The organism is Odoribacter laneus YIT 12061 (genome assembly GCF_000243215.1).
Classification (GTDB): Bacteria; Bacteroidota; Bacteroidia; order Bacteroidales; family Marinifilaceae; genus Culturomica; species Culturomica lanea.
On sequence record NZ_JH594596.1, the window covers coordinates 1,608,058 to 1,648,791 of the forward strand.

A 40,734-nucleotide genomic window follows, 5' to 3' on the forward strand; every position below is an offset into this window, starting at 1 on the left:
CCTAAAAATTGGATTTCTAAGGTCGAATCGGATTTTACCATACCTGTATCACGACGATCGAATATAAAATAGTAACGGCTTTCACGAACCAAATCTTGCAAAAATTTTTGAGGAGAAGGATAACCGTACTTTTTATAAAGTGTATCCAGCTCTCCATTACCATTTATCTAAAAAACATCTGTAAACCCGGCTACAAAGGGGGACAATTATTTTTTCAAAAGAGAGAATTCAGGCAAGAGAGAAATGAAAAACCATCCGGAATTTTATAACGACGCCCCCAACAAATAAAAACTCAGAGACTTTGCAAAAGCAGAAAGTTCGCTTTTCAAAAATCTCTGAGTGATTTATAAGCTCAAAGCTTATTGAACCGAAAAATTTTAAGACCGGACAAAAAAGTTTATTTGGCCCATAATTTAACTAAATTCAATAGGGTTTGCATGGCTTTTTGCATGGTGTTTAAGGAGCAATATTCATATTTACCGTGAAAATTCATTCCGCCGGTAAAAAGGTTCGGACAAGGTAATCCCATGTAAGAAAGCCGGGCGCCGTCGGTACCTCCGCGAATGGGCCGTACAAGGGGAATCACCCCAGCTTCTTTCATGGCTTCGAGAGCTTTGTCGATCACTTCGGGATAAGGTTCCACCATTTCCCGCATATTATAATATTGGTCTTTTAGATTTAAGGTAATAACCCCTTCCCCGTATTTTTGAGTCAAATAATCCGTTATCCGAATGAGATATTGTTTTTTGGCCTCAAATTTTTCCCGGGAATGATCCCGGATAATATATTCAACCACAGCATTCTCCACGCCCCCGCTGATATTGGTCAGATGGTAAAATCCTTCATACCCTTCGGTGTGTTCGGGCCGCTCCCAAGCCGGGAGCATACTGTTGATTTCAGTAGCCAACTGCAAAGCATTCAGCATTTTATCTTTGGCATACCCCGGATGGATATTACGTCCCTGTATGACAATCTTAGCGCCGGCAGCATTGAAGTTCTCATATTCCAGCTCCCCTTCGAAACCGCCGTCCATAGTATAGGCAAATTTCGCTCCGAAACGGGGCACATCGAAATAATCGACTCCCCGGCCAATTTCTTCGTCCGGTGTAAATCCGATCCGTATTTTTCCATGCGGAATTTCCGGATGTTTAAGCAGGTATTCCGCGGCCGTCATAATCTCTGCCACTCCGGCCTTATCGTCTGCTCCCAGTAAAGAAGTCCCGTCAGTAGTAATTAAGGTGTGCCCCTTAAAGAAAGCCAGTTCCGGAAAATCCGTTACCGTCATTACCAGATTTTCATTCAGACGAATATCCTTGCCATCGTAATCCGTCAAGATCTGCGGACGGATATTGGCCCCGTTCATATCCGGACTCGTATCCACGTGAGAAATAAAACCAATCACGGGGCGATCTTCATACCCTTGTGTAGCCGGAAGAGTACCCATGACATAACCGTATTGGTCCATTTCCACTTCCGTCAGTCCGAGCGATTTCATTTCGTCGGCCAGGTATCTGAGCAATACCAGTTGTTTGTCCGTAGAAGGAAACTTTTCACTCTCCGGATCACTCTGGGTATCGAACCCTACATATTTTAAAAAACGTTCTTTCAATTCCATATCTTCAATTGTTATTCGTTTATCGTCAGCAAAACTGAATTCATTATACGAAGAATAGTACCTCCTGCGTTCTATTCTTTTTTCCCTCTCAACGCATCCCAGATAAAATAGCCGATAATGACGATATACATCACGACAGCCAACCACTCTGCTCCGCTCCAGGCTCTATACCAATCTGCTCCGGCATATTTCAATATAGCACTGATCACCCCCATCAGGGCACCGCCGGCAATAAATCCGGAAGCGATCAGAGTACCCCTGTCCCGTCTGGCTTTATTCACGGCTTCGTCTTTGCTGCGGGTAGACACAAACCAACTCACCAACCCACCGACCAATAAGGGCGTATTCAATTCCAACGGAATAAACATACCCAAAGCAAAAGCCAAAGCCGGTACGCCAATCATGGTCAGGATCAAAGCCAAAGCTGCTCCGGCAAAATACAACATCCAAGGAGTAGCCCCACCTTCCATCAACGGCTTGATCACGGCAGCCATCGCATTGGCCTGAGGAGCTACCAAAGCCCCTTCTCCGGTAAAGCCGTAGGTCTTATTCAAAATAATCATCACTCCGGCAACCGTAGCAGCAGAAACAGCCGTACCCAGAAATTTCCAGGTTTCCTGTTTGGCCGGAGTGGTTCCCAACCAATAACCGATCTTCAGGTCAGTAATAAACCCACCTGCCATAGACAAAGCCGTACAAACAACCCCTCCGATCACCATAGCGGCCATCATACCGTTTGTTCCGCTTAGCCCTGCACTGACTAACACCAGAGAAGCTAATATCAAAGTCATCAATGTCATTCCGGAAACCGGATTCGTTCCCACAATAGCAATGGCATTTGCAGCCACCGTCGTAAACAAGAAAGAAATGACAAAGACAATTAAAATAGCAACTACTGTCTGAAACCAATTCCCCAATACACCGAACTGGAAAAACAGGAAAGTCGTAACCAAGGTTGCCAAAATGCCAATCATAATAAACTTCATCGTCAAATCCTTCTGCGTCCGTTCCACCGTTTCCTCTGCCGTTTTCTTCCCTTTCAGCTCATTGACCGCCAAACCAACAGCCTGACGGATAATTTTAGAAGAACGGATGATCCCGATAATACCGGCCATAGCTATACCGCCAATACCGATGTGCCGGGCATAATTGCGAAATATCTCTTCCGGACTCATATCCCTCAGCAAAGTCGTAATCCCTTCTCCCACGGCAATCGTTTGTCCATCCCCAAAGTAACTGATAAAAGGAATCAACACAAACCATACGGCAAACGAACCCGCACAAATAATCGCAGCATATTTCAATCCGATAATATACCCCAAACCCAATACTGCAGCACCTGTATTTACTTTGAATACCAATTTCAATTTTTCCGCCAGCAACTCTCCCCAACCGACAATACGGGTAGAAATATTCTCTGTCCACCAACCGAAAGTACTGATAAAAAAATCATACAACCCTCCAACCAATCCACTAATAGCTAATAATTTAGCCTGATTTCCTTTCTTTTCTCCCGACACAAGCACTTCTGTGGTGGCCGTAGCTTCCGGAAAAGGATATTTCCCATGCATATCCTTGACAAAATATTTCCGGAAAGGGATCAACATCAGAATCCCCAGCAAACCTCCCAACAGAGAAGAAAGAAATATCTGGTAGAATTCAGCTTCCAAACCTAAAATGTACAAAGCCGGTAAGGTAAAAATAGCCCCGGCAACGATGACTCCCGAACTGGCTCCAATGGATTGAATGATCACATTCTGCCCCAACATATTGTTCTTTTTAGCCAAATTTCCCACCCCGACAGCAATAATGGCAATCGGGATAGCAGCTTCAAATACCTGACCGACTTTCAGCCCCAGATATGCTGCAGCAGCGGAGAACACTACAGCCATAATAATACCGAATACCACAGAATATAGGGTCACCTCCTTCGGTTTACTATTTGCCGGCATCATCGGTTTATACTTCTCTCCCGGTTTCAGTTCCCGATATGCATTTTCGGGCAATGAGTTCAATTTCTGTTCCTCTTGTTCCATTCTATGTTTTGTTTTTGGTTTTTTACACGCACCCAAAGATAAATATTTTTAACAAAAATTCAAATGTATAAGCCAAGCCCTATGCATTTGTATCCGTTAAAAAATTTCTCTTCCCCCTCTATGATCTTTTGCTCTTTTTTTATCGTAGTCAGCTATCCTATTTTAACAGAAAACTCTTATCCCGAGAATACTGAAAAAAGAATTACATCTTTTTGATTTCCGGTAGCAAGGAAATAATTTGTCCGCCATCCCCCAGAAATAAAAAAGGCTACAGTTGCCGATACCCCTGTAGCCTTTTATGAAAAAGAAAAATCTGTCTTCTTAATTCTGTTTTATTTGTTCGGACCTGTATAATGATTATACCAATCCTTATACTTTTGACCTTCTGAGTCAGCCCATTTTATAAAGTCAGGATATTCCGAATCAATACGCTGGGTTTCTGTCACGACCGTAAAACCTAATTTTGGAATATCGATGGCAAAGGGATATTTTCCTTCACGGTCGACATAATACATATCTTTTTTACTCCCAATCAACTCAGGATCCACCATAGAAGTCGCTTCATGTTTCGGCAAATGAACTTCTGTCCTGTTCGGTTGTCCCGGAATATATTTTACAATAATGTAAGGATTGTATTCTTTCAAATCCTTTTTATTAAAACCTTGCCCTGCACCGAAATCTCTGGTAATCGAAAAAGTTTTCAACTGAGCAATTTTCACATTGTCAGTGACAATAATAGAAGAAGTTACATTTTCTGTCTGTACTCCATCAGCAGAAGAAACTTTACCCCATTGATCGGGATCGATTTGATAAGCAAAGGCATTTTTAAATAAAGCGCCATCGTGAACAGGTGTAAAACAATCTTCAATCTTAGTAACAATATTGTTTTTATTAAAAGACACTTTACGTGCGTATTCAATGACGACGTCATTCATATCGTAATCGCCCCCGCTAGGCCAGATATCTTCAAAAGCAAGCGTCCCGCTTACCGTTTCTATTTCATCCGGTTTATCCGTAGGAACATTCGGATCGATATCCGGTCTGTTAGGGTCCTCTACAGCCTCCATCGGACTGGCTTCTGTATAAAACAATAAATCGCAATAACTCTTATTTCCTCCATCCTCAACGCCGATAATCAATTTTCCGGATTTTTGATCAGAAAGAGTGATATAATTTTGTTTCACATCATTCGAGGTAATCAGAGGAGCATTTTCTTTTATCTCATCCGCGAGTTCGAAGAATGAACTGTCAAAACCATCTGCATAAATAAACCAACCGATTGTGTAGCCGGCAGGAAATTTGTCAGAAGCCGCGGCATTCCCATCTTCTCCAAAAAATTTCAATCGTACTTTATCCCCGCATCTGAGAATCCGATAAAATTGTTCATTATACGAAGGTGTAATGGATACATTCGGAAATACGATGTATTTTTTCACAGTTTTAACATCTACGTTATCCCCTTTGTAATAATAATAACCAAAAGTATTGTTATAGGCAGCATCTCTGTTGACAAAGACCACATCTACAGAGGCTTCTTTGGACAAATGCAGATTTGTCGTTTCCGGTCCTTTCACATAGGCAGAATTATCAACTTGTGAACCGGGACGCCCTCCCACTAAAAAATATTGCAAACGACTGACAAAATCACCAACTGATTCTTCTCCTACCCAAGAAGTCTCAGTAATATAATCTTTTATGGGTTCAAACGTTGCAGGATCATAAGTAAGATCTCCGAATGCTCCCCACTTACACAGGGAATAAAGGTTCCTTTTCCCGTCAATCAGGTATGGCGCTTTTCCCGGAAAGTGGTAAGCCCGTGTCACGGCTTTAGGAGCCGAACTCTGGGAGTGGGTTATATCAAAACGGACGCTTCCGTCTTTTACCTCAAGTTTCAGACATCCCGGTAATCCCCACGTTCCGGTATAAAGATATACCGTATTCACAGCCGCAGGAATGTTCATTTTTCCCTCGAACTTACCGTTTTCATCCGTATAAATTTTAAACAGCGCTTCTACTCCTTCTTTCTTTTCGCGTTCATTGTTTTCAGAAGCAAGCGGATTTTCATCGTAAACTTCAATTAAAGCTTTGATTCCAGGAGAATCGTAGTTTACATACAAATTTATCTCTTCGCGCATTCCAAATCCGAAAATTTCATTCGGGTCCGGAAGAGGATTTTTTCCCCGGTTAGGATCATATACATCATCATGCGTACATCCTGCCAGCAGACTGCTCAATATTACGAATACCGCAGTCAAAATCATCAGCAGCTTGTTTTGTTTCATAGTCAAATCGTTAATTCTGTGATACTTTTGGACAAAAGTAAGATTAACACCTGATATTGCATAAAAAAAACTTAATAAATCCAGTCGTACTGATTAATATATATGTTATGCATAAAAAATTACACATAAGCTTGAAAAGGCTTACCAATACAGCACCCAAATAAAAGTAAAACAGTTATACAAAATAGGGCATCCGCTGGACAATTCCCATTAACAAGAACAATACAAGCTAAGAAGACTCCTTTTCTTTACTTTACCCCCCTTTCACTCAAAAAGGCAGCAAATTTATCTTTATAGGAATCTGAAACGGGAATATACTGTTTACCGAAAATAATGCGGTTTCGTTCAATCACCTTAATTTTATCCCCCTGTACAATATAAGAACGATGCACCCGGATAAAATCTTCAGCCGGTAATAATTCTTCCAGAGTTTTCATACTCATCAAGGAAACAAGAGGTTGCGGTTCATCTTGCAGGTAAATCTTTACGTAATCTCTTAATCCTTCAATATAGAGAATTTTTTCTAATTCGATTTGTACCAGTTTGTATTCGGCTTTTACAAAGATATGCCTCAATTTATTTTTTACCGGTCCCTGTCCTATCCGCTCATACCATTGTAAAGCCTTATTGGCGGCCTGCAAAAAGTCGGGATAAGCTATCGGCTTTAACAGATAATCCAACGCATTCACTTTATAACTGTCTAAAGCATATTGTTCAAAAGCGGTGGTAAAGACAATCCGTACCTTATCTCCCAGCATTTTGGAAAATTCCATTCCGTCCAGCTCGGGCATCTGAATATCCAGAAAAAGCAAATCGATATTTTCAAACGACCTCTCCTGCATGGCCGTCAACGCACTGTTATATTTCCCACATAACGTCAGAAAAGGGGTCTTTTGTACATAACTTTCCAATAATCCTAAAGCCAAAGGCTCATCGTCAATGATACAACAATTTAAATTCATTTTCTCTTCTGATTTAAATTCTGATTCGTAATTCTGCTACAAATTTTTCCCCCTGTTTTTCTGTCACCAGCATATAACGGCCCGGATACAAAAGTGTCAGGCGTTTGCGCAAATTCTCCAATCCAATTCCAGAACCGCTTTTATCCTCCCGTTTTTTAGGGAAATAGCTGTTTTCCACCCGGCAAAAGACTTCCCCTTCTCCTACCGTATGCAATTCTATTGAAATAAAAGAAGGAGCTGTAGGACTTACTCCATGTTTAAAAGCATTTTCGACCAACGTAATAAAAAGCAAAGGAGCAATCTCCACATTTCTTTCCGCATAGATTTCTGTTTCTACAACCACCTCCAGCGGCAAACGGATTTTCATCAGAGCAATATAATTGTCGATAAATTCAATTTCTTTGGCTAAAGGAACCCGGTTTTGATTATTTTCATAGAGAATATACCTCAGTAACCGACTTAAATCGTGAACAGCATGCTGTGCCGTCTCCGGATTAAAAGCGATAAGGGAATAGATGTTGTTGAGGGTGTTGAACAGGAAATGAGGATTCAGCTGATTTTTCAGGCTTTTCAATTCGGCTTCAACCCGGCCTTTTTCCAATTCCTTCCGTTCCGTCTCCATTTTATACCAGTTCCCGGTCACCCGTATGGCAACGCTCAACCCGGCCGTCAATCCCATCAACATAAAATCACGGGAGATAACCATGACCTTGGGAGGACCCGGATGTCCTGAAAAAGCAGCTTTGATAAAATGCTGAAAATAAAAATGCATCCAAGCATCCAGACAAAAACAGATTGCACTGATAAGTAAGATATTCAATAGAATAAACTGAAAGAGTTTTTTCCGGAAAAGTACCCGATCAATCCACCAAAAATAATTCACGTAAAAAACGAGCATAAATGCTACCGGTACGAATACATATCCCAGATACCACTGAAAAGTTATCGGATTGCCTTCCCGACTGGCGAAGAAAAAGGGGAAACCGAACATAATTCCCCAGCCGATCAAATGGATTAACCACAGTAACGCCTGTCTTTTATCTGTTTGTTTCATAAGATCATTATTTTCTTTTTAACAGTCGCAAGAAACTTCTCTTCAGCATGATCTCCCTGTATATACCCAAATACAGAGAAGTTTCAGGAGGTATCCTTTTTAATGCATATCCTGAAATGCACATAAAGTTTTTACAAAGTTAAGGATTTTTTATTATTCATAGCGTATAGCTTCTATCGGATCTAAATTGGAAGCTTTCTGAGCCGGATACCAACCGAAAAATATTCCCGTAACCGTACAAACAACAAAAGAGAGAATAACCGAATACAACTGTACGTAAACGGGCCAACCGGCCATCATTTTCACCATCCAGGAAGCCCCCATACCCAAAATCACCCCGATAATTCCTCCTGTCACGCTGATCATAATCGCTTCTATCAGAAACTGGGCCAAAATATCCCGCCCTTTCGCACCGATAGACATTCGTAAACCGATTTCCCGGGTTCGTTCCGTGACCGAAACATACATGATGTTCATAATTCCAATTCCCCCGACCAGTAATGATATCCCGGCAATACAAGCCAATAGCATCGTCATCATATCGGTTGTAGAATTCATCATCGTACTCAATTCTTGTTGGGAACGAATGTTAAAATCATCATCGTCCACGTCCTTCAGTTTATGATTACGACGCAAAATACTCGAAATTTCTGCTTCAGCATCCTCCGTTTTTTCCTCTGTTAAAGCCGAACAGAAGATACTTTGTAAATGAGTGATAGCCAACACCCTTTTTTGTATGGTCGTATAAGGAGCAAGCATCAGGTCGTCCTGATCCATTCCCATTGTATTGTATCCCTTCGAGGCCAGCACCCCAATAATGCGGAAAGGTATCTTACCGAAGCGGATAATTTTCACTACCGGCTCTTCCCCATTCGTAAACAGATTGTCTACAATCGTCTTTCCAATCACACAGACTTTGGCAGAACTCAAAATATCCTGTTCAGAAAACATTTCGCCTTCGGCTACAGAATATTTCCGGATTTCCAGATAGTCCGGATTCACCCCATACATAGTTGTAGGATAATTGTTAGCTCCGTAAATGGTTTGTCCGCCACTACTTACGGAAGGAGAACAGGCGGATACATAACCGGCTTCATTTACAATGGAATAATAATCTTCCAATTTTAAACTCTGCATATCGGCAGCATCCAAACGGACTCCTCCACGCATATCGGCCCCCGGATGAATCATAATCATATTGGATCCCATCTCTGCAATCTGGGCACGTATACTCCGTTTGGATCCCTGTCCGATAGCTAGCATTGTAATTACGGAAGCCACCCCGATAATAATTCCCAGCATGGTCAGGAATCCCCGCATCTTATTATTTCCCAAAGCCCGTAAAGCTATTCTGAATAAATTCGTAAAGTTCATTCTTTTTCATTTTAAATTTGAGCCGAGGAAATAGTCCATAAAGTTTTTGACATTTCCTTTAATCTTCTGTTTTCGGCATAGCTGCCAAGGCTTCTTTTACAGAAGCAATCTTTTTATTTTCCGTATCCTGTATCACTCTCCCATCTTTTAGGACAATCGTACGACTGCTATAGGCGGAGAGTTCAGGATTATGCGTCACAAATACAATGGTTCGTCCCCGGGCATGCAAATCCTGAAACAAGCTCAGTATCTCAAAAGAAGTCCGGGTATCCAGGTTTCCCGTAGCCTCATCAGCCAATATCAGCACCGGATCGTTTACCAATGCCCGGGCAATGGCTACCCGCTGTTGCTGTCCTCCGGACATCTGATTCGATTTATGATAAAGCCGATCGTGCAATCCAACCGCCTCCAAGGCCGCTACTGCCCGACGCTCTCTCTCCTTGGCCGATATAGCCGGGTTATACATCAATGGCAATTCTACATTCTCTATCGAGGTTGTCTTAGGCAATAAATTATAAGACTGAAATACAAACCCGATCTTATGATTCCTCAGTTCCGCCCGTTCATTTTTTCCCATTTGCCGCACCGAATAACCATCCAACCGGTATTCCCCTGAGCTCGGAGTATCTAAACACCCTAAAATATTCAAAAGAGTCGATTTTCCGGACCCGCTGGTTCCCATAATGGTGACGAACTCCCCGGGCCGGATGACAAACGACACCTCCCTTAAAGCATGTACCGTCTCATTTCCGACCAGAAAATTCCGTTTTATATCTTTTAATTCAATAATTGCATTCATTATCCGAAAACATTTAAGCCCGCAAATTCTAATTTTTTGTTTTATTATTTTTCTTCTGTCCGGGAGGCTTCGGCATAAAAGGACTCATTTCTCCTTCTCCGGAAGCAGGTTGCCCGATTGTCTTTTTTCCAACAGCTACCATCTCTACTACCACTTCCTCATTTTCTCCTACTCCCTCCAGTATTTCAACCTGAGAATTAACGGTCGTCCCGACACTCACTTCTTTTTCCTGCAAAACTAAATCTTCCTTTACCCATACGGTCTTTTGCAAAGCTGTATTCTCTCTATTCAAGGGATATAATCGGTATCCGTTTGCCTGTGCCACTTGTTCATCTGGTACGAATTTCAACGCTTTTGCAGGAATCACCGGGACATCTTCTTTTTCCAAAGTATAAATAGATACTGTAGCAGTTAGTCCCGGTTTTAGTTTCAAATCAGGATTCGGCGCACTGATCACCACCTCGTAAGTCACCACATTCGACTCCACAGTAGCTTCCAACCGGACCTGCGTCACTCTTCCTTTAAATACATCATTGGGATATGCATCCACAGAAAAAGTCACCCGCTGTCCTTCTTCCACCTGCCCGATATCGGCCTCATCCACGTCAGCAACGACCTGCATTTCGGTCAGATCTTTAGCTATCGTAAACAAAGTAGGAGTTTCAAAACCGGCCGCTACCGTCTGACCTTCCTCTACTTCCCGGCTGATCACAACCCCGTCTATCGGACTGGTAATCACAGCATAACCCAGATTTCGTTGAACTTTTACAATATCTGCCCTCGATTTTTCATAAGAACTTTTAGCTTTTTCATAATCGTAAGTAGCTGTCTCATAATCACTGTCACTGATAAGCTTTTTCTCAAACAATACCTTTTTACGGGCATAATTTTTCTGTTGATAGTCGTATTCTGCCTTGGCATTTGCCAACACAGCTTCCTGCGATTCCAGTTCCGCCTGCAAGGTTACTTTATCCATTTCTGCTATCAACTGTCCCTTCTTAACCACACTGTTATAGTCCACATATATCCTATCGATAATACCGGATACCTGCGTACCGACATCCACTTTTGTCACCGGTTCTACGGTACCTGTCGCCGACACCATATTTGACATAGAACCGCGCATTACTTTTACCGTTTCCCAGCCTATCTTTTCCTTTCCGGAAGCTCCCAGAAAAAAATAGCCGCACAATCCCAAAACGAGCATAATTCCTCCGATTGTTACCAGTTTACTCTTTTTCATTTTATATCGATTTAAATTTTACCTGTATGATTCTGTCTGCATGCCCAACTGAATTCCTTTTCCCTGATAAAAATTCAGCAACTGCTGACTTAAAATAGCCATATACTTAGCCTGAATAATTTCTTGTTGAGCAATCAGTAAGTTATTCTTCTCGGTCAGCATTTCCAAGGTATTTTTCATCCCCAGATTAAACTGTTCCTGTACCAATGCAAAACTCTGCCGGGCCGCGTTCATACTTTCCATAGCCGAGCGATAACGGTCCTGAGAAGAAACAGCATCTAGATAAACGGTTTCCACCGTTTTCAATAAATCTTTTTGCATATTCAGGTATTCTAAATCCGCATTTTCCACTTTCAAACGGGCAATTTTTACCGCAGATTTATTTTTCCGGTTACTATAAATCGGAACACTTAGTGTCAACCCAATACTTTCGTTAAAATTATTTTTCATCTGCCTTGAAAAAGAATAATCCGATCCGGAACTATGAGTGCTACCGATTCCTGCCGTCAGGTCTAAGGAAGGCAGATAACCCGAACGCGCAACAGCTACGTCATACTCGGCAGAATTTACGGCCAATTGGCTACTCTTAATTTCCGGCATAAAATCAAGCGCTGCCGCATAAACAACTTCTTTAGATGGTAATCGTTGCAAGACATCACTTTCCTGGATTGCCGGAACATTCAATTCCACAACCGCAGAAATGTCCAATTCCAATAATTGCTTGAGTTCCAACTTTTTCTCCTCTAAAGTTGCCTGAGCTACCACCAATTGGTATTTATCAGCACTGTACTGGGATATCAATTGAGCTAAATCACTTTGAGCTATATCCCCAGCCGCATATAATTCACGGGCTCTGTCGCATTGTGCCGCTGAAATCTCCACCGTTTTTTTATTAATTTCCACAGCTTCAGCAGCATACAAAACCTGCAAATAGCTTTCTGTAATAGCGATTTCAATATTATTTTCAGCTTCCTGTATATATAATTCCTGAATTTTATCCTGTAATTGCTGTTGCTTTAGGTTTAAACGCAGCTCTCCTCCCCGATATAGGCTCATCGAAGAACTGAAACCGTAAGTGCCCGTATAGCTATTTTTATCGGTATCTATGGTCTTGGGGTGATTTACTAAATTCTGACCGGAAGAAAAAGCCAGAGAAGGAAAAAGCTGCGCCCGGGTTTGTAAGGTATTCTCTTTGCTTTCTTCTAAAGCGATTTTACTTTTTTTGACCTGAATATTCTGATCTAACGCATAATCAATGCAATCTTGTAAACTCCACAATTTCTCCTGAGCACTTCCCGGCAAAGTCGTACAGAGAGAGAAAAGTAGAACCGAAATCATCATCCCTTTCATAATTTTTTAGTTTAAGTTTGTGTTCCCTCTTTTAAGCTGACTCTAGGAACATTTTACACAAACAAAAGTAAAGGATGTATTTTTCGGAGACAATTTTATTAGACATACCCTTCCTTTCCGTCGACTAATCCACAGTTTATATCGATAAACGCAAAGAGATAGCCCAGAGGGACGGACCTTTTCTGCGAAAAGCAGAAATCACTTAAAACTCAATTATTATCCAGGTTTCTTAGAAATAAAATTAAAAAAATTACACATTAGGGCACGTCCCTAATGTGTAAAAGAAGAATTTTAAGAATGTATTTCTCTTAAACGAACGGAATCCGGCTTTTATTCCTGTACACTTCCACCGGCCATGTCCAGCAATTCTGTCGTAATTCCTTGCTGACGTAGCTTATTATATTCTAACTGTAGGCTACCCAGTAATTTATAGGCGTTATCGCTTGCCATTTGCATCGCCACAATCCGGATAGCCTGTTCCGAAGTCTGATTTTCCAATAGCACTTTATAAAACAAGGTCCGGATCATCAAAGGATAAAGGGTTTCGAAAATTTCCCGGCAACCGGGTTCATAAATATACATCCGCGGTTTCTCCAAATGGTCAGGCCCAGCCTGTTCATCTTGTTTACGAGGACTCAAGGGCAGCAATTGCAAGCGTTCCACAGTCTGGGACCCCATACTTTTAAAATGAGTATAAATCACTTCTGCCCGGTCGATTTCTCCCCTTTGAAAACGGGTAATCAATTCATCCGACAAAGCTTTCACTCCTTCTGCATACCGGCCCGTAACAAACGAATCCGGTATGTCTTTTAGCCCGATATTTCGCATCCTCCGGACATCTCCGATAATTTTTTTCCCTACCGGATAAACCTCCGGTTGCTCCACACCCTGCGTCCGATATTCTTCTACCGCCTGAACCAGTTTTTTATATAAATTAAGATTAAAAGCCCCGCACAAACCTTCATCCGATCCCAAAATCACTATTGCCACCTGTCGTACTTCCCGCTCCTGACGCAAAGGAGAAACAAAATCACAATCTCTTTCATTCACATGATTCAATATCGACCGCAACTGTTCTTCATAAGGCATAGCCCGGCTCAACGCTATCTCCGCCTTCCGCAAACGGGCAGATGAAATCATCTTCATCGCTCCGGTAATTTTTTGAGAAGATTGGACGGAACTAATCCTCCGCTTCAGTTCACGCATGGTTGCCATAAATATTCCTTTTTATTCTTCCTTTACCAAAAGAAATTTATTTCTCTTTATTACACGTATTAATTTTGTTTCATCCTCGCCAATACCTCTATCGGAAACCCGCTAACAAATGAACTTTTAAATCGTCTCCCCTATCCTTTTCGTTGCCGCCCTCATCCCCCTCCGATTCCGGTTTTGCAAATAACTATATTTTAAAACGTTCAGCCACCTCTGCTGCTACAGCAGTCATCAGTTCTTCCGCTTTTTCATCCAATATACCTGCCTTCAATCGGTCCAACACTTCTTTCCGGTAACGGGCATTTAACAACTCCAAGTATAATTTTTCGAAATCCGACACATGGTGCAGAGGCACGTCTTTCAATAAGCCCTGCGTACCACAATAAATAACGGCGACTTCTTCTTCCACAGGCATAGGAGCATACTGGGGCTGTATGAGTAATCTCGCATTTTTACGTCCCTTATCGATCACCATAGCTGTCACCGCATCCGTATCTCCTCCGAACTTAGAAAACGCTTCCAATTCACGGTATTGCGCCTGATCAATTTTTAATGTTCCGGCTATTTTTTTCATCGATTTTAACTGAGCATTTCCACCGACACGGGAGACGGATATGCCGACATTAATAGCCGGCCGGGCACCCTCATTAAACAATGCCGTATCCAAAAAAATCTGTCCGTCGGTAATGGAGATAACGTTAGTCGGAATATAAGCAGAGACATCCCCGGCCTGCGTTTCAATAATCGGTAAAGCCGTTAGGGAACCGCCACCCTTTATCAAAGGCCTGAGCACCTCCGGCAAATCATTCATCTGTGCAGCCACTTCATCACTGGAAATAATACGGGCCGCCCTTTCCAACAAACGGGAATGCAGGTAAAATATGTCTCCCGGATAAGCTTCCCTCCCGGAAGGACGCCTCAGAATCAGGGAAATTTCCCGATAAGCCACAGCTTGCTTGGAAAGATCGTCGTATACCACCAGGGCGTCGCGTCCGCTATCCCGGAAATATTCTCCGACAGCAGCTCCCGCAAAAGGAGCATAATAACGCATCGCTGCCGAATCCGAAGCGTTGGCTGCAACAATAATACAGTATTCCAAAGCCCCCTTTTCCCGCAAGGTATTCACCAAAGTAGCTACAGACGAAGCCTTTTGACCAATGGCCACATAAATACAATAAACCGGTTTCCCTTTCTGAAAATTTTCCCTTTGGTTGAGTATGGTATCGACAGCAATTGCCGTTTTTCCGGTCTGCCGGTCTCCGATAATCAACTCCCGCTGTCCCCTGCCTATCGGCACCATCGAATCGACAGCTTTAATTCCGGTTTGTAACGGCTCCTTTACCGGTTGACGGAAAATAACCCCCGGCGCTTTCCGCTCCAAAGGAAGTTCAAGCGTATCCCCCTCAATCGGTCCCGCCCCGTCGATAGGATCTCCCAAAGTGTTGACGACCCGTCCCAATAAACCTTCCCCGACTTTGATGGAAGCAATATGCCCCGTCCGTTTTACCGTAAAATTTTCTTTTACCCGGTCGCCTGCATTCATCAAAATAACCCCTACATTATCCTGTTCCAGGTTCATCGCCACACCTCTCACTCCATTTTCAAACTCAACCAACTCACTTGAACGTACATTATCCAATCCAAATACATGAGCCACTCCATCCCCGACTTCCAAAACGGTTCCGACTTCCTCAAAAACCGTCTTTGTATCTATTCCTTTAAGCTGCATTTCGAGTATATCCGAAACTTCATCCACTTTACTCATAACATTTTTTTTTAATTCGCTTACCTAACTTTTCACTCCCGAACATTTCTCCCCTTCCGCCCGTTCTTACACGTTCAACAATGCAGAACGAATCTGTTTCAATTCTTTCCTCACAGAAGCATCCAATTGCTCCGAACCGATTTTTAAAATAAAACCACCGATGATCTGAGGATCTATGGAGCTGGAAAATTCCACCTGCCGGGAAGTATGTTCAGTCACCAACTTCTGAATTTTCTCCATTACGGCCGGTGCCAATTCCTGTGCCGTAATAATATTGACCCGGATAATACCGTTTGCCTTGCGATAAATATCCTCATAAATAAAAGCAATCGTCCGCAGATAACTTTCCCGGTGGTTTTTGATCAATAACCGTATAGCCCGTATATAAGCCTCTCCCGGCTCAATACCGATAGCCGTAGAAAGCAACAATTCTTTGTCCCGGGGAGACAGGACAGGATTTAATAAAGCTTTTTGCAGATCCGGATAAGCTTCGTAATTCTCCAGAAACAACTTCATCTTCTCATAGACCAGTTCTTCTACTCCCAATTCCTTCGCATACCGGAATAAAGCTTTAGCATACCGCTGTGAGATCAAACCCTCGTTCATGTTTTACCCTTTATACTAAAATTTACGGTCCGCTCTTTCCGAAGTTACCGAAAGAAAACGTAAATTATTTATTTTCATCAATTCTTATTTTCCAGTTCATTCAGAAATTTTTCCACCATTTCTTCCTGAGCTTTGTTTCCGGATAAATCTTCCCGGATCACTTTCCCGGCAATTTCCAGAGACAATTTACTTACCCTCCGTCGCATCTGTACTTCCGCCTCTTTTTTGGTCTGCTCAGCAGCTAAACGAGCGGCTTCCAGTACTTTTTGAGCTTCCTGCGAGGCCGCCTTCCTAGCCTCTCTTACAATACTCTCCTTCAAACGCTGAGCTTCCTGTACGATCTCCAACTGACGACGCTGAGCTTCTGCATACAGAGCCTGAGCATCTTTTTCTGCCTGTTTCTTTTTTTCTACCGCCTCCTGAGCATATTGTACCCCCTTGTCGATAAAATCTGCCCTTTCCTCCACACTCTTGAGGATCATCGGCCAGGCAAACTTTGCCAATATTCCCAAAAGAATCAGGAAAACAACCAACATCCAGAATACCAGCCCGAATTCCGGCTCAAATAATGCCATAACTTCATTTTTTATTGGGAAGAAAACGGTAAACAGCCTTCTTACCCGAATTACCTCTTATACAAATAATGCAATAATACAAACAATAATAGCAAACAAAGCCACCCCTTCGATCAAAGCAGCTATTACAATCATATTTGTCCGGATACTGTTTGTTTCTTCCGGTTGACGCGCAATCGCATCCATGGCATTCGCCCCGATTTTACCGATGCCGATACCCGCGCCGATAGCAGCTAAACCAGCTCCGATACAAGCACCTATTTTTGCCAGACTTACGCCAGCTGCCATCTGTAATGCAATAAAACTTAACATACTTCTCAAATTTAAATGGTTATCAATATTTTTTCTTTTCTCAAACGAAGACTAGGAAGCGGATTTACTTCCCACCCTTGCCAAACTAATAAATATAGTCGACAACATCATAAACACATACGCCTGTATAAAACAAATCAAAAAATCAATCACATTCATAAATACGGCAAATAAAACAGCAATCACGGTCGACCCGGCAGTAGCCGCTGCCCCCAAAGCCCCGAATACAAATATCAGCGCAATCAGTACTAAGGTAATCAAATGTCCGGCCATCATATTTGCAAACAAACGGATCATCAAAGCGATAGGTTTGGTAAAGACGCCGAAAATCTCTATCAAAGGCAATATCGGCAAGGGGAATTTCAACCATCCCGGCACATCCGGCCATACCGTTTCCTTCCAATACTTTTTTGTTCCGGATACATTTACCACAACAAAGGTACATACGGCTAAAACCAGTGTAACAGATATATTTCCCATCACATTTGCCCCTCCCGGGAAAACGACAATCATTCCCAGCCAATTGGAAAACAGGATAAAGAAAAACAACGTCAGCAAATAAGGAGCAAACCGCTTCGCCTCCCCACCTAACACAGGCACTATCACTTCCCCGTAAACCATATCGATTATCATCTCCACAACGCCTAAACCCCGCCGGGGTGCCAACAGAGGATTCCGCCTGTACCACCGTTTCAAAGGAAAAAGTACGAACATAACAACAACAGCCGTAATGAACAACGCCAACACATTTTTCGTCACCGACACATCCAACGGCCTGTATTCTTCTCCATTCTTCTCTCCTACTATTTTACCAGCATACTTTCCACTGGAAGCAATATAAAACCCTTCGTATGCCTTTCCTTCCCGTAAACGAGAAGAGCTGAAAACAGACCACCCTCGTTGCCCATGCAAAATAACCGGCAAAGGAATCTCCAGAAGCTTCCCATGAGGCAATACTATACTCCAGCCATACTCATCTCCCAAATGACTGAAAATAGCCTCTTTCGGATTAAACCTCCCTTCCTCCTTTCCCTCCTCTGCCGCAAAAACTTCTGCGGTGAACAGGAAAACGAACAAAGTGGATAAACATATAATTATTTTCTTCATATACAACATTTTGAGTAAACAAACCCATCTTTCTCCTGCTCCCTCAAAACCACATCCTTTCTTTTACACTCAATTTAAACATACGGCAATCTGATTGTCCCTCACTTCCACAATTCCCCCCTCTACCGCAATCTTTACCTCCTTGCCTTCGGCCACATACACAATTTCTCCCCGTAATAAGGTCGAAATCAAGGGTGCATGATTCTCCAATACAGTAAAAGGACCACAGCTTCCCGGCAAAGTCACCCGGTCGACCGCCCCGTCAAAAAGAATTTTCTCTGTGGATATAACCCTCAGTATCATAATTTCTAAGTATTGCTTCTATTTATTTGCCGGCCTTCGCCATCATCTCTTTTCCTTTCCGGATGACCTCGTCTATGGTTCCCGTATTCATAAAAGCCTGCTCCGGATATTCATCCATTTCTCCGCTCAGAATCATCTTAAACCCGCGTATTGTCTCTTCCAGAGGCACCATAACCCCCGGAAGACCGGTATATTGTTCTGCTACATGAAAAGGCTGGGATAAAAAGCGCTGTGCACGTCTTGCCCTCGCCACCACAGTCTTATCGGAATCAGATAATTCATCTACCCCCAAAATAGCGATGATATCCTGCAATTCGTTATAATGCTGCAATAATTCGATCACTTGCTGTGCAGTACGATAATGTTCTTCCCCGACAATATTGGGATCCAATATTCTGGATGAAGACTCCAAGGGATCTACAGCCGGATAAATACCCAATTCCGTAATCTTACGGCTCAACACCGTTGTCGCATCCAGGAAATTAAAAGTCGTCGCAGGAGCGGGGTCCGTCAAATCATCTGCCGGCACATAAATAGCCTGCACGGAAGTAATGGAACCGTATTTTGTAGAAGCAATTCTCTCCTGTAATTTCCCCATTTCCGAGGCCAGCGTAGGCTGATATCCTACAGCAGAAGGCATTCTGCCCAACAAAGCGGATACCTCCGAACCGGCTTGTGTGAACCGGAAAATATTATCGATAAAAAGTAATATCTCATTTCCTCCTTCATTGGAATCCCGGAAAGTCTCAGCCACCGTCAAACCGGACAAAGCAACCCTCAGACGGGCTCCGGGAGGTTCATTCATCTGTCCGAACACCAAAGTAGCCTGCGATTGATTGACTTTCTCCATGTCTACGCTTTTCACATCCCAATCTCCTTTTGCCATCTTCTCCCGGAAAACTTCTCCATAATTAATCACGCCGGACTCTATCATTTCCCGCAACAGATCGTTCCCTTCCCGCGTCCGTTCCCCGACACCCGTAAAAACGGAATAACCATTGTGTCCTTTGGCTATATTATTGATCAATTCCATGATGAGCACAGTCTTTCCGACCCCAGCTCCTCCGAACAACCCGATCTTCCCGCCTTTCGAATAGGGTTCCAGCAAATCGATCACTTTAATTCCTGTCAACATGAATTCTTCGTTAATCGACAGATCTTTAAATTTAGGAGCTTCCTGATGTATAGAACGCGTTTCCGAATAATCCAAAGGAGCCAAATGATCTATGGCGTCCCCTGTCACGTTCATCAATCTTCCCTTGATCTGTCGTCCTACCGGCATCGTCAGAGGATGCCCCAAATCCAAGGCCTTCATGCCCCGATGAAGCCCGTCTGTGGTATCCATAGCCACACAACGTACTGTATCTTCCCCAATATGCTGCTCGACTTCCACAATCAATTTTTCTCCCGAATCCCTCTCGATTTCCAGCGCTTCGTAAATCGGCGGTAAACTTTCTCCGCCCTCCTCAAATATTACGTCTACCACAGGACCGATTACCTGGGTTACATATCCGAATTTCTCTGCCATAATTTTAATTTATGCTTTCAATACTCCCATACCACAAACTTTTAACGAAATTTCGTTTAAAAAAGTTGTCTTAAAGGTTAATTCAAAAAATATACCAATTCTTAAAAAAATAGGATAACGTAATAAAATTTACACTACAATAACATACCTAAATAAACCTATTTCTTTTTTTAAGAAGCACTAAAAATTGTAGATAAAAATGACAAGAAAAGACATCTAGATTATAATCTTCCGCAGGAAATAAATATAAAAACCCTCTAAATAACGGACAGACAATAGATTTTTATATTTATCCGCTTCCAGGGATATCAGTAAAGCCGTTCTGCTGTTACGATTGGCTAACATCGTTCCCCCCGCCGCAAAAGTAATTCCCTTGTATTGATCGGACAGATCCAACGTATAAGCCAGGATCTCGTCCCCTCTTTTACAAAAATGAAAGAAATTTTTCCCGCAGAATTGCTCCGCAACGTTTCCCGCTATCGACATTTCCGTGAGAACAGGACTGTCTTCCTCTATATACCCTTTCTTTTCTTCCTTCATTTCTGAAAAAAGAAACAGTAATACAATCCATATACCCAAGAAAGCCAGCTTCATTTCTTTTACTTTTCATGCAAATATAAAAAAAGATTTAATATAAAGTAAGGGGTAGAATTGTTTTAGCTGATTTTCCTGCTAGCTGTAACGCTTCAAATCTCTTTAGGAGATAAGGAGGTTACCTCAAAATCCAAGTGTTTCAGAAAAGCGGAACAGATGCCGAAAGGGAATACATAAAAGGAAAAAACAGATCCGGTTTACTTATTCATTCAAGGAATATGTTCTATCTTTACCTGTAAGAATTTCACTCAAGGGAATAAAGTAAAAGATCTTTTTTCCCAAAAGTTTCTTTCAGGGAAATTAGATTCTCAAACTGAATCCCGTTTTTAAACTGGCCTTTCGGTTTCAGACAAAACTCAGTACCAAAGCCTGAGCCGTCAACACTCTTAAAAACATAGTCAGGGGATATACAGTAGCATATCCCACGGAAGGCATATCATTCCCAGAAGTAGCATTGGAATAAGCCAATGCGGGCGGATCTGTCATACTGCCGGCAATCAGGCCCATTAAAGTAAAATAATTCACTTTATAAACCCAGCGGGCAATAATACCGATAATCATCAAAGGAAGGAAAGTAATGATAAAACCATACCCTATCCAAGAAAAGCCCCCTTGGTTTACGACTGTTTCTACAAATCCCTCTCCCGCATCCAGTCCGACACAAGCCAGGAAAAGGGCTATGCCGATTTCCCTCAGCATCAGATTTGCACTCATAGTCGTATAGGTAACAAGCTTATAATGAGGACCAAACCGACTAATCAGAATCGCTACAATTAAAGGACCTCCCGCCAATCCTAACTTTACAGGTTGAGGAATTCCGGGAAAAGCAAAAGGAATACTTCCTAAAATAATCCCCAGGGCAATACCTAAAAATAAGGGTACTAAATTGGGTTCCCGCAACCGACGCAATGAATTTCCCAAAACTTTTTCTACGCCAGCTACATCGGTTTCTGTCCCGACTACCGTCACCCGATCGCCTATTTGCAATTGCAAACCGGGATGGGCCACCAAATCCAACCCAGAACGGTTCACACGTGTAATATTGATGCCGAACCCACCCCTTAAATGTAATTGCCCTAATGTTTTTCCATTGACCTCTCCCCGGGTAATCAGAATCCGGCGGGAAACTAAATTGGTATCCAATTTTTCCCATTCTGCCCTGTGCATCGGGATTCTTTCCCCTATAAAAGCTACAATTGTATTAATATCCTGTGTAGCGGCAATGACAAATAATTTATCCCCTTCTTCCAGATAAGTCCCCGACTTTGCAATTTTCAATCCTTTTTCTTCATGCAGGATACGGGAAATTACAAACTTCTTATCGATCAGGGAAGCCACTTCCGATATTTTTTTCCCGAACAAAGCCGGATTTCTAACCACTAAGGAAACATGAGTCGCCCGGGAGGCTCTTTCGTCTGCAGCCTCCTGTGCACTCCGGTTTTCTTTTTCAAAAGAGATCCGGAAGATATAGCGGATCAACACAATAGCCAATATGATACCGATCACACCCAGAGGATAAGCCACAGCATATCCCATCGCAATAGAAGGAAGTTCAATCCCTGTCATATCATAATAAGCCTGCTGAGCTGCCCCCAATCCCGGGGTATTGGTCACAGCCCCCGATAATATCCCTACCATAGTAGTAATAGGAATACCTGTAATAAAATGAATCCCGCAAGTAATTATCACGCCTAAAAAGACCACTCCCGTTGCTAAAAGATTCAAGGTAATTCCTCCTTTTTTAAAAGAAGAAAAAAATCCGGGACCAACTTGTAATCCAATAGAATATACAAAAAGAATTAACCCGAATTCCTTTAAAAAATGAAGCGCATGAGAATCCATCCGCAAACCAAAATGACTTAAAATAATGCCGACAAAAAGAATCCACGTAATTCCTAATGATATACCCGCTATTTTAATTTTACCTAAAAAAATACCGACAAATATCACCACGGCAATCAATAAGATCGAATGCCCGATACCCGTTCCGAATAGTAAATTATTCACCCATTCCATAACTGTTTAGCTTAGAAAAGTCCTTGTTAGCTTTCCTCCATGTCGAAGATATCCCCTCGTTTTGTTTCGCAAAATTATATATTTAAAACGGCAGGAAAAAGTTTTACCGGACATAAATATATAACGAATAATTTATACCTTTGGAAACCTAAAAATTAGCCAATGGTATTATTCAATCGTTTCATATTAAAATACAATACCGATTACAAAGGGCTTTACGAATGTCAGATTTGTTAGTCTTTTGAAAGATTCATTTTCTTATTTTGCGATCGTTGCAAAATGCTAGTCTTTTATAATCCAGAAATTTTAATTTTATTCCTTATGTTTTCAAAAGAAACTTATATCCATAGGCGTACTCGCCTGAAAAAAGAAGTAGGAAATGGTATTTTACTTTTCCTGGGAAACGCTGAAAGCAGCATGAATTATGCCGACAATACTTATCCTTACCGTCAGGATTCTACTTTTCTGTATTTTTTCGGTTCGGATTATGCCGGTTTATCTGCTGTCCTTGATGTAGAAGAAAATAAAGACATTATTTTCGGAGATGAACTCACCCTGGACGATATTGTCTGGATGGGTACCCAGCCGAGTATACGGGAAAAAAGCGAAAGAGTCGGTATCACCGAAATCCGTCCTGTAGCCCAATTGGAAGAATATCTGAAAAAGGCAATATCCCAAGGACGTAAAATCCATTATCTGCCACCTTACCGAGGAGAACATATCCTCCGGCTCTTTGAATTGCTCCGCATCCCTCCCGACCAGCAAGCTAAAGGAAGCTCTGTCGATTTTATCCGGGCTGTCGTCAATCAGCGAAATTATAAATCCGCAGAAGAAATCGAACAAATTGAAGAAGCCGTAACGATTTCGGCGAATATGCACATAAAAGCAATGCAAATGATCCGCCCGGGTATGAAAGAATCGGAAGTAGCCGCAGCCGTTACGGAAATCGCACTACGGGACGAAGGGAATCTTTCTTTCCCGGTCATTGCGACCGTACACGGGCAAACCCTGCACAACCATTATCATGGACATATCGCCCAAGAAGGGCAGATGTTTTTGCTGGATGCCGGAGCGGAAAACCGGATGCATTACGCAGGCGATCTTTCTTCTACTTTTCCGGTAGGCAAACGATTTACCGAACGTCAAAAGGAAATTTATAATATCGCCCTCCACGCTCACCAAACGGCAGTAGCTGCCCTCCAACCCGGTCTTATGTTTAAAGATATCCATCTGAAAACAGCCGCTACCCTGGCAGAAGGCCTGAAAGCCATCGGCCTCATGAAAGGAGATCCTCAGGAAGCTGCACAAGCCGGAGCCCATGCACTCTTTTTCCCTTGTGGATTAGGTCATATGATGGGACTGGATGTACACGATATGGAGAATCTGGGCGAGGTATGGGTCGGCTATGACGGACAACCGAAAAGCACTCTTTTCGGCTTAAAATCCCTCCGGCTAGGCCGTAAACTGGAACCCGGTTTTGTATTAACCATTGAACCCGGAATTTATTTTATTCCCGAATTAATCGACCGCTGGAAAGCCGAAAAACGTTTTACGGAATTCATCTGCTATGAAGCGGTAGAAAAATACAAAGATTTCGGGGGACTGCGCAACGAAGAAGACTATCTGATTACTCCGGAAGGGAAACGGAGACTCGGAAAATATGTACCTACTACCGTGGAAGAGGTAGAGGCTATGAGATCCTAAAAAGACTGAACTTTGTAAACAAAAGAAACATGAAAATAGTAAACATAACTTTTCTAATTCTCTTCATTGTCGCTTTTCAAAGCAAAGCCTGTACCGTTATCGTAGCAGGCAAAAAAGCGACAGTAGACGGTAGTGTGCTAAACTCCCATACCGATGCGGGAGCAGACTGCCGCATCCGGGTGGTAGCAGGACAAAAATATCCCGCAGGCAGTATGGCCCCGGTTTATTACGGTATACAACGTGTGGATCTTCCCCTGGAAGAAAATGGGGAAATTCTAGGTTATATCCCGCAAGTGGAACAAACCTACACCTATTTCCAATCGGCTTATTCGCATATCAATGAATACCAATTGTGTATTGGAGAAAGCACTCTCAGCCAACGACCGGAACTACAAGTCGACAAAGGAGAAGGCAAACAGATCATGACAGTAGAACAGGCTATGATTTTCGCCTTGCAACGCTGTAAAACCGCTGACGAAGCCCTGGAGCTCATCACTTCTCTTATGGAAAAATATGGTTTTCTACCTTCCTGCGGACCGGAATCGGAATGTCTGACCCTTGCAGATCCCGAAAAAATATGGGTACTGGAATTATTCAGTGTTGGCAAAAACTGGACCCCGGAAAGCGGAAAACCAGGCGTTATCTGGGCCGCTCAACGGGTTCCCGACGATCATATTGCCATTATCCCAAACTGGAGTATTATCAAAGAGATCGATCTTTCCCGACCGGAACAATTCAAAGCTTCTGCAAATTATCAGCAAATAGCTATCGAAAACGGCTGGTACTCTCCCGAAAGCGGAAAACCTTTTGTCTGGCAGGAAATATATGCCCCTATTCCACGGGAGTGGGCCACAAACCGTTTCTGGCTGTTTGCGACAACCTTTGCCCCGTCCAGCGCTCCCATAACCGATAGGAAAACAGAAAATCCGTTCGATAATCTGAATCAATACATCCAATATGTAGAGCCCCTGAATCTGTATCCCTTTTCTTTTAAACCGGAACACCTTGTTTCTGTACAGGATTTTATGAATTTCCAACGCTCCACCTTCACCGGGACGATCTACGATAAAGAAAACGATGCAGCCTGGTATTATTCCGGAAAAAACGGAGAATGGGTAAAAAGTAAACTGGCAACCCCTTTTCCTTCTTCCGAAACACAGAAATTACTGAAAACAACCCGCCGCCGGGCCGTGGCACGAGCAGACGGAGAATATGGAATGGTCGCACAACTTCGTTCCAATATGCCCCGGGAAATCGGAGGCATTTATTGGGTATTTCAAGACAACGCCTATACTTCTCCCTATCTTCCCCTTTTTACGGGAGTTAGCCGTATTCCAGAAGTATACTCTATTTACGATCCCCAACAATATAGCGACAATTCCGCTCGTTGGGCAATCGATTTTGTAGATAATCTGCTCTACCTGAATTGGCAGGACGGAAAAAAAGATCTCGAAGCCGCCCGTAAACCCCTGGAAGACGACTTTTTCAAACAGAATACAGAAATTGAAAAACAATATCTGGAATTGCAAAAGAAAAATCCGAAAAAAGCCCGGGAATTACTGAATACATACGCACAGGAATGTGCAGATAGAATCATGCATACTTACACTCAACTCAGAAATACCCTCATCACCAAATATACGAATAACAAGATGAGATAAAGAGGCAACATCTTCCCCTGTTCAAGTGTTTAAATACCTGAACTTGAACAGGGGAACCCTTAAATTTTATATTCCCCTGAACTTTTAAAATCCAAATCATCTTTTGATGACAAAAATTACATAAAATCTTAGCTAATTAAAAAATTATATATAATTTTACCTAATAAATAATTTCATACCTGAATATCATGCTAAAGCCTGTTTTTTCTATCTTGTTTTTCTGGATAGTATCGACAAGCCTAGCAAATACGGAGCCTCTTCTTTCAGAAAATAAACTGAGCCGGGAAAATTTTATTCTTATCCTAAATTCCTATAGTTACGAAAATGCATGGGGAACAGCTTTAACAAAACAATTACAGAAAGAAATTAAAGCAATCGATCCCGAACTTATTCCACGAGCCGTATACGCCCGGTTAGACAAACAACAATCGTTTTTGAGTTCGCGTTTACAAATGCAGGGAGCCTTTACCAAAGGACGAATATCCCCCAAAATTATCCGTCCCCGAATTTTGATTTTGGTAGGTGAAGAAAGCTGGATGCTTTACCGGGTCATGAATTTGCGGGGATTATGGGAAAAAATACCGGTTATTTTATGTGGAGTACACCCCCGAATTTTGAGTGATTACGCTGATTTCTTTAAAGCAGAAGGGTTAACGGACAGTGGTTATATCTCCACTCCAACGTCCATTAAACAGCTTCCGGTAACCGGTGTTATGAAAGCGGATGTGAGTTTAAAAAACCTGGAACTTCTCCTTCATTTATACCCCCAACTCCAGGAAATAATTTACCTTACGACCGGCAGTTTCAGTGATGAATTCGAACTAGAACAACTTCGTACAACCGCCCGGCAAGCTTTCCCGGATTTGCAAATTTCTGTATACAATAGCAATAAAATTCATGCCGATACGATTTGCCAGAAAATAAACAGTTTACCTACTCAGCGGAAAGTTGTGCTATTCAATACGATCCCTGCTTTTTTGACCTCCTTATCCGTTCCTACCTTCTCTTTACAAGATCAGGATGTCAGTGCTGAACCTGTTCTAGGTGGCTATTATCCTTCCATAGAACAATATGCACAACAAACAACCGAACTTTTTAAACAGATATACGAGGGGAAAAAAACGGATCTATTACCTTTTACGTATGTGGAAAACAAAAAAATTCATTTAAACTCTCAACTACTATACCAAAGAGGACTTTATTCCTCTCTGAACACTATGGAAAATGCCCAATTATACAATATCCCTCCTCCTTTCCTTATCCGTCACCAACGTCCTTTGCTGCTAGGGCTGCTCGGTCTCCTCATTATCGGCTTCCTTTACAGGTATTATAGACGTATCCAGCTTTATAATCTGCATATTCGCGAATCTTTAAATCGTTATAAAACATTATACAAGGAATACGATCTGATTTTCAAGAATATGCCTGTATCTATGCTGGTTTTCGATGAAAACGGTTATTTGTTGCAGTATAATTTTTCTCCAAAATTACAATGTATTTTTCCGGTTCTTCACTCCTCTTCCGAGCAGTTATTGACCTTGAATTTGTTTGATCACATCCGGGAATCTTTTTTACGGACTAAAATCCGGAATAAAGAAATTGTAAATTCGCTTATCGTTTTACATCCCCCAACGGACCTGGCAGCCACAACCCTCCAGAAAAAGAAATATTATTTTCGTTTTCTGGTCCGCTATCTTCCCGGAGAAAATGCTGGCAGTAATCAAACGCTGATTGTGCTCATTGATAATCAGGAAATATATGAAGGCAAAAGTATTCGCCGGAAATTGACACAAGCCCTGGATTTTGCCATGAACAAAGTTTCCATCGGAGTGGCCAATTACGATTTAAGGAAACAAAAATGCCATTTTACCTCTAATTGGTTAAAAAATCTGGATCTGGACGCCGTTCCTGACACATTGACCGATGCTTATAGAAATCTTTCGGCCCCAGATCAACGGTCCTTAATCGATTTTCTGCAAGATACCCGTCCCGATAGACCCCTGCATTACCGAAAAGAATTTTCTGTTTTACACAGGGATGGACGTCTTCATTGGTTAAGTTATCAAATCGGTATCACCGGTTATCAACAGGAAACCGGTGGTTTTATCTTTACTGAAATTTCTCAGAATATCGATCGGGCAAAAGCAATGGAGGAGGAATTGTACAATGCCATGTTAAAGGCCCAACGTTCGGAAAAACTCAAAAATGCCTTTATCGCCAATATGGGGCATGAAATTCGTACTCCTTTAAATGCAATTGTAGGCTTTTCCAATTTATTAAATGAAACAGACGATCTGGAAAAGCGCCAGGAAATGGTACATCAAATTGAAGAAAACAATGAAATTCTGTTACGCCTTATTCACGATATTATCGATTTGTCAAAGATTGAAAGCGGAACGATGGATTTTACCTTTTCTCCGACCGATTTGACGGATCTATTCAACGACATGGCGATCCTGGCCAAAATGAAAACTTCTCCGGAAAATATTAAAATCAATTGTGAGTTTCCAGAAGAACACTATTGCATTCTGACCGATAAAGTCCGCCTGAAACAAGTATTGACCAATTTTATCGGCAATGCAGTCAAGTTCACAAGCCAAGGCAGCATCACCCTCGGTTACCGCCTTCAGGCAAATGAATTATATGGTTATGTATCCGATACGGGAATCGGAATTTCACCAGAAAAACAAAAAAAGATATTTGAACGTTTTTTCCGGGAAAACAAAAATTACAAAGGTTTTGGATTAGGTCTATCTATTTCCCAATCCATTATAGAAGGTTTACAGGGGGAAATCGGAGTCGAGTCAAAAGTAGGCCTGGGGGCCAAATTCTGGTTCCGTTTGCCGATACAGGAAGTTTCCCTTACCGCACAAGCTCAAACAGAGACTCCAGCCAAACAGAGCAATTCTCTAAAAGAGAAGCAAAGCATTCTAGTTGTAGAAGATAATGAAAGTAATTTTCTGTTACTTCAGTTTATCCTGCAAAGCAGATATTATCTTATACATGCCTGGGACGGGGAAGAAGCAATTGAACTATTCCATTCCCATCCGCCGGATTTAATCCTGATGGATATTAAAATGCCCAAGAAAAATGGCTATGAAGTTACCCGTGAAATTCGTAAATTTTCCTCCACCGTTCCGATTATTGCGACGACGGCCTATGCTCTGTCGAAAGACGAAGAGAAGGTCTTGGTTCATGGCTTTGATGGGTATTTGGCAAAGCCTTTGCAAAAGCAAGCTTTATTGGATACGTTAAATTATTGGTTAACTCGTTCCGCCGGTTAAGACGTTTGATCATGAAAATCTATTTTATCTTATTTTTATTTTGCCTCATAGGGTACAAGGGCAATGCCTCCCGGGTCGCTTCGGAGGAATCAAATCCGCAACGGGTACTCATCCTTCACTCTTATTCAGAAAATACGACCTGGAGTACGCAATTAATTCATGAAATAGATTCCTTACTCTCAAGCCAATATCCCGATTTACATATCTATATTGGTAATTTAAATTGTGACGAACCCTCTAATCATTCTTCTTTACAATTGGGATTACGGGCAGCACTCTGGCAAATGGCCGAACAAGAAGGGGAAACGTTTAATGTTCATACAGATCTGAGTTTAGCCTCTATATTTCCCAGGGAAGTCAAACCCGACGCTATCGTTCTCTTGGGGGATGAAGCCGAAGCAGTATACAAAATGTTACACCTGGTAATGGGAAAATGGAAATATATACCCACAGTCTCCTGCGCCGTCTTTGAAGAACGACCCCATATAACCTGGATTCCGGAAAATAAACCGGATTTTCTCCAATTAGAACCGAACAAAAATCTCCTGGTAAAAAACGCCGTTGCCAAAGCATTTAAGCAACATCAAGCCTATCTTCAATATATGGGAAAAGATGCAATTCCTCAGGATTGTGTGTTGCTCGAAGGAGAATGGTTTTATATCAATCGCCTTCCCAATACGAAAATCTACTCCCGTTTATTTATCAAGGAAAATCTGGAGATGATGAAACAATTGATGCCGGAAACAAAAGAAATTGTCTGGGTGGACGACAGTTATCTCAAAACCGACTATACTTTGTTTAAATTAAAGCAAGAGGTCGGAAAGATATTTCCTCAGGCTCGTTTTACAGCCATCACTCATAATAAACTGAATACGGATTCTATTTTCGATATGATGATGGAACCTGTAAAAAACCGTTTTTTTATTACTTATTCCTGGAATACCAATGGATTGTATAGCCTTCGGCCTGAAAAAACCCTGGATTCTCTTTTCAATCAAGTATTAAGTTGTCCGATAGTAACACTTTCGGAACGAAATTTAGAAAATAACAATTATTGGCTGGGAGGAGTTCATTTTCGACCTGAAGAATGCGCCCTGAAAACGTTTCAAGCCATCGATCAAATATTAAAGGGAAACGCCGTAGATTCAATTCCCCAACAGACCCTCACACATGCTGAAACTCATTTGAACATGACCGCTCTGAAACGTTTCGGGCTGGCAAACCGCGTCAAAACCCTGAAAGGAGACCTAGTCCTCCTGAATATTCCTCCGAGTTTCTACGAAAAATACGAAAGACAAATATTGGGAATTACAATTGTCCTCTTCCTTTTGGCAGGTATTTATATATTTTTTATCAGTAGACGCCGGTTTACCAAAGCGATGCAGAGAGAATCAGAAAACTATCAACGATTATACGACAAACTTCATACGATTTATCAAACCAGTTCTCTCAATTTTGCCTTGTACGACGACAAAGGGCAATTGCTCTTCCGGATCACTGACGGACAAAAATACACCCTGCCTTCGGATAAAAACGAATTGTTTACAAAGAACCTATTTTCAAATCCTTATCTGAATAAAGAATTAAAAAATCAGATAAAAGCCCGTCAAAATGTAAGCTGTGAACTGGAAATCACCTTCAACAATCCGAAAAAACAATTTTTTCAATTAGTCATTAAACCCCTGGAAGCAAATGTCTACGGCCGGGCTTGTTATATGGCTATAGCTACGGATCTGACATCCGTCATGCAAGAACGACAGGCGAAAAAAGAGACCGAACACATGTTCAATTATATCTCGGAATCCGCCCAAATAGGAGTAGCCATTTATAATATACTGGATGGAGAAGGGTTTGCTACTCCCCGCTGGTATGAAAATCTGAACGAAGAGCCTCAAAAAGGTGTCCTTCCTGCTTATAAACAGGTATCTGCCGGCGACCGGGAACAGTTACTTGCTCATCAAAATAAGATAAAGCAGGTACACATACAGCAGCCTTTTGCGCAGGATATACAGGTAACCGATAAGGAAGGAACATCGCATTGGATACGCGAATATATTTTTATTAAAAGTTTTGCTCCCCAGAAAGGAGAAATCCTCGTCGTAGAACTGAACCAAAATGTAGATGCGGAAAAACACAGAGAAACAAAGCTGGAATACCTGAAAGAACAAGCCGAAATATCCAATCGGGAAACACAACAATTCTTAACCAATATCAGTCATGAGATCCGTACTCCACTAAACGCCATTGTCGGTTTTTCATCTTTATTAGGCAGTTGTGATAATTCGGATGAAATATCTACATTGATGCCTATTATTACCCAGAATAATCAACTTTTGGTAGCTTTGATTGACAACATTCTCCACTTATCCAAAATTGATTCTGGTACGTTTACGTTCCATTTCGCACCCATAGAATTGCAAACCGTATTTAAGAACTGGGAAACTTACGCCCAGAAAAACCTGAACAATAAATCACTTTCTCTTTTTCTGGAACTACCTGCCGAAACAGCTATCCTCTATACAGACGAAGTACAATTGGATACCGTGATGAAAAATTTAATCAGCAACGCTGTCAAATTCACAGATACAGGAAATATAGTGATCGGTTATCGCCGGGAAAAGGAAAAACATTACTTCTTTGTAAAAGATACAGGTATCGGAATTCCTTTGGAAAAACAAAAACTGATTTTCAAGCGTTTCGAAAAATTGAATTCCTTTACACAAGGAACCGGATTGGGATTAGCCCTTTGCCGCAGTATTATCCTTCATTTAGGTGGAGAAATCGGGGTCGAATCAGCACCCGGACAGGGAAGTTTATTCTATTTTACACTCTCTGATAAAATAGAATGAAACGAAAACCACCATTTTCTTATTCCTGATTTATAGCTATCTTTGCATGATGAAAATGCAAAGAGGAACGGATTATATCTATCAGCTGATCAAACAGGGAGAACATCAGCAACAGGATTTTAAATTTGAAATCTCAGACGCCCGGAAAATTGCAAAAAGCTTATCTGCATTTTCCAATACAGACGGAGGACGCCTGCTGGTGGGAGTGAAAGACAATGGCAAAATAGCGGGAGTACGTTCAGAAGAAGAAATATATATGATAGAGGCCGCTGCCAAACTATACAGTAAACCCGAGATCCATTGCAATATGCATCTCTATGAGATAGAAGGACATCAGGTGCTCGAAGTCGTTATCCCCAAGGGGGAAAGCGCTCCCTATTATGCAAAAGATGAAAATAATCATTACAAAGCTTATATCCGGATAAAAGACGAAAACATCCTGGCTACCCCTGTACACCTTCGTCTCTGGCAATCCCAATATGCACAAAAAGGAGTTTTTGTACGTTATTCTACTCCAGAACAACACCTCCTTCATTTCTTAAGTCAAAACGAAAAAATATCCCTGACACAATGCTGCAAACAGATCGGTATTTCCCGTCCAAAAGCCATTGATACCCTCGCTAAATTTATCCACTTCGGTTTAATAGAACCGATTTACATAGAAAAAAAGTTCTTTTATCGCCTTTGCCCCCCTTCTCCTACCCTTTAATCCCCCACTAAAACGAATCAAAAGGATTACGCCAGCAAAAATTTATCCTCAGTGAAGCATTACTCCCTTCCCCTTCTTCAACCTTTAAACTAAAAAGAAAAATATTCCTTAATTTTTACAACTAAATTTCTATATTTATCGACTGCAAAAACAGCCATAAAATCAGAAAAGCAATTGTGCTGAAAAGAAATAGATTTGAAGAATTTAACAAACTGGAATCAATATCTTTAGATAAACTGAACGTAAAGTTTTATGTTATCAATCAAAGGATATATTAAACTGAAAATTAAACCTCTAAAAAGATTATTATGCTGAAACACGTGGTCATGTGGAAATTAAAAGAAACAGCCGAAGGAAAAACCAAAGCTGAAAACGCTCAATTTATGAAAGAACACCTAGAAGCGTTATGGGGCGTCGTTCCTGAATTAAAATCAGTAGAAGTAGGAATCAACGTAAAAGAATCAGATATGGCTTATGATGCCGTTCTGATTGCTGAATTTGAAAATGAAGCTGCCTTAGCAGCATACAAAATACATCCGGAACATGTAAAAATAAGTTCTTATTGTAAAAAAATCCGGGAAAGCCGGGTCGTCGTAGATTTTTATAAATAAGAATGCGGAAATCCGATCGGTGTTTTTGAACCGATAGTTTCATTTTCTGGAACAATTCTGTTATTTTAAATCAGATTTTATTTATTATTTTGGAATAAAAAACAGAAGGGTATGAGAATAAAGTATAATCCTTATAAAACTTCGTCGTTTTTATTGTCAATTTAATACTATGAGTATGAAAAATACACTACTAACCATCGGTTGCGGGCTATTTCTATTAGCAGCCTGCAATCCTAAATCTGCTGCCGATACCACTTTATCCGGATTGAAAAAATCTGATTTTGATACGGTGGTATCCGGTCAGCAAATTACCTTATACCAATTAAAAAACAAGAATGGCGTAGAAGTCGTTCTGACAAATTATGGAGGAAGGATCGTATCCATTTGGGTACCAGACCGGCAAGGGCATTTTGGCGACATTGTGCTCGGACACAAATCCATTGCCGATTATATAGCCGATAAAGGGGGAAATTTCGGAGCGCTGATCGGGCGCTACGGAAACCGGATCAACCAAGGACAATTTACATTGAATGGCAATACTTACCAATTACCTCAAAATAATTACGGACATTGTCTGCATGGAGGAGATACCGGATTCCATCACCGCATTTGGGAAGCCACCCAACCCAATGCCCAAACGTTAATTTTAAGCTGTACATCTCCCGATGGTGAATACGGTTTCCCCGGTACTTTAAAAACTCAGGTTACTTACAGCTTATCTGACGATAACGCCTTGAAGATAACTTATGAAGCGGAAACCGATAAACCAACAATTATCAATTTGACGAATCACGCTTATTTTAATCTATCTGCAGATCCCTCTACCCCTATCCTCAGTCAACAATTAATGCTGAATGCGGATCATTATACACCCATCGACAGTACTTTTATGACAACAGGAGAAATCGCTCCGGTAGCAGGCACACCGATGGATTTCCGAAAATTGAAAGCAATCGGGAAAGAAATAGACCGTACTGAATTCATCCAATTAAAAAACGGACATGGGTATGACCATAATTATGTCTTAAATACCCGGGGAGAGATTTCTCAATTAGCAGCAAAAGCCTATGATCCCGGAAGTGGTCGCTTCCTGGAAGTGTATACCAATGAACCGGGAATCCAATTTTATGCCGGAAACTTTCTGGACGGAACAGTAAAAGGCAAAAAAGATATTTATTACCCTTTCCGTTCTGCTTTCTGTCTGGAAACCCAACACTATCCGGATTCTCCCAACAAAACAGAATGGCCTTCTGTCACTTTACAGCCGGGAGAAAAGTACAATAGTATCTGTATTTACAAATTCGGCTCAGAATAAAATGTAAAACTGTTTCAAACTCATCAAAAATAAACCGTATATCGTTCGTCAATTGCAGGAAAATAAAGAAGGTATTTAGGTCGATTCCCTTCTGATTTATAAGAAAACACTCAATTATAACGATATACGGTTTTTAACTATCCAGTTGTCATACACTCGCCTCGATAAGGTAAAACTTTCCTCTTCTGTCAAAATAGCCCCCTTCCCTCCTTTTGTTTAATGGAAAGGGATCCCAGCTCTTTTCCGAAACAAGGCAGAGAAATACCTAAGAAAAATAAAGGAATAAATTATACTGATTTAAAATCAGCAAGAATTTGAATTCCCTCCTTTCTTGCTTTTAGGAACCTTCCTCTTTATTCTGCGTATATTTCCAAAAGTGTATCCTCCGGACGGTAAATCCGGTAAAAAAATGACTTATGGAAAAATCAGATATCGGCGTAATCGGCCTGGCCGTTATGGGAGAAGGCCTGGCTCTCAATTTGGCCGGAAAAGGCTATCGCGTATCAGTCTACAACCGCCCTCACCGGGAAAAAGATGTAGTGAAACATTTTATGCAAGTACATGGAGAGGAAGGTCGGTTTAAAGGTTTTGACCATCTCGCTGCCTTTGTACAATCCTTAACCAGTCCACGGAAAATATTGATGATGGTAAAAGCCGGTTCTCCAGTGGACGAAGTCATTGAACAGCTGTTACCCTTGTTACAACCCGGGGACATTTTAATGGACGGAGGAAATTCTAATTTTGAAGATACGGAAAGACGGGTCAATTATGTAGAATCCCAAGGTTTTTATTTTATAGGTGCCGGTATTTCCGGAGGACAAGAAGGAGCCCTGCACGGTGCATCTATCATGCCGGGAGGTTCGGAAAAAGCCTGGCCGGAAGTGAAAGAAATATTACAAAGCATTGCGGCAAAAGCCGAAGATGGCAGTCCCTGCTGCGAATGGATGGGTAAAGGAGGAGCCGGACATTTTGTAAAAATGGTCCATAACGGTATCGAATATGCTGATATGCAACTTATTTCTGAAGCCTACTTCGTCATGAAACACATGATGGGTACCGGGAATGCCGGTATTGCCAGTTGGTTTGAAACCTGGAATACCGGAAAATTGAAAAGTTACCTGATTGAGATTACTGCAGATATTCTTCGCCATAAAGAGAAAGACGGACATTTTCTCCTCGACCGGATTCTGGATGTAGCCGGACAAAAAGGCACCGGTCGCTGGTCAGTCATCAACGCCATGGAATTAGGTGTTCCCCTGAATCTGATTGCAACTGCCGTATTCCAAAGAGACCTTTCTGCAGAAAAGGAGTTACGGATGAGGACAGCCGCTAAATATGAAAGGGATACGCCGGTCTTTACACACAAACCGGGAGTAATGATTCAGGAAATCCACGATGCCCTCTATGCTTCTAAAATTATCTCTTATGCACAGGGATTCGCACTCATGCAACAAGCTTCTCTCTATTTTAACTGGCAGCTAAACCAAGCAGCTATTGCCCGGATATGGCGGGCCGGTTGTATTATCCGGGCAGCATTACTCAATCCGATCGCTGAAACATTCGATCACACACCCCTGTTACCGAATTTGCTTTTAGCTTCCTGGTTCAAAGCACAAATCATTGAAACACTTCCCACCTGGAAATCCCTACTCATTAAAACGACAAGAGAAAATACAGCAGTACCAGCTTTTTCCGCCGCTTTGAATTATTTTTATTCCCTTACGACCGCTTATTTGCCCGCCAATTTAATACAAGCACAACGGGATTATTTCGGAGCCCATACTTTCGAACGGACAGACGCTCCCCGGGGAGAATTTTTTCACGAAGACTGGACCGGCGAAGGCAATGACACCCATGCGGGTATTTACAATGCCTGAAAATAAGAAAACTTCTGCATACCTCTATATTAAATCCCAAACGGATATGAAACAGATGAAAACATTGATCATGGTAATTTTCGGAGGTTCAGGCGACCTGACAAAACGAAAGTTAATGCCTTCCCTCTATTTGTTGTTCTCCCGAAAACAAATGCCCCCGAATTTTGCCATTCTGGGAGTGGCCCGAACAAAATATACAGACGAAAGTTACCGGAAACATATTAAAGAAAATCTGAAAAAGTATATTAAACCCCAAGAGTTTGATTCCTCCTGTGCCGACAGTTTTCTGAATACTGTCTTTTACAAGACAATGGATCCCTCTATTGCCGACCATTATCCTCTCTTGAAGCAACGCCTTTCCCAATTGGACAAGCTTATCGGAAATCCGGGTAATTATTTGTATTACCTGGCGACCCCTCCCGTTTTGTACGAAACAATTCCTCTGCTCCTGCAAAGTGTCGATCTCAATAAACCCAGCCCGGGACACGAAGGTTATAAACGCATTATTGTAGAAAAACCGTTCGGCCATAACCTGGAATCAGCCAAACAACTGGACAGTCTCTATACTTCTATTTTCGAGGAAAACCAGATTTACCGGATCGACCACTTTCTGGGCAAAGAAACAGTACAAAATATGCTGGCCCTGCGATTTGCCAATGTAGTACTCGAACCTTTGTGGAACCGGAATTATATTCACCACATCGAAATTACCGCTGTCGAAAATATGGGAATAGAACAAAGAGGCGGATTTTACGACAAGGCCGGAGCCCTGCGCGACATGGTACAAAGCCATCTCTTACAACTACTGGCCGTTTGCGCAATGGAACCCCCTGTATCGTTTGACGCTGACAGTTTCCGAAACGAAGTAGTAAAGGTATACCAATCTTTGAAACCCCTGACGGCTTCCGAAATCCGGAATCAAATTGTGAGAGGACAATATACGGCCTCCGAAAACGGAAAACAACATCGGGTCGCCTACCGGGAGGAAGAAAAAGTCGATTCCCACTCCCGCACAGAAACTTACGTAGCCATGAAACTGAATATTGCTAATTGGCGATGGGATGGAGTACCGTTTTATATCCGCACCGGTAAACAAATGCCGACCCTGGTAACGGAAATTGTCATCCACTTTAAACCTACTCCTCATATTATGTTCAGCAGACTCACACATTGCCCACTACCCAACCGGATGATTATCCGTCTCAACCCTAACGAAGGGGTCGTATTTACTCTGAGTATGAAAATCCCCGGTGCCGGTTTTAATATGGGACAGGTACCGATAGAATTTACGTACGACAGTCTGGGCGGCGTACCGAGTGGAGACGCCTACGCTCGTCTGCTGGAAGATTGCATGCAAGGAGAAAATACCTTGTTCACCCGAAGCGATGCCGTAGAAGCCAGCTGGCGTTTTTTAGACCCGGTTTTAAAAATTTGGGAAAAAGATTCTAAAATACCTTTGCATAATTACGCAGCCGGTAGTTGGGGACCTGTTGCCGCCGACCGGATCATAAAAGCCGACGGAAACTGGAGCAATCCATGTAAAAACTTAACGAACACAAACTTATATTGCGAACTATGAAAATTCACACTTTTGATACCCCCAAAGAAACAGCAAGAGCTGTCACTCATCAATTGTTAAAACAATTGGATACCGTAAGAAAGGATGCTTTTAATCTCGCTATCTCCGGAGGGCATACATCCGAACTGCTTTTTCACCTGTGGGCAGAAATTTATCCGCAAAGCCTACCCTGGCAACGAGTACACCTCTATTGGGTAGACGAGCGTTGTGTTCCCCCTACAGATGGCGATAGCAACTACGGACTCGCCAAACGAACTTTTTTAAATCATGTTAAAATTCCTCACGATCAAATACATCGCATTTTGGGAGAAGCGAACCCCGATCACGAAGCCCAACGTTATTCCGATCTGGTAAAAAAGAACTTACCGGATAACGATGGTTTTCCCCAATTTGATCTATTGATTCTGGGAATAGGCACAGACGGCCATACCTCCTCTATATTCCCAGGACAAAAAGATCTGCTCAATTATCCCACCCCTTATGCCGTATCCGCCCATCCGGAAACACACCAATACCGGATTGCCCTTACCGGCCAGCCGATGATTCGCGCTTCCATGACTTTATTCCATATAGTCGGAGCTGAAAAAGCAGAAATATTAACGAATGTAGTCGATCCTTCTCCCGCAGCAGACCAATATCCAGCCGGCTATGTCACCCGCAATGCTGATAATGTTGCTTATTTTATTGATAAAGCCGCCGCTAAATATTTGAAATAAAAATGTTCGACCTCAATCAAAAGGTAAAAAATAAGGTTACAGAATTATTTTTATTCCCTATAAAAGCAGAATGAAAATTTTTCCCAAACCGTTGTTCCCTCGAACAATATACGAACCTTGATTTCTACCGTTTCCTGAACTCACGGATGGACGAACCTAAAATTCCCGATTATTTCTTAATCCGAACCGCAGGTCCGTCCATTCGTAAATCCGCTTCCGCAAAGAAGCATCTATCTGTTACCTTAACTATTTTTCAAGAACCAACATATTTTATCAATCATATTCTTTGACCCGGTATAAAAAGGAGTCCGTTGATGAATATTTTCCGGCTCAATATCCAATATACGCATTTTACCGTTCGTAGCCATTCCCCCGGCTTGCTCCGCAATAAATGCCATGGGATTACACTCATACATCAATCGCAATTTCCCATTCGGATGGGAAGAAGTCTGAGGATAAATAAAAATACCACCTTTTAATAAATTCCGATGTACATCTGCCACCAAAGAACCAATATAACGGGAAGTAAAAGGACGTTTCGTCTCCTCATCTTTTTCCTGACAATATTTGATAAATTTCTTGACCCCATCCGGAAAATTCACATAATAACCTTCGTTGACGGAATAGATCTTTCCCTGAGAAGGAGTTGAAATAAGCGGGTGAGAAAGGCAAAATTCCCCAATGGAAGGATCCAGCGTAAAACCGTTTACCCCATTTCCTGCAGTATAGACCAACATCGTAGAAGAACCGTAAATGACATACCCCGCTGCTACCTGCTCTACACCCTTCTGTAAAAAATCCTGCTGTCCCACCTCTTCTCCCGGCGCTGACTTTCTACGATAGACAGAAAAAATCGTGCCGATAGATACGTTTACATCTATATTGGAGGAACCATCCAACGGATCCATACAGAATATGTATTTTGCATTCCGGCACATCCCGTCTTTAAAAACAATAATATCCTGATTTTCTTCGGACAAGACCGCACAACATTCTCCACTCGCCCTTAATTCATTTATAAAAGTCATATCAGCATAAACATCCAGTTTTTGCTGATCTTCCCCTTGTACATTTTCAGTCCCAGCCTGCCCCAGAATATCGACAAGACCGGCTTTATTCACTTCTCTGTTTACTTTTTTAGCAGCAATTCCCACATGATGCAATAAACGGGAAAAATCTCCGGTCGCATTAGGAAAAGCCGCTTGCTGTTCGATGATGAATTGATTAAGAGTTGTAACTTTTTGTATCATTTCTATTGGTTTTCATAAGTTTGCAGCAAAATTATAATTAACAATCTGCAAATGCAAACGTTTGAGGAATAATTCTCACAAGGAAATCAGTACACCGCTTTAATTTTTCGGATTTTATATAAAGTTATCCTCCCCCCTATTCTGCCCCCTTTTGGAAACAATTCGATCAGATTCAGCAAAAAAGGTCCGTCCCCGTGGGGGAAATAATTATTATAAACAAATACATCGGAGAAATAATTTTCAAAATAAATTTTACATACAGCTTTAATATTCTGAACTTTATACAAACGTATTCATTCCTCTATTCTCTCCCCCCTTAGAAGCGATTCGATCAGATTCAGCAAAAAAGGTCCGTCCCCGTGGGGGAAATAATTATTATAAACAGATACATCGGAGAAATAATTTTCAAAATAAATTTTACATATAGCTTTAATATTCTGAACTTT

The 40,734-nt window shown here is 41.7% G+C and carries 30 protein-coding genes; 10 read left to right on the plus strand and 20 right to left on the minus strand.

The window, feature by feature from the left end; translation table 11 throughout:
• Positions 1-397 precede the first annotated feature (397 nt).
• From pepT to HMPREF9449_RS06820, 19 genes are all read right to left on the minus strand, one after another.
• Positions 398-1,615 (minus strand): peptidase T, encoded by a 1,218-nt coding sequence (pepT, locus tag HMPREF9449_RS06730; protein ID WP_009136501.1) that lies wholly within the window; start codon positions 1,613-1,615, stop codon positions 398-400.
• A 71-nt stretch (positions 1,616-1,686) separates the two neighbouring features.
• Entirely contained in the window at positions 1,687-3,651 is a 1,965-nt protein-coding gene (locus tag HMPREF9449_RS06735) for an OPT family oligopeptide transporter (protein WP_009136502.1), read from the minus strand.
• A gap of 332 nt (positions 3,652-3,983) precedes the next feature.
• On the minus strand, positions 3,984-5,933 hold the full coding sequence (locus HMPREF9449_RS06740; RefSeq protein WP_009136503.1) for an LruC domain-containing protein: 1,950 nt from the start codon (positions 5,931-5,933) through the stop codon (positions 3,984-3,986).
• A gap of 248 nt (positions 5,934-6,181) precedes the next feature.
• Positions 6,182-6,895, minus strand: coding sequence for a LytR/AlgR family response regulator transcription factor (locus HMPREF9449_RS06745; protein WP_009136504.1), 714 nt, complete (start codon positions 6,893-6,895; stop codon positions 6,182-6,184).
• Positions 6,896-6,908: 13 nt separating this feature from the next.
• The gene (locus tag HMPREF9449_RS06750) at positions 6,909-7,949 is read right to left on the minus strand and encodes a sensor histidine kinase (RefSeq protein ID WP_009136505.1); all 1,041 of its coding nucleotides are present in this window, start codon (positions 7,947-7,949) and stop codon (positions 6,909-6,911) included.
• 153 nt (positions 7,950-8,102) lie between these two features.
• The gene (locus HMPREF9449_RS06755) at positions 8,103-9,323 is read right to left on the minus strand and encodes an ABC transporter permease (protein ID WP_009136506.1); all 1,221 of its coding nucleotides are present in this window, start codon (positions 9,321-9,323) and stop codon (positions 8,103-8,105) included.
• Between the two features lie 58 nt (positions 9,324-9,381).
• Positions 9,382-10,122: an ABC transporter ATP-binding protein gene (locus HMPREF9449_RS06760; RefSeq protein WP_009136507.1), complete on the minus strand. Its 741-nt coding sequence runs from the start codon at positions 10,120-10,122 to the stop codon at positions 9,382-9,384.
• A gap of 28 nt (positions 10,123-10,150) precedes the next feature.
• The gene (locus tag HMPREF9449_RS06765) at positions 10,151-11,365 is read right to left on the minus strand and encodes an efflux RND transporter periplasmic adaptor subunit (protein WP_009136508.1); all 1,215 of its coding nucleotides are present in this window, start codon (positions 11,363-11,365) and stop codon (positions 10,151-10,153) included.
• 18 nt (positions 11,366-11,383) lie between these two features.
• The gene (locus HMPREF9449_RS06770) at positions 11,384-12,715 is read right to left on the minus strand and encodes a TolC family protein (protein ID WP_009136509.1); all 1,332 of its coding nucleotides are present in this window, start codon (positions 12,713-12,715) and stop codon (positions 11,384-11,386) included.
• Between the two features lie 330 nt (positions 12,716-13,045).
• Positions 13,046-13,930, minus strand: coding sequence for an ATP synthase F1 subunit gamma (gene atpG, locus HMPREF9449_RS06775; protein ID WP_009136510.1), 885 nt, complete (start codon positions 13,928-13,930; stop codon positions 13,046-13,048).
• Between the two features lie 184 nt (positions 13,931-14,114).
• Complete coding sequence (gene atpA / locus HMPREF9449_RS06780) at positions 14,115-15,692, minus strand: F0F1 ATP synthase subunit alpha (RefSeq protein ID WP_009136511.1); 1,578 nt, start codon at positions 15,690-15,692, stop codon at positions 14,115-14,117.
• 66 nt (positions 15,693-15,758) lie between these two features.
• The gene (locus HMPREF9449_RS06785; RefSeq protein WP_009136512.1) at positions 15,759-16,298 is read right to left on the minus strand and encodes a F0F1 ATP synthase subunit delta; all 540 of its coding nucleotides are present in this window, start codon (positions 16,296-16,298) and stop codon (positions 15,759-15,761) included.
• 77 nt (positions 16,299-16,375) lie between these two features.
• On the minus strand, positions 16,376-16,873 hold the full coding sequence (gene atpF / locus HMPREF9449_RS06790; protein ID WP_009136513.1) for a F0F1 ATP synthase subunit B: 498 nt from the start codon (positions 16,871-16,873) through the stop codon (positions 16,376-16,378).
• 57 nt (positions 16,874-16,930) lie between these two features.
• Positions 16,931-17,185, minus strand: a complete 255-nt coding sequence (gene atpE / locus HMPREF9449_RS06795; protein ID WP_009136514.1) for an ATP synthase F0 subunit C — start codon at positions 17,183-17,185, stop codon at positions 16,931-16,933.
• Between the two features lie 51 nt (positions 17,186-17,236).
• Positions 17,237-18,292: a F0F1 ATP synthase subunit A gene (atpB, locus tag HMPREF9449_RS06800; protein WP_009136515.1), complete on the minus strand. Its 1,056-nt coding sequence runs from the start codon at positions 18,290-18,292 to the stop codon at positions 17,237-17,239.
• A 69-nt stretch (positions 18,293-18,361) separates the two neighbouring features.
• The gene (locus HMPREF9449_RS06805; protein ID WP_009136516.1) at positions 18,362-18,595 is read right to left on the minus strand and encodes a F0F1 ATP synthase subunit epsilon; all 234 of its coding nucleotides are present in this window, start codon (positions 18,593-18,595) and stop codon (positions 18,362-18,364) included.
• A 22-nt stretch (positions 18,596-18,617) separates the two neighbouring features.
• Positions 18,618-20,123, minus strand: coding sequence for a F0F1 ATP synthase subunit beta (atpD, locus tag HMPREF9449_RS06810; RefSeq protein WP_009136517.1), 1,506 nt, complete (start codon positions 20,121-20,123; stop codon positions 18,618-18,620).
• A gap of 216 nt (positions 20,124-20,339) precedes the next feature.
• Positions 20,340-20,717 carry a hypothetical protein gene (locus HMPREF9449_RS06815; protein ID WP_009136518.1) on the minus strand — a complete coding sequence of 126 codons (378 nt, stop codon included), beginning with the start codon at positions 20,715-20,717 and terminating at the stop codon, positions 20,340-20,342.
• A gap of 345 nt (positions 20,718-21,062) precedes the next feature.
• Positions 21,063-22,733: a putative transporter gene (locus HMPREF9449_RS06820; RefSeq protein WP_009136519.1), complete on the minus strand. Its 1,671-nt coding sequence runs from the start codon at positions 22,731-22,733 to the stop codon at positions 21,063-21,065.
• 321 nt (positions 22,734-23,054) lie between these two features.
• On the opposite strand from HMPREF9449_RS06820, the gene HMPREF9449_RS06825 reads away from it, so the two are divergent.
• The 10 genes from HMPREF9449_RS06825 to pgl all read left to right on the plus strand — a co-directional run bounded on the left by HMPREF9449_RS06825 (position 23,055) and on the right by pgl (position 39,038).
• Entirely contained in the window at positions 23,055-24,437 is a 1,383-nt protein-coding gene (locus HMPREF9449_RS06825) for an aminopeptidase P family protein (RefSeq protein ID WP_009136520.1), read from the plus strand.
• A 29-nt stretch (positions 24,438-24,466) separates the two neighbouring features.
• Positions 24,467-26,098, plus strand: coding sequence for a dipeptidase (locus tag HMPREF9449_RS06830; RefSeq protein ID WP_009136521.1), 1,632 nt, complete (start codon positions 24,467-24,469; stop codon positions 26,096-26,098).
• A gap of 188 nt (positions 26,099-26,286) precedes the next feature.
• Positions 26,287-29,382: a response regulator gene (locus HMPREF9449_RS06835; RefSeq protein ID WP_009136522.1), complete on the plus strand. Its 3,096-nt coding sequence runs from the start codon at positions 26,287-26,289 to the stop codon at positions 29,380-29,382.
• Positions 29,383-29,393: 11 nt separating this feature from the next.
• Positions 29,394-32,231: a sensor histidine kinase gene (locus tag HMPREF9449_RS06840; RefSeq protein WP_009136523.1), complete on the plus strand. Its 2,838-nt coding sequence runs from the start codon at positions 29,394-29,396 to the stop codon at positions 32,229-32,231.
• A gap of 49 nt (positions 32,232-32,280) precedes the next feature.
• Positions 32,281-32,940: an AlbA family DNA-binding domain-containing protein gene (locus HMPREF9449_RS06845; protein WP_040611697.1), complete on the plus strand. Its 660-nt coding sequence runs from the start codon at positions 32,281-32,283 to the stop codon at positions 32,938-32,940.
• Positions 32,941-33,248: 308 nt separating this feature from the next.
• Positions 33,249-33,551 carry a Dabb family protein gene (locus HMPREF9449_RS06850; protein ID WP_009136525.1) on the plus strand — a complete coding sequence of 101 codons (303 nt, stop codon included), beginning with the start codon at positions 33,249-33,251 and terminating at the stop codon, positions 33,549-33,551.
• Positions 33,552-33,726: 175 nt separating this feature from the next.
• A complete protein-coding gene (locus tag HMPREF9449_RS06855; RefSeq protein WP_009136526.1) occupies positions 33,727-34,866 on the plus strand; it encodes an aldose epimerase family protein in 1,140 nt (379 codons plus the stop codon).
• 416 nt (positions 34,867-35,282) lie between these two features.
• The gene (gnd, locus tag HMPREF9449_RS06860) at positions 35,283-36,743 is read left to right on the plus strand and encodes a decarboxylating NADP(+)-dependent phosphogluconate dehydrogenase (protein WP_009136527.1); all 1,461 of its coding nucleotides are present in this window, start codon (positions 35,283-35,285) and stop codon (positions 36,741-36,743) included.
• Between the two features lie 55 nt (positions 36,744-36,798).
• Complete coding sequence (gene zwf, locus HMPREF9449_RS06865) at positions 36,799-38,322, plus strand: glucose-6-phosphate dehydrogenase (protein ID WP_147640142.1); 1,524 nt, start codon at positions 36,799-36,801, stop codon at positions 38,320-38,322.
• Positions 38,319-39,038, plus strand: coding sequence for a 6-phosphogluconolactonase (pgl, locus tag HMPREF9449_RS06870; protein ID WP_009136529.1), 720 nt, complete (start codon positions 38,319-38,321; stop codon positions 39,036-39,038). Before zwf ends, pgl begins: the two co-directional genes overlap by 4 nt.
• Before the next feature lie 242 nt (positions 39,039-39,280).
• Here pgl and fbp read toward each other — a convergent pair whose 3' ends face one another.
• Positions 39,281-40,288 (minus strand): class 1 fructose-bisphosphatase, encoded by a 1,008-nt coding sequence (gene fbp, locus HMPREF9449_RS06875; RefSeq protein ID WP_009136530.1) that lies wholly within the window; start codon positions 40,286-40,288, stop codon positions 39,281-39,283.
• Between the last annotated feature and the right edge of the window lie 446 nt (positions 40,289-40,734).

Excerpts from the sequence above, each read along its gene's own strand:
- pepT (WP_009136501.1), bottom strand. The coding sequence starts at position 1,615 with ATGGAATTGAAAGAACGTTTTTTAAAATATGTAGGGTTCGATACCCAG.
- HMPREF9449_RS06735 (WP_009136502.1), bottom strand. The coding sequence starts at position 3,651 with ATGGAACAAGAGGAACAGAAATTGAACTCATTGCCCGAAAATGCATAT.
- HMPREF9449_RS06740 (WP_009136503.1), bottom strand. The coding sequence starts at position 5,933 with ATGAAACAAAACAAGCTGCTGATGATTTTGACTGCGGTATTCGTAATA.
- HMPREF9449_RS06745 (WP_009136504.1), bottom strand. The coding sequence starts at position 6,895 with ATGAATTTAAATTGTTGTATCATTGACGATGAGCCTTTGGCTTTAGGA.
- HMPREF9449_RS06750 (WP_009136505.1), bottom strand. The coding sequence starts at position 7,949 with ATGAAACAAACAGATAAAAGACAGGCGTTACTGTGGTTAATCCATTTG.
- HMPREF9449_RS06755 (WP_009136506.1), bottom strand. The coding sequence starts at position 9,323 with ATGAACTTTACGAATTTATTCAGAATAGCTTTACGGGCTTTGGGAAAT.
- HMPREF9449_RS06760 (WP_009136507.1), bottom strand. The coding sequence starts at position 10,122 with ATGAATGCAATTATTGAATTAAAAGATATAAAACGGAATTTTCTGGTC.
- HMPREF9449_RS06765 (WP_009136508.1), bottom strand. The coding sequence starts at position 11,365 with ATGAAAAAGAGTAAACTGGTAACAATCGGAGGAATTATGCTCGTTTTG.
- HMPREF9449_RS06770 (WP_009136509.1), bottom strand. The coding sequence starts at position 12,715 with ATGAAAGGGATGATGATTTCGGTTCTACTTTTCTCTCTCTGTACGACT.
- atpG (WP_009136510.1), bottom strand. The coding sequence starts at position 13,930 with ATGGCAACCATGCGTGAACTGAAGCGGAGGATTAGTTCCGTCCAATCT.
- atpA (WP_009136511.1), bottom strand. The coding sequence starts at position 15,692 with ATGAGTAAAGTGGATGAAGTTTCGGATATACTCGAAATGCAGCTTAAA.
- HMPREF9449_RS06785 (WP_009136512.1), bottom strand. The coding sequence starts at position 16,298 with ATGAACGAGGGTTTGATCTCACAGCGGTATGCTAAAGCTTTATTCCGG.
- atpF (WP_009136513.1), bottom strand. The coding sequence starts at position 16,873 with ATGGCATTATTTGAGCCGGAATTCGGGCTGGTATTCTGGATGTTGGTT.
- atpE (WP_009136514.1), bottom strand. The coding sequence starts at position 17,185 with ATGTTAAGTTTTATTGCATTACAGATGGCAGCTGGCGTAAGTCTGGCA.
- atpB (WP_009136515.1), bottom strand. The coding sequence starts at position 18,292 with ATGAAGAAAATAATTATATGTTTATCCACTTTGTTCGTTTTCCTGTTC.
- HMPREF9449_RS06805 (WP_009136516.1), bottom strand. The coding sequence starts at position 18,595 with ATGATACTGAGGGTTATATCCACAGAGAAAATTCTTTTTGACGGGGCG.
- atpD (WP_009136517.1), bottom strand. The coding sequence starts at position 20,123 with ATGGCAGAGAAATTCGGATATGTAACCCAGGTAATCGGTCCTGTGGTA.
- HMPREF9449_RS06815 (WP_009136518.1), bottom strand. The coding sequence starts at position 20,717 with ATGAAGCTGGCTTTCTTGGGTATATGGATTGTATTACTGTTTCTTTTT.
- HMPREF9449_RS06820 (WP_009136519.1), bottom strand. The coding sequence starts at position 22,733 with ATGGAATGGGTGAATAATTTACTATTCGGAACGGGTATCGGGCATTCG.
- HMPREF9449_RS06825 (WP_009136520.1), top strand. The coding sequence starts at position 23,055 with ATGTTTTCAAAAGAAACTTATATCCATAGGCGTACTCGCCTGAAAAAA.
- HMPREF9449_RS06830 (WP_009136521.1), top strand. The coding sequence starts at position 24,467 with ATGAAAATAGTAAACATAACTTTTCTAATTCTCTTCATTGTCGCTTTT.
- HMPREF9449_RS06835 (WP_009136522.1), top strand. The coding sequence starts at position 26,287 with ATGCTAAAGCCTGTTTTTTCTATCTTGTTTTTCTGGATAGTATCGACA.
- HMPREF9449_RS06840 (WP_009136523.1), top strand. The coding sequence starts at position 29,394 with ATGAAAATCTATTTTATCTTATTTTTATTTTGCCTCATAGGGTACAAG.
- HMPREF9449_RS06845 (WP_040611697.1), top strand. The coding sequence starts at position 32,281 with ATGAAAATGCAAAGAGGAACGGATTATATCTATCAGCTGATCAAACAG.
- HMPREF9449_RS06850 (WP_009136525.1), top strand. The coding sequence starts at position 33,249 with ATGCTGAAACACGTGGTCATGTGGAAATTAAAAGAAACAGCCGAAGGA.
- HMPREF9449_RS06855 (WP_009136526.1), top strand. The coding sequence starts at position 33,727 with ATGAAAAATACACTACTAACCATCGGTTGCGGGCTATTTCTATTAGCA.
- gnd (WP_009136527.1), top strand. The coding sequence starts at position 35,283 with ATGGAAAAATCAGATATCGGCGTAATCGGCCTGGCCGTTATGGGAGAA.
- zwf (WP_147640142.1), top strand. The coding sequence starts at position 36,799 with ATGAAAACATTGATCATGGTAATTTTCGGAGGTTCAGGCGACCTGACA.
- pgl (WP_009136529.1), top strand. The coding sequence starts at position 38,319 with ATGAAAATTCACACTTTTGATACCCCCAAAGAAACAGCAAGAGCTGTC.
- fbp (WP_009136530.1), bottom strand. The coding sequence starts at position 40,288 with ATGATACAAAAAGTTACAACTCTTAATCAATTCATCATCGAACAGCAA.